This is a genomic window from Pedobacter sp. PLR, assembly GCF_026239675.1.
Classification (GTDB): domain Bacteria; phylum Bacteroidota; class Bacteroidia; order Sphingobacteriales; family Sphingobacteriaceae; genus Pedobacter.
The window spans coordinates 57,672-115,342 of record NZ_JAPIVQ010000006.1 but is presented as its reverse complement, the minus strand read 5'-3'; the positions used below and the strand labels follow the sequence as shown (position 1 = coordinate 115,342).

The 57,671-nt window shown below is 40.4% G+C and carries 56 protein-coding genes (2 of these 56 cut by a window edge); 44 read left to right on the top strand and 12 right to left on the bottom strand.

The features are described 5' to 3' along the window. From OQX61_RS15810 to OQX61_RS15755, 12 genes are all read left to right on the top strand, one after another. Nucleotides 1-404: the final stretch of a RagB/SusD family nutrient uptake outer membrane protein gene (locus tag OQX61_RS15810; protein ID WP_265842762.1), read on the top strand. It extends 1,141 nt beyond the left edge of the window; 404 of the gene's 1,545 nt are visible here — the last part of the coding sequence; its start codon lies off the left edge, out of view; its stop codon occupies nt 402-404. Between the two features lie 129 nt (nt 405-533). Next, nucleotides 534-1,121: a hypothetical protein gene (locus OQX61_RS15805; RefSeq protein WP_265842760.1), complete on the top strand. Its 588-nt coding sequence runs from the start codon at nt 534-536 to the stop codon at nt 1,119-1,121. A gap of 11 nt (nt 1,122-1,132) precedes the next feature. Beyond that, complete coding sequence (locus OQX61_RS15800; protein ID WP_265842758.1) at nt 1,133-2,173, top strand: DUF5007 domain-containing protein; 1,041 nt, start codon at nt 1,133-1,135, stop codon at nt 2,171-2,173. 121 nt (nt 2,174-2,294) lie between these two features. Then, on the top strand, nt 2,295-5,372 hold the full coding sequence (locus OQX61_RS15795; RefSeq protein WP_265842757.1) for a SusC/RagA family TonB-linked outer membrane protein: 3,078 nt from the start codon (nt 2,295-2,297) through the stop codon (nt 5,370-5,372). A gap of 21 nt (nt 5,373-5,393) precedes the next feature. Next, on the top strand, nt 5,394-6,902 hold the full coding sequence (locus OQX61_RS15790; RefSeq protein ID WP_265842756.1) for a RagB/SusD family nutrient uptake outer membrane protein: 1,509 nt from the start codon (nt 5,394-5,396) through the stop codon (nt 6,900-6,902). A 33-nt stretch (nt 6,903-6,935) separates the two neighbouring features. Next, a complete protein-coding gene (locus OQX61_RS15785) occupies nt 6,936-7,724 on the top strand; it encodes a hypothetical protein (protein ID WP_265842754.1) in 789 nt (262 codons plus the stop codon). A 55-nt stretch (nt 7,725-7,779) separates the two neighbouring features. Further along, nucleotides 7,780-9,396 carry a DUF5008 domain-containing protein gene (locus tag OQX61_RS15780; RefSeq protein ID WP_265842753.1) on the top strand — a complete coding sequence of 539 codons (1,617 nt, stop codon included), beginning with the start codon at nt 7,780-7,782 and terminating at the stop codon, nt 9,394-9,396. A gap of 28 nt (nt 9,397-9,424) precedes the next feature. Continuing rightward, nucleotides 9,425-11,158, top strand: coding sequence for a LamG-like jellyroll fold domain-containing protein (locus OQX61_RS15775; RefSeq protein WP_265842752.1), 1,734 nt, complete (start codon nt 9,425-9,427; stop codon nt 11,156-11,158). 7 nt (nt 11,159-11,165) lie between these two features. After that, nucleotides 11,166-13,106, top strand: coding sequence for a M60 family metallopeptidase (locus OQX61_RS15770; RefSeq protein ID WP_265842751.1), 1,941 nt, complete (start codon nt 11,166-11,168; stop codon nt 13,104-13,106). A gap of 23 nt (nt 13,107-13,129) precedes the next feature. Next, entirely contained in the window at nt 13,130-14,893 is a 1,764-nt protein-coding gene (locus OQX61_RS15765) for a LamG-like jellyroll fold domain-containing protein (protein ID WP_265842750.1), read from the top strand. Between the two features lie 37 nt (nt 14,894-14,930). Beyond that, nucleotides 14,931-15,800: a discoidin domain-containing protein gene (locus tag OQX61_RS15760; RefSeq protein ID WP_265842749.1), complete on the top strand. Its 870-nt coding sequence runs from the start codon at nt 14,931-14,933 to the stop codon at nt 15,798-15,800. A gap of 92 nt (nt 15,801-15,892) precedes the next feature. Beyond that, on the top strand, nt 15,893-18,412 hold the full coding sequence (locus OQX61_RS15755; RefSeq protein ID WP_265842748.1) for a beta-N-acetylglucosaminidase domain-containing protein: 2,520 nt from the start codon (nt 15,893-15,895) through the stop codon (nt 18,410-18,412). Nucleotides 18,413-18,594: 182 nt separating this feature from the next. On the opposite strand, the gene OQX61_RS15750 is transcribed toward OQX61_RS15755, so the two are convergent. Then, the gene (locus OQX61_RS15750; protein WP_265842746.1) at nt 18,595-18,942 is read right to left on the bottom strand and encodes a hypothetical protein; all 348 of its coding nucleotides are present in this window, start codon (nt 18,940-18,942) and stop codon (nt 18,595-18,597) included. A gap of 106 nt (nt 18,943-19,048) precedes the next feature. On the opposite strand from OQX61_RS15750, the gene OQX61_RS15745 reads away from it, so the two are divergent. Next, nucleotides 19,049-19,579 carry a biopolymer transporter ExbD gene (locus tag OQX61_RS15745; protein ID WP_265842745.1) on the top strand — a complete coding sequence of 177 codons (531 nt, stop codon included), beginning with the start codon at nt 19,049-19,051 and terminating at the stop codon, nt 19,577-19,579. A 71-nt stretch (nt 19,580-19,650) separates the two neighbouring features. On the opposite strand, the gene metK is transcribed toward OQX61_RS15745, so the two are convergent. Then, nucleotides 19,651-20,901, bottom strand: coding sequence for a methionine adenosyltransferase (gene metK / locus OQX61_RS15740; protein ID WP_265842744.1), 1,251 nt, complete (start codon nt 20,899-20,901; stop codon nt 19,651-19,653). A gap of 232 nt (nt 20,902-21,133) precedes the next feature. Between metK and OQX61_RS15735 the strand changes: the two genes are divergently transcribed. The 30 genes from OQX61_RS15735 to OQX61_RS15590 all read left to right on the top strand — a co-directional run bounded on the left by OQX61_RS15735 (nt 21,134) and on the right by OQX61_RS15590 (nt 47,886). Further along, complete coding sequence (locus tag OQX61_RS15735) at nt 21,134-22,042, top strand: diacylglycerol kinase family protein (protein WP_265842743.1); 909 nt, start codon at nt 21,134-21,136, stop codon at nt 22,040-22,042. A 13-nt stretch (nt 22,043-22,055) separates the two neighbouring features. Then, nucleotides 22,056-22,409, top strand: coding sequence for a translation initiation factor (locus OQX61_RS15730; RefSeq protein WP_265842741.1), 354 nt, complete (start codon nt 22,056-22,058; stop codon nt 22,407-22,409). A 144-nt stretch (nt 22,410-22,553) separates the two neighbouring features. Beyond that, entirely contained in the window at nt 22,554-24,158 is a 1,605-nt protein-coding gene (pckA, locus tag OQX61_RS15725) for a phosphoenolpyruvate carboxykinase (ATP) (RefSeq protein WP_265842739.1), read from the top strand. A gap of 282 nt (nt 24,159-24,440) precedes the next feature. Then, the gene (locus tag OQX61_RS15720; RefSeq protein ID WP_265842738.1) at nt 24,441-25,283 is read left to right on the top strand and encodes a MotA/TolQ/ExbB proton channel family protein; all 843 of its coding nucleotides are present in this window, start codon (nt 24,441-24,443) and stop codon (nt 25,281-25,283) included. An 86-nt stretch (nt 25,284-25,369) separates the two neighbouring features. Continuing rightward, a complete protein-coding gene (locus tag OQX61_RS15715; RefSeq protein ID WP_265842737.1) occupies nt 25,370-25,984 on the top strand; it encodes a biopolymer transporter ExbD in 615 nt (204 codons plus the stop codon). 10 nt (nt 25,985-25,994) lie between these two features. Continuing rightward, a complete protein-coding gene (locus tag OQX61_RS15710) occupies nt 25,995-26,531 on the top strand; it encodes a biopolymer transporter ExbD (protein ID WP_265842736.1) in 537 nt (178 codons plus the stop codon). 32 nt (nt 26,532-26,563) lie between these two features. Then, nucleotides 26,564-27,385, top strand: coding sequence for an energy transducer TonB (locus tag OQX61_RS15705; RefSeq protein WP_265842735.1), 822 nt, complete (start codon nt 26,564-26,566; stop codon nt 27,383-27,385). A gap of 29 nt (nt 27,386-27,414) precedes the next feature. Then, nucleotides 27,415-27,618, top strand: coding sequence for a hypothetical protein (locus OQX61_RS15700; protein ID WP_265842734.1), 204 nt, complete (start codon nt 27,415-27,417; stop codon nt 27,616-27,618). A 75-nt stretch (nt 27,619-27,693) separates the two neighbouring features. Next, nucleotides 27,694-28,605, top strand: a complete 912-nt coding sequence (locus OQX61_RS15695; protein ID WP_265842733.1) for a substrate-binding domain-containing protein — start codon at nt 27,694-27,696, stop codon at nt 28,603-28,605. A gap of 64 nt (nt 28,606-28,669) precedes the next feature. Beyond that, entirely contained in the window at nt 28,670-30,385 is a 1,716-nt protein-coding gene (locus tag OQX61_RS15690) for a tetratricopeptide repeat protein (protein ID WP_265842731.1), read from the top strand. Nucleotides 30,386-30,459: 74 nt separating this feature from the next. Beyond that, complete coding sequence (locus OQX61_RS15685; protein WP_265842729.1) at nt 30,460-30,831, top strand: NADH-quinone oxidoreductase subunit A; 372 nt, start codon at nt 30,460-30,462, stop codon at nt 30,829-30,831. Nucleotides 30,832-30,939: 108 nt separating this feature from the next. Then, nucleotides 30,940-31,482, top strand: a complete 543-nt coding sequence (locus OQX61_RS15680; protein ID WP_265842728.1) for an NADH-quinone oxidoreductase subunit B — start codon at nt 30,940-30,942, stop codon at nt 31,480-31,482. After that, complete coding sequence (locus OQX61_RS15675; RefSeq protein WP_265842727.1) at nt 31,482-31,982, top strand: NADH-quinone oxidoreductase subunit C; 501 nt, start codon at nt 31,482-31,484, stop codon at nt 31,980-31,982. Before OQX61_RS15680 ends, OQX61_RS15675 begins: the two co-directional genes overlap by 1 nt. A 4-nt stretch (nt 31,983-31,986) precedes the next feature. Next, nucleotides 31,987-33,201 (top strand): NADH-quinone oxidoreductase subunit D, encoded by a 1,215-nt coding sequence (locus tag OQX61_RS15670; RefSeq protein ID WP_265842726.1) that lies wholly within the window; start codon nt 31,987-31,989, stop codon nt 33,199-33,201. After that, on the top strand, nt 33,194-33,706 hold the full coding sequence (locus OQX61_RS15665; protein WP_265842724.1) for an NAD(P)H-dependent oxidoreductase subunit E: 513 nt from the start codon (nt 33,194-33,196) through the stop codon (nt 33,704-33,706). Before OQX61_RS15670 ends, OQX61_RS15665 begins: the two co-directional genes overlap by 8 nt. Further along, the gene (gene nuoF, locus OQX61_RS15660; protein ID WP_265842722.1) at nt 33,706-35,070 is read left to right on the top strand and encodes an NADH-quinone oxidoreductase subunit NuoF; all 1,365 of its coding nucleotides are present in this window, start codon (nt 33,706-33,708) and stop codon (nt 35,068-35,070) included. The genes OQX61_RS15665 and nuoF overlap by 1 nt, the downstream gene beginning before the upstream one ends. Before the next feature lie 69 nt (nt 35,071-35,139). Continuing rightward, entirely contained in the window at nt 35,140-36,144 is a 1,005-nt protein-coding gene (locus tag OQX61_RS15655) for a 2Fe-2S iron-sulfur cluster-binding protein (protein ID WP_265842721.1), read from the top strand. Then, a complete protein-coding gene (gene nuoH, locus OQX61_RS15650) occupies nt 36,144-37,181 on the top strand; it encodes an NADH-quinone oxidoreductase subunit NuoH (RefSeq protein ID WP_265842719.1) in 1,038 nt (345 codons plus the stop codon). The genes OQX61_RS15655 and nuoH overlap by 1 nt, the downstream gene beginning before the upstream one ends. 33 nt (nt 37,182-37,214) lie before the next feature. Continuing rightward, nucleotides 37,215-37,715, top strand: a complete 501-nt coding sequence (locus OQX61_RS15645; protein ID WP_265842718.1) for an NADH-quinone oxidoreductase subunit I — start codon at nt 37,215-37,217, stop codon at nt 37,713-37,715. Between the two features lie 53 nt (nt 37,716-37,768). Next, a complete protein-coding gene (locus OQX61_RS15640) occupies nt 37,769-38,266 on the top strand; it encodes an NADH-quinone oxidoreductase subunit J (RefSeq protein ID WP_265842717.1) in 498 nt (165 codons plus the stop codon). A 58-nt stretch (nt 38,267-38,324) separates the two neighbouring features. Further along, nucleotides 38,325-38,654: an NADH-quinone oxidoreductase subunit NuoK gene (nuoK, locus tag OQX61_RS15635; RefSeq protein WP_265842716.1), complete on the top strand. Its 330-nt coding sequence runs from the start codon at nt 38,325-38,327 to the stop codon at nt 38,652-38,654. Between the two features lie 22 nt (nt 38,655-38,676). Next, nucleotides 38,677-40,569, top strand: a complete 1,893-nt coding sequence (gene nuoL, locus OQX61_RS15630; protein WP_265842714.1) for an NADH-quinone oxidoreductase subunit L — start codon at nt 38,677-38,679, stop codon at nt 40,567-40,569. 21 nt (nt 40,570-40,590) lie between these two features. Next, a complete protein-coding gene (locus OQX61_RS15625; protein WP_265842711.1) occupies nt 40,591-42,057 on the top strand; it encodes an NADH-quinone oxidoreductase subunit M in 1,467 nt (488 codons plus the stop codon). A gap of 4 nt (nt 42,058-42,061) precedes the next feature. Then, nucleotides 42,062-43,435, top strand: a complete 1,374-nt coding sequence (locus tag OQX61_RS15620; protein WP_265842709.1) for an NADH-quinone oxidoreductase subunit N — start codon at nt 42,062-42,064, stop codon at nt 43,433-43,435. A 45-nt stretch (nt 43,436-43,480) separates the two neighbouring features. Then, on the top strand, nt 43,481-44,143 hold the full coding sequence (locus tag OQX61_RS15615; protein WP_265842707.1) for a DedA family protein: 663 nt from the start codon (nt 43,481-43,483) through the stop codon (nt 44,141-44,143). A gap of 2 nt (nt 44,144-44,145) precedes the next feature. Beyond that, complete coding sequence (locus OQX61_RS15610) at nt 44,146-44,700, top strand: inorganic diphosphatase (protein ID WP_062546557.1); 555 nt, start codon at nt 44,146-44,148, stop codon at nt 44,698-44,700. Then, the gene (locus OQX61_RS15605; protein WP_265842704.1) at nt 44,700-46,016 is read left to right on the top strand and encodes a hemolysin family protein; all 1,317 of its coding nucleotides are present in this window, start codon (nt 44,700-44,702) and stop codon (nt 46,014-46,016) included. The genes OQX61_RS15610 and OQX61_RS15605 overlap by 1 nt, the downstream gene beginning before the upstream one ends. Nucleotides 46,017-46,028: 12 nt before the next feature. Continuing rightward, nucleotides 46,029-46,733, top strand: coding sequence for a 16S rRNA (uracil(1498)-N(3))-methyltransferase (locus OQX61_RS15600; RefSeq protein WP_265842702.1), 705 nt, complete (start codon nt 46,029-46,031; stop codon nt 46,731-46,733). After that, the gene (locus OQX61_RS15595) at nt 46,730-47,386 is read left to right on the top strand and encodes a DUF4159 domain-containing protein (RefSeq protein WP_265842701.1); all 657 of its coding nucleotides are present in this window, start codon (nt 46,730-46,732) and stop codon (nt 47,384-47,386) included. The genes OQX61_RS15600 and OQX61_RS15595 overlap by 4 nt, the downstream gene beginning before the upstream one ends. Nucleotides 47,387-47,388: 2 nt before the next feature. Then, nucleotides 47,389-47,886, top strand: coding sequence for an acetyl-CoA carboxylase biotin carboxyl carrier protein subunit (locus OQX61_RS15590; RefSeq protein WP_265842700.1), 498 nt, complete (start codon nt 47,389-47,391; stop codon nt 47,884-47,886). A gap of 86 nt (nt 47,887-47,972) precedes the next feature. Here the strand turns inward: OQX61_RS15590 and OQX61_RS15585 are convergent, their stop codons facing one another. Further along, entirely contained in the window at nt 47,973-49,568 is a 1,596-nt protein-coding gene (locus OQX61_RS15585; protein ID WP_265842698.1) for an SUMF1/EgtB/PvdO family nonheme iron enzyme, read from the bottom strand. 386 nt (nt 49,569-49,954) lie between these two features. Between OQX61_RS15585 and ispF the strand changes: the two genes are divergently transcribed. Further along, on the top strand, nt 49,955-50,434 hold the full coding sequence (gene ispF / locus OQX61_RS15580) for a 2-C-methyl-D-erythritol 2,4-cyclodiphosphate synthase (RefSeq protein ID WP_265842697.1): 480 nt from the start codon (nt 49,955-49,957) through the stop codon (nt 50,432-50,434). 88 nt (nt 50,435-50,522) lie between these two features. On the opposite strand, the gene OQX61_RS15575 is transcribed toward ispF, so the two are convergent. The 9 genes from OQX61_RS15575 to OQX61_RS15535 all read right to left on the bottom strand — a co-directional run. After that, the gene (locus tag OQX61_RS15575; RefSeq protein WP_265843072.1) at nt 50,523-51,344 is read right to left on the bottom strand and encodes a pirin family protein; all 822 of its coding nucleotides are present in this window, start codon (nt 51,342-51,344) and stop codon (nt 50,523-50,525) included. A gap of 93 nt (nt 51,345-51,437) precedes the next feature. After that, nucleotides 51,438-51,968 carry a YceI family protein gene (locus tag OQX61_RS15570; RefSeq protein WP_265842696.1) on the bottom strand — a complete coding sequence of 177 codons (531 nt, stop codon included), beginning with the start codon at nt 51,966-51,968 and terminating at the stop codon, nt 51,438-51,440. An 86-nt stretch (nt 51,969-52,054) separates the two neighbouring features. Continuing rightward, nucleotides 52,055-52,642, bottom strand: coding sequence for a Crp/Fnr family transcriptional regulator (locus OQX61_RS15565; RefSeq protein WP_265842695.1), 588 nt, complete (start codon nt 52,640-52,642; stop codon nt 52,055-52,057). A gap of 18 nt (nt 52,643-52,660) precedes the next feature. Next, nucleotides 52,661-52,819, bottom strand: coding sequence for a FeoB-associated Cys-rich membrane protein (locus OQX61_RS24350; RefSeq protein WP_265842694.1), 159 nt, complete (start codon nt 52,817-52,819; stop codon nt 52,661-52,663). Nucleotides 52,820-52,870: 51 nt separating this feature from the next. Beyond that, entirely contained in the window at nt 52,871-54,058 is a 1,188-nt protein-coding gene (locus tag OQX61_RS15555) for a hypothetical protein (protein ID WP_265842693.1), read from the bottom strand. Nucleotides 54,059-54,061: 3 nt separating this feature from the next. Beyond that, nucleotides 54,062-54,895, bottom strand: coding sequence for a GMP synthase (locus OQX61_RS15550; RefSeq protein WP_265842692.1), 834 nt, complete (start codon nt 54,893-54,895; stop codon nt 54,062-54,064). Between the two features lies 1 nt (nt 54,896). Beyond that, complete coding sequence (locus OQX61_RS15545; RefSeq protein ID WP_265842691.1) at nt 54,897-55,997, bottom strand: carboxylate-amine ligase; 1,101 nt, start codon at nt 55,995-55,997, stop codon at nt 54,897-54,899. Between the two features lie 86 nt (nt 55,998-56,083). After that, nucleotides 56,084-57,055 carry a hypothetical protein gene (locus OQX61_RS15540; protein WP_265842690.1) on the bottom strand — a complete coding sequence of 324 codons (972 nt, stop codon included), beginning with the start codon at nt 57,053-57,055 and terminating at the stop codon, nt 56,084-56,086. A gap of 228 nt (nt 57,056-57,283) precedes the next feature. Continuing rightward, a protein-coding gene (locus tag OQX61_RS15535) for an alpha/beta hydrolase-fold protein (protein ID WP_265842689.1) crosses the window boundary here: on the bottom strand, nt 57,284-57,671 show its 3' portion. Its footprint extends 380 nt past the window's final position; the window shows 388 of its 768 coding nt (coding positions 381-768); the start codon falls outside the window, past its right edge — the gene reads right to left on this strand; it ends in the stop codon at nt 57,284-57,286.

Genomic DNA, 57,671 nt, shown 5'->3' with positions numbered 1-57,671 from the left:
AAGTCTTAAGAGGAGGATCCACCAATGGTTCATTTGTGATTTTCAGTTCTGCAATAGCTTTTACGCGTATTGAAGAATTATCCCTGCTTAGGGCAGAAGCACTTACAGTGTTGGGACAACGTCAACCGGCAATCGACCTATTAAATATCGTGAAGAAAAACCGGGGGATTAAGTCCTTTAATGACAACGACGGATTAGGTCTGATAGACGAAATTTTTGCAGAAAGAAGAAGAGAACTCATGGGAGAGGGCTGGAGATGGTATGACCGAATTCGTTTGGCAAAAATTAAAGGTAATGACGCAAAATTCAACAAGCTAATTGCTGAAAAGGGAATTTACTGGCCTATTGCTAAAGATGTACTCAAAGCGAACAGTCAGCTGGTTCAAAATAGTTATTGGAAATAATGAATATCAACCCATTTAATTTATCATTTAAAATATATGCAGATGAGAAATAACAGTAATTTTTTCTTCCCTGTTCTGATGACTGTTGTCCTTGTGTCGTGTTTGTTTGCCTGCAAAAAAAGCGATTCAATGTACTACAATTATGAGAATAAGATTCAACAATTTGATGGCAGTGCATTAGATTATTTAAACTCACAAAAGGGCCTTTATGACTCTTTACTATTGGTGTTGGATCGTTTGCCTGCACTTAAAGATTCTTTAGCCAAAAGACGCTTAACAGTTTTTGCGGTAACGAACAAGAGTTTCGAAATCTCTGTTGGTAATTTAAATGCCATCAGGAAAAGAAACAATAAGGCGCCAATTTATTTGGCCAATATGGACATTGCGCAGCTTGATACCATGACCAGCAGGTACCTGATTCGTGGTAAATATGAAACACAGGATCTGAGCACTTTTGTAGATGGATTGATGGTAAATAGTATTGTTCACAATTACCCGATGCACGTCCTGTACCAAAAGCTGGATGCTTCCGGATTTAAAGAAGGAGGTCCGCAGGTCCTGACTTTCAGCGATACTAAGGAGTCCATTTTTGTGAGGTATTGGCAGCGTACGCCTACCAATGCGGTCAATATAAAAACCAATAATGCCATTGTGAATATCGTTTCCCCAGGTCATGACTTCGGGTTTGGTGATTTCGTAACAAGAATTAATAATTAAGGCTTTAAAATATGAACAATAAATACCCATTAGCGCCCGCCATTTTATTTTTTGGGCTAACCATGTTAATAATTCTGGGTTGTACCAAGAATTTCCCGGATGTCCGGGAAGCTCTTGGGGAAGACTCGCGTTTTACAAATACCCAATATGAACCCATATTGGGGAGAAACTCGCTTTTTACAGACAATTTTTTTGTTGGAAATTCTTCACAACCATTAAATTTTAAAATTATAAACCTGCGCAGAAGAGACGGTTCTGCTGCGCCGGAATTGACAGATCTTGTACCCGTGTCTGTTTGGAAACAACCTTATCTGGGGGATGAAAAGACCCTGGAGGAGATTGAAGCTAAACGCGTGGTTGAAAACCATCCTGTGTTCGAAATACGCGAACATTCAGGCCAGTTTCTGATGTGGGCCAATAGTTCTCCATTGATTAAAACACAACCAGACTCAGGTTATGTCTTTGATGTAGAGTTGTCTAATAAAGGCGGACGCCGTTATTTCCGGGATTTTAAATTGAAACCAATAAAGGCCCGCCCTTATGAGCCTTCAAATCAAGATCCGTTAACCGGGATGGAAACCAGCAGATATGTCGGGGTTAGTGGTATACAGCCTATGTATGGGGAGAAAACAAACACCATCATTTCTCCTAGGGAACTGGAAGTTTACTTCCGTAAGGATACCTTAAAGAGTGGTGAAAAGCTGAAAAATCAATTGACGATTCAAGTCCTGGATTCTCTTTATAACCCCATCAATCCTGATAAGTTCAAACTGACCGATTGGAAGAACTTATTGCATGGATTTAATATGGTTAAAACGGCAGAATCTGTTACCTATGATGTCGCCTATCCAATTCCATTAATTAATTACCAGACTAAGTATACCAATCCTGATGGAACTAAATCAAGATTATATCTATCCTACGATCGCATCGGTTTTGGTGGATTTAGACAAGTTGGTGGCTTTTATCTGGACTTCAGCATTTATGATCCGGGGAAATGGAATATTATCATCCGTTTCAATGGAGAAACACCCAAGTTCAGTAATGATTAATTAATATTTAGTATATCTAATTTATAAAATAGCTCATATGAGGCATCTCTTTATAATATTTTCATTGTTAACGCTGCTTTGCTTTAATACGGAAATATCAGCTCAGCAGAAAAAGGTTCTGATGCAAGGAACGGTGATCGATAAGCAGGATAAAGTTACCATTCCTGGAGTCACGATTATGGCAGGAACGCCATTGGTTCCGGTTGGCATAACCAATGGTAACGGAGAGTTCTCCGTATCAGTAAATGAAGGCAGTACGCTTGTTTTTAAGTACATAGGTTATCTGAATGCTACCCATAAGTTCGATGGGAAATTGAAATTTAACGTGATCATGAGTATGTCTGTCAATTCCTTAAAGGAAACGGTAGTCGTTGGTTATCAGAAAAAAACCAAGGAAGTATCTACCGGGTCAAGTGTGATCATCACGGGTAAGGAAATTCAGGATGTTCCCGTGGGTAACATCATGGAGCTGATTCAGGGAAAGGTCCCGGGTGTCAACATTCAAAATAACAATGGTTCACCAGGTATGCGTGGTTCCATAAATGTCCGTGGTTTATCCAATACAAACGTGACGGGTAGTGGTAGCCAGGCTTTCCTGACGCCTACTTCCCCGTTATTTGTAATTGATGGGGTTCCCGTAGATGATAATTCCGGCTACTCTTATGGTTTTGATCAGGCTGGCCCCGGTATCAGCCCACTTTCGATGATTCCTCAGGAAGATATTGAAAGGATCGAAGTTTTGAAGGATGCACAGGCTACTTCATTATACGGTTCAAGAGGTGCATACGGGGTGTTCTTAATTACCACTAAAAGAGGTAACTCTAAAGTGCCGGTTATCCAGTATACCTCTAATTATTTCGTCAATACGCCTCCACGTTTAAGAGATGTAATTGGTGGAAGAGAAGAACGTATGTCGCGTATTAACCAGATTATGGCCAATGATACCAGTTTTTATCATGGACTGAATCTGGTAAATATTACGCCTTTCTTATCAGATAGTTTGAATGCTTATTACAACAACTCTACAGACTGGCAGTCAAAATTCTACAGACAGACTTTTAATCAGACGCATAATGTGAACATTTCCGGCGGTGATCAGACCTTCAATTACAAAGTGAATACCGGCTATTATGATGAAAAGGGGATTGTAGAAAATACTGGTTTTACCAGGTACTCTATGAATATGAATATGCAGTATGAGCCTTCTAACAAGTTTAAACTCTTTGCTTCAGTAAACAATTCATTGGCTAACAATAGCAAGGGTAGCGGAAGTGGCTTACTACAAAACGGGATCGCGAAAGGGGGAAGTGCTTCGTCCTTATTGCCCGCACCTTCTTTATTTTCGTCTACTAATTCTTTGTTGAGTGCATTAGAAACCAATGACGAGAATAAAACAGTTAGTGTAACGGCGAATGTGGAATTGCAATATGAATTTTTCGAGGGCCTACGTGCCAGTAGTACCTTTAATTATGCTTATGTAACGGGAACAACGGATACCTTTCTTCCTGGCTATCTGAACAATGGCTTTAATGAGGTTACTGCTTATAACGACAGAAAGAATACGGCCTACAACAGAAACCTGCTTTCGTACAACAAGTCTATTAATGAAAAGCACAATTTTAGCGCCTATGTCTTTAATGAGATCAATATGACTGATTTCAGGGCGGATATGATCAAGCAAAAAAGAACACCAAGTGATCAGGTACAGGGACCATTGGGAGCCGACTATTTTAACTCTCTTGGTGGTACTTTGAATAACATCACGGATTTCAGGTCTGTTGCTTTTGCGGGCTCCTTCTCCTATAATTATGACACCAAATATGTATTGGATTTAAGTTACCGGATTGATGGTAGCTCTACTAACGGACCGGATGCCGGATATTCTAAAAATCCTTCCATTGGTTTAAGATGGAATTTCAATAAAGAAGCCTGGTTGGTTAAGAAAGACTGGTTAGAGTATGCTTCTCTTCGTTTAACTGCAGGTAGGAACATTGTGCCCACAGGAACAATCTTCGATGTATATGGACGCTATATTGCGAATGGTTCTTATAATCAGAACCCAACAGTTGGTCTGGATCTGAAATTAGTGCCAAATACGGGATTAACCCCTACAGAAACAACCCAGTATAATGCAGGTTTAGACCTTGGATTTTTAAAGGGGAAAATCGGACTTGTTTTTGACACCTATTATAAGCAGGTTGACAATCAGCTGAGGGAGAAAAATCTTGCTAATCACAATGCCTTTGCAAAGGTGAACACGAATGAGACCAGTCTGGTAAATTACGGTTATGAATTGGCCGTGAATTTTCGCCCCTTATCTGAAAATAGCAAGTTAAGCTGGACAATAGGTATCAATGGTGCAATCAATAAAGATGTATTGACTGCTTTGCCAAATGGGGCAAGGGAATTGGTTGACCCGGGTGGCGATACTGATCAGCAGATCTTTCGTCGTTTGGGAATGAATAGTCTCTCCAACTATTTGTTGAACAATACCGGCGTTTATGCGAATAATTCTAATGTGCCGGTAGATCCACTAACAGGATTGAGATACCGCACAGGTGGTAATGCTGCCGATCAAACTTATTTCCGCGCAGGAGATCCAATATGGACAGATGTGAATGGAGATTATGTATTGGATAATAATGATTACGTAGTGGTAGGAAACGGTCAGCCAAGGATGACTGGTGGTTTCACTTCTTATCTGGCTTACAAAAATTTCTCGCTGAATATGAACTTCTCGTTCACTTTTGACCGTGATATCATGAACAATGCACTGGCCGCTGATTTTCAACGTTATGCCGATCCTGCTTACACTGGTAAAGGAGATTTTAACGGCCTTGTACCTTTAGACCGATATGATGTCTGGACCCAACCGGGTGATATGGCTGTTTATCCATTCCCATTGGATTTTACCAGATATGCAAGATACAGACCCTTTCGTTTTGATCAGACTTTGTTTATGGAAGACGGCTCTTATTTAAAATTCAATAATGCCACTTTCGCTTATAATATCGATCGTAAACTCACAAAAAGATGGGGAATGACTTCAGTAAGGCTATATGTTTCTGCAAATAACATTCACACCTGGAGCAATTATTCCGGTCCGGATCCTGAATTGGTGAGTGCAATGGGTAGAGATAACTCTGGTGGATATCCAAACCGTCGTTCGTATAACTTTGGAATTAACGTTCAGTTTTAATATTAAAGAAGGATGAATCTTATGAAAAAATCTATATATATATTCCTGGTCTTGTTTGCCGGGTCATCAATTCTTTCAGGCTGTAAAAAGTTCCTGAATGTAACCCCGGTGGACAACTTATCGGGTAATAATTACTGGCAGAATAAAAAAGATGTTGAGGCTTTTACCGGAGGAATTTATAGAAAATTCCGCGCAGCGACTACTACCACGGCTTATTTTCCTGGCGTAGGGGATATGCGTTGCAGTCCTATAGTGCAAACTCCCGGAAACGGGCGTAGTTATATTTCTGACCTTGCCGGAAATAATATGCGCGGATTGATGGCAAATGGCTGGTGGTCAGATCAATATTTTCATTTTCAGGATTTCACCAAATGGAATGTCTGGTATGAGATGATCCAGGCTGCTAATATCCTTTTTGTGCAGGTTGATAATATTCCTGACCCTACATTTTCCGCTGCAGACAAGGCGAAATACCGTGCTGAAGCTGTTTTTTTACGTAACCTGGCCTATCTTTTCCTGGTTCGTCAGTTTGGTGATGTTCCTTATTATACGAATGCTTATAATGAGAAACCTCTACCTAGAATGAAAATGGTGGAGGTCTTAAATCTTTGTCTTGAAGACATGGGGAAATACAAAAATGACCTGCCATGGACCTATGACGATCCATCCATTGTGGCAATTCGTGCGATGCGCGGTGGAGCGATCGATTTGATGATGCACCTGCACATGTGGGCAGCAGGTTTTGATCCGGCAAATAAAACGCTGCATTATACGGCCGTAAATGTGTTGGGTGAAGAGCTGATGACTCAAAACAACAACAGTTATCAATTATTGCCTTTAGAGCGTACCAAAGAGATTTTTAAAGGAAGAACAAAAGAAGGTCTTTTTGAAGTGCTGCAAAGCTTAAACTATGGGGAACGTTTCAGTATCACTGCTTCTTTTTCTGATATGGTATTGAGGTACCCTAATAAACAGCCCGCATCGAACATTAAAAGTTATGCCTTTTATAACGCCAAATTCCTGGAAACATTATACCCTATAGGCAAGGCAGATAAAAGAAAGGACTATTGGTTTGATGAGTTTATGTATGCAACGGATGGAAAATTCCAGCTCCTGAAGTTTGTCAATATTTTTGCTGAGGAAGGGGAAGATGTGAATCCTGATGATAACATGATCGTATTCCGTTTGGCCGATGCCATTCTTTTACGTGCTGAGGCGCAGGCAGAGCTAGGGCTCAACGAAGATGCCAGAACTACGGTAAACCTCATCAGAGCCAGAGCAGAAGCAGAACCGATCACGGAAAGTGATGAGGATTTAAAGGATGCTATTTTCTATGAACGCAACAGGGAACTTATGGGCGAAGGACATGCTTATTTTGACCTCGTGCGCACGAGAAGGGTATTAAAAGAAAAGTATTGTTTTCACCCGATTTCGATAGAAGATTTTAACAAAGGGGCCTGGACATGGCCTATTGATAAAAGTGCATTGACCAACAATCCATACATGACTTTAAACGATTTCTGGAGATAATCATTCCATTCACAAACGATAATTCTGAATTTTATGTTGAAACTAATTAAAATAATAGCACCTGTTCTTTTACTTGCCGCCTGCCTCTTCGCAGGCTGTAAGAAGGAGCCATATTTCAAGGATACCGGTATTCATGATGCGAAGTATAACGGAACAGTTCTGCAATACCTGAATGATAAACCTGTTCATTTTGACTCCCTGAGCAGAGTGATCAAAATTGCAGGAATGGAAGAGCTGTTTAGCAAGGAAACGATTACTTTTTTCGCCCCGACAAGTGCCAGTGTTCACCAATCAGTTCATATTTTAAATGAGTATTTGTCTACTTCCGGCAAAGACACGGTTAGCCGTCTGGAACAATTAAAACCTGAATTCTGGCGTAAAATGCTGGCACTTTATGTTTTCAAAGGAAACTCTGGGCTTAAGGATTATCCGCAAATAGATACTGCAGCAATGCAGGCTTACCCGGGCCAGGGTTATAATTCTTTATCGGTAGACAATGAGCAGGGGAGGACGATGAATATAGGGGTTATTTACAATGATGCCGGAGGGGTTAAATATGCAGGTTACAGACAGCTGTTGATTTCTTATATCGCTGATTATTCCAATCCAACCCGGAGTCTGATCCTGAACCGCGTTTCTTCCTCGGATATTGCGCCCTCAAATGGTCGGGTTCATGTCTTGCAGAGTAGCTATCCTGGTTTTTCTTATTTCATAAAAGTTGATGGAACACTTGGTACCAGAGCGGTACAGTTACCTCAGTATTTTGGATTTGATCCTTATAATTTCATTTTTACGGCCTTGTCGATGGGCATTGATCCTTAACCGGTGCCGGACAAGAACGGAAATAATTATATCACTATATTTTATTAAAGAATTTATGATTTCAATCTATATAAAACATGTAAAAATAGCCCGGTTGACGCTGTTGTTGTTGATCATGGCTGCCGTTACTTTTTCTTGTAAGAAAAAAGAAGGTATCGGAGAAGATCCTTATGGTGGAGGAAAATTGCCATTAGGCGTTAGTTTTGCTGACGCGGGAGATATTGCAGGATCTGGTGTTGCAGGAGACCTGGCCACAATTAAAGTAAGAGGGCTCTTGGCTTATCAGGGGAAATTCGAGTTTTTCATCAATGAGGTCAAAACCGAAATTACCGGACTTACAGACAGTACACTGAATGTTGTGGTTCCAGAGAATGCCAGTAGTGGTGGTACAACCATCGTTTTAGACGGACAAACTTTTTTTGGACCTAAATTCACCATTGAAGGAAAGGTGTCTTTGGATGCCACATTCAAAGCAAACAATGGGTCAAACGGTACGATTGCTGATATTGTAAGCCTGCAAGATGGGAACTACCTCCTGGTAGGATACTTTACCAATTATCAGGGAAAAGCGGCTTCAGCCCCTATTAATGGAATCGTAAAAATAACGAAAGACGGAGAGTTTACTACCGGTCTTATGGCAGGTAAAGGCACCGATGGAGGGATCAGCTCAGTTCTGCCATTACAAAGTGGTAAAATTATGATCGGAGGGACGCTTTCTACTTATAACAGGAGATTAGGAATAGCCGGAGTCACACGCCTGAATGGAGATGGTTCTCTTGACTCTACCATCGTTAACCTGATGAATTTAACACCTTTAGTGCCAAAGAATGGATTAGATACCGTGCCTACCTTTAATGGTGGATTATTTGGTTCGGTAAAAAGGGTATTCGCCACAGAAAACAGGATTATCGCGGCAGGTCAGTTGATAGGCTATAAAAGTACTTATTATGAACGCTCTACCAGACTAAATAAGATCCTGGATTTCACGAGCATGAATACGTTCGTCAGAATGAAGCTTAACGGCACATTAGACTCTGCTTATAACTTTGATAAAGCCAATAAAAAGGGGTATCCGGGCGTAAATGGTCTACTTAACGATGCGTATATGCAGGGAGATGGTAAAATTATAGGCATTGGATTATTTACCAATTATAATGGAAGTCCGGCGAAGAACATTGTTCGTGTAGATACACTGGGTGCTTTCGATCCTACTTTTAAATCAGGTTCTGGCGCAGATGGGGAGATTGTTTCTTTGGTGGTTAATAAAGCTACCGGAAGTATCATGATTTCGGGTCTGTTTAAAAATTATAATGGCGTACCGGTAAATGGTGTGGCCATGTTAAAACCTGACGGGAGTATAGATCCTGCTTTCAAAATGGGAACATTAACAGGAGGTTTTGCCACCTATGCCATTCAATTGAATAGTGGTAAAATACTGGTTGCAGGAGGTTTCAAACAGTACAATGGTATTGTAAGACAAGGATTCATGGTCTTGAACGGCGATGGAAGTCTTGCTGCGAATTATAACAATACCGGAGTTTTTGAAGGAAGTATTTATAAAGTGATAGAAACGACTTCCGCACTGGGAAATCCTGCAGTGATTATGGTCGGTAATATTTACAAGTTCGATAACCAAAGTGTTGGAAATATCGTTCGTATCGAGCTGAAGTAGTAATTTTTTCATGATTAAGAGCAATAAGATGAACAAAATAAAAACATATACGCATAAAGGAATCTTAACCGGGATGCTGAGTTCGGCAGCCATGATTCTGCTATTGATGATGGGTTCCTGCAATAAAGATTTTCCGAATAAATTAAAGGAGAATCTGAAGAATGATACACTAGGTGTAAATTCTAAAACACGTAAGGTATTGTATATTATCGTTGATGGGTTAAGAGGGCGCGCATTGAAAGAAATTAATGCGCCTAATATCTCAGAGATTATCAAAAAATCAATTTATGCTTATGATGGTCTATCAGATATTGACGGTACTGGCGTAACCAACGCCGGTGCCTGGACCAATATGTTAACGGGTGTAAAGCGTGGCCAGCATGGGGTGGTATCAGATGATTTCGCAGGGAATAAATTGAATCAATACCCAACGGTCATTACCAGACTTAAACAGCAGCTACCAGAGCTTAGGACTGCGTCATTTAGTGCATCTGGCGCATTTGGGGCCAACCTTGCCACAGCTGCTACTGAAAATAAGAGTTTTGAAGGTGATGATGTAGCTGTGAAAACTGCGGCAAAAGCAGAGCTGGAAAGAATAGATGCAGGCTTTGTACTGGCACAATTTCATGGCGTTGAAACCACAGGAAAAACATCAGGTTATGAATCGACTACTCCTGATTATATCAATGCGGTGCTGAAAATGGATGTTTATATCGGTGAGCTGATGAATGCATTGGCAAAAAGAAAATCTTTCGCTACTGAAAACTGGTTGGTCGTGATTGCCTCTAATAAGGGTGGTGCGATCGCAGCAGATCCTAATAGTACGGATGTTACCCCTTATGCAGATGGGTTAAGAAATAACTTTGTGATTTTTTATAACCCAAGGTTTAATAGCCAGTTCGTACCTAAACCTGATTCCGAAAAGATTCCTTATTCTGGTTCAAGTATCCGTTTTGATTATACCTCCAGTACCAGAACAGTCGCTTCTATACCAAATTCGACGAGCTATAATTTCGGAATTTTTGGAAATTATACCGTTGAAATTTTATTAAAGAGCAATACCAGCAGTGAGATCTATCCGACCTTCCTTTCTAAAAGAACAATCGGATTTAGTGGTGAAGGCTGGAATATGTTCTTAGAAGGTGGGGCATGGACGCTGAATACGAATGTGTCTGGTCAGATGAAAGGTAGAGCAATTAATGACGGAAAATGGCATAAACTGACCATTGTATTTGATGGTACAAATAAAAAAGTGAGAGGATATACAGATGGCAAGCTCGACAATGAGTTGGTTATGAACGGAAATACGCTGGACAATACTGCGCCATTAAGACTAGGTTATATCGGTAATGATGGAAATCAGAATGCATCCGTGTTAATGAATGAGTTAAAAATCTTCCATGTGGCTTTAACAGCAGCAGAGATTTCTGCTTATAGCTGTAAAACAGACATTAAAGCAGATCACCCGCAATACAATAACCTGATCGGTTACTGGCCATTGCAGGACGGTTTTGGAAACGTACTGAAAGAAGCAACTGGAAAAGGAGTAGATTTCAGGTTAGGTGGTACCGTGCCATGGGAAACTTTTAGTGTGGTTAGTCCGGCTTTATGCCCGGATATTAATGCTTCATTTTTTACAATGGTACCCAACAATATAGATATTCCTATAGAGATCTATCATTGGATGGGCGTCTCTGTACCTTCATCATGGGGTCTTGGAGGAAAATCCTGGGATCCAACCTATTCAGACATTAAATCTTAATTGTGATATGAAAAACGCTAATTTTTTAAGCAAACTGCTTATGCTTCTTGTCTTGATGGGTTTCATCTCCTGCAAGGAATATGGTTATAAATTTGAAGATGGCTATAATAAGCCGGGAGAGGTGGTTGCCGGAGGATTGCCACTGGATACGATGATGCTGCAGATTGATCGCAGTATGTACTCCAGAGCAAGGATTTTTCCGGGAATGGTAGAGCCTTCAGAACCACGTGTAAAGAATGCGAAAGTGATACTGGATCTGAATTTCTCGTCATCCAACTCCAGGCTTTTAAGAATCAATGTGGCACCAGAGCCGCAATTTAGTATCGGTTATTATGCGCCGGCAGGGGAATTGATCAAGATCATTGTACCCGCCGGGATTAATGGACTGAGTGCTCAGATCGGTGGTCATACTGATGACCTTACTGGTAAGGAGCCTCTGCAAAGAGACGCAAGAATCACCAATGCCAAACAACTGTTCCCTGGTGTGAACTACATTCGTAACTTATATGGTGGAACGGTTTATATCCGTGCCGATATTGCAATTGAACAACCGGTAGAATTGCTCATTACAGGCGCAGTTGTTGCTCCGGATTTTATTTTAGGTAAAACAAATGATGCGGAATGGATCGCTCAGGTAAAAGCTTCTACCGTTCCATGGCTGGAATTGAGGTCTTCCAGGGTTATATTTCTGATTCCCAGAGATTTCTTAATTAAGAATTTTAATTCTTCCAAACCTTTGGTAAACCCTACCGCATTGATGAAAGAATGGAATGCGAAATTTGAGTTGGATTTCAATGGATGGATGGGCCTATCAGATAACAGTACTGATATCAGAGACCGAAGCCCACAGTCTGCCTGGCGTGAGGTATTGGACATTCAACCTTCGGTTGGTTATGGACACAATGGCTTCCCTGTAGTCGCAACGATGGACAGTGAATGGTTCAATAGTGTGGTTAGCCTGGAACAATTGCAAAATGGCGCAAACTGGGGTACTTATCATGAGTTTGGTCATAACTGTCAGATGCCTTCTATATGGAGCTGGGAAGTTTTAGGTGAAACGACAAACAACCTTTTCAACTATAAGGTGGCCAAAAGAAATGGGGCTAATTTCTCAATTCAACATGGTGACGACTGGGTTGCACCAGGACTTGCTTATGCGGCAGGACCTACCGGGTCAAAGAATTTTGATGGCGATGCAGCAATCAATGACCCGTTTAAAAGAATGATTCCTTTTTTACAGATTTTTGAAAAATATGGCTATGATGCCATGACCTATTTATATACCGAAGCAAGACATACTTCCAGATTTGCGACGACGACTCAGGATAAAAAGGATTTTGTTTATGAACGTTTTTCTGAATATGCAAAGGTAGATTTACTTCCATTTTTTGAGGCCTGGGGAATTCAGGTAAGTACTGTTTCTACCTCAAAGATTTCCAGTAAATATCCTTTATTGACTAAAAAAATATGGACTTATAATCCAATGACTAAAGCAGGAGGAGATGAAGCCTATGTGCCGTTGAAAATCACAGCGAGTTCTGAAGAGCTGAGTGGAGAAGGAGCGGTGAATGGAAGAGCAAACGCAATGATTGATGGTAATAATGCAACTTTCTGGCACTCACAGTGGGCGGGAACTCCACTAGGTAAAATGCCTTATACGCTGGTATTGGATCTGGGCTCAGCAACACCTATAAAAGGACTTTACTTTGTGACCAGGAATAGTGCAAATCAGATTCCTAAAGATGTGGAAGTTTATTCCAGCAATACTAAAACAGATGCCTCATGGGTTAAGGTAGGTACAAAACAGTTCCAAAAACTGGCAGCTACAAAAATTGACTATATTTTCCCTGCGGTCACCACAGCCAGGTATTACAAGATTGTCATTTTAAATAACCATAGTAACACTGCGGACGCTGCACTTGCGGAGTTAAATATAATTAAGCCATAAAGACTCTTAAATCATTGAAAATCATGATGAATTATAAAAATAAAAGTTCAATGCTGATGATGGGTACAGCATTAGCACTATTTGCCACCCTGTTTAACGCCTGTAAAAAGTATGACAATCCCCCTCCCGTATTCGAAGAATATGGGGGGGCGACTGAAAGTTTTGGGGTAAGAAAGGTATTGATCATTACCATAGACGGTGCCGTGGGTGAGGACGTTAAAAAGGTGAACCCTGTGAATATTGCGGCCATGCTGAAAAACAGTAAGTACAGTTTTGATGCGGTAAGTGATTTGCGAACCAATAATGGTTCAAGCTGGGCCAGTTTAATGACTGGTGTTGTTTCCTCGAAACACAGGGTAAATGATGATGGGTTTAATTTACTAAGCAGCGGCGCTGATGACCATAGTCAGATTATTAATTATCCAACAGCGCTTGCCCGGATGCTGGATGTAAGACCAGAGTTTAAAACACTGACAGCTACCTCCAATCAGGCCTTAAATAATTACTTAATTCATGCGGAACACCGTATTTTAACCAGTAATGACCAGCAGGTTAAGGATTCTGTAGTGAAGGCTTTACAAACAGAAGACTCAAGAGTGGTGATTGCAGATTTCAGGGATGTGGTTACTGCCGGGACTACTTTTGGTTTCTCAGCGGACATTCCGGAATATAAGAATGCGATTGTAAAGGTAGATGGCTATATCGGTGAAATCCTTGAGGCTTTAAAGAAACGCAAGGACTATAGCAAAGAAGACTGGTTGGTAATGGTATCCTCCAATCATGGTGGGCAAGGTAAATCTTACGGCGGTTCTTCGCTAAAAGAAAGGAACATTTTTAGTGTTTTTTATAATCCAAACTTTAAGCCTGTAGAGATGAAGGTGAATCCTTATTACTCAGTAAGGTATTGGGGTAAGGGAGATAATGCTGTTGAAGTTGCCGCTGGCAGGGTGGTTAGGGCTACTGCAGCTGATCCTACGGGCTTGTACAATCCTGGTAATGGTTCTATAACCATTCAGGCGAAAGTTTTATTTAATCTGAATCCCCTTACAGGAAACTACAATTACATATTTCCTCCTTTCTTAAGTAAAACCGACAACCGGACTGGTAGTACTCCGGGCTGGTCGTTCTTTAGAAATGGAAATGGCGTTACTTTTTATGTAGCAAATGGCGTTACCGGTGTTCAACCGTTAGCAGGGGGCGTTGGAAATGATGGCAAATGGCATACGATTACAGGTACGATTGCTAAGGATGGTGCAGTGTATAAAGTTAATATGTTTGTTGATGGCTTCAAAGCAACGACTGAAATGACACTTCCTTCAACTTCCATGGTTACTTCTCCCTCTCCATTGGTGATGGGCTATCAGCCATCAGTGTTTAGCGCAGATGGGCATATTAATATGTATATGTCGGATGTGAAGATCTGGAATAAGGTGTTGTCTGATGATGCTATTAAAGCAGGTGTCATACAAACGGATGTTCCTGCTACGGATGCTAATTATGCCAGCTTAATTAGTCATTGGCCAGGAAATGACGGGTCTACAAATATCATTAAGAACAAAGTGGCTAACCGTCCTAACTTCACAATTACAGGGAACTATACCTGGGACCTTTTAGCAAGTAATCCTGCAACAGGGTACGGTCCTGAAGACCCGAATATGGTATTGCTTCAGAATGTCGATATCACCTCACAAATGTTTTATTGGTTAAGAGTGCCAACTAAAACATCCTGGAATCTTGATGGTACGGTATGGTTAAATAAATATGAAATTGAATTCATCAAACAATAATTTTTTAGGCAGTAGATATTAAAAAAAACAGAAAACAATGAAAAGAAAATGTCTGTACCTATTTATGGTTTTTGCTGTTGCGGCAATCTCTTGTAAGAAAAGTTCGGTAGCTCCTGTAGTGGAAGTGATTCCGCCTACGGTAGAGCTTTCGGAAGATCCCAATTATATTAAAGTAGCCAATACCTTAACAGTTTCTCCGGTAATGGATGGCGCAAAATTTGACTGGAGTAATGAATCAAAGAAAGCGGTAGATATTCTGATAAAGTACAGTCAGGAAGGAAAGAGAATGGAGCATTCCGTTAAAAATAGCCAGGAAGCAACGGGGACATTTATACTCCCTATTTCTGGACAGACTAGTTTCACCATCACGGTTACCAATACAAATGGAACGTTGTTGGAAACCAGGTTAATTGGGATAATGCCTGTTTTAAAACCGGAGGTAAAACTAACGAAGACTGGTTGGACAGCTACGGCATCCAGTGAAATCAATGATAAAGATAATGAGTTTAATGGTGCGGAAAACATTGTGGATGAGGTAACCAGAATAAGCCTTACTTCTCCAGGTAAGCCTTCATTTTGGCAGTCAGATTATAACGCCGAACCAATGTACGTTTACCCGCACTGGTTAATTGTAGACATGAAAACAGCTGCAAAAATCACTAAAGTTGGATTGAATGCCCATACGGATGCAAGTCAGGGATTCACGAATTTCATTCTGGAAGGGAGTGAAGATGGTGTGAAATTTAATGAAATTGGTGATGGCTCATTAGCTTTTAATTCAGCACTAAAGACGGAACAGATTTTTCCGGTAGTTACTCCGGTAGCAATTCGTTATGTAAAGATCACGCTAAGAGTAGGGTCACCATACCCTTGTCTGGGGAATTTTGAAGCCTACTCGAGGAAATAGTTTTATTAATCCTATTATTGTGGGGCTCTGGATCTGTCCAGGGCCCCATTTTTATAATAGATACCCTTTAGTTAAGAAAGAAACAATAGAATATGATGCTAAACTTTAAAAGACGACTGATCCCCCTTGTTTTATGTGTACTCACGAATGTGGCTATGGCCCAGGAAATGCCGGTAACGGTTTATCCTAAACCTCATCAATTGCTGATGGAGCAAGGATCGATCCCGCTGGAACAGGCTTTTTATGTGAAGCCAGGGTCGGTAAATCCGGAATTACAAAGCCTTTTAGCTACGGTGCTGAAGCTGGATGGAACCAAAAAGGCATTGCCTTTAAGGGTAATAAAAAGCAAATCAGCGGATCAGCGCTCCGGGGCTTATCAACTATTCATCAATAAAGAAGGTATTAAGATTATCGCTGCGGACGACAGGGCTGCTTTTTATGCCGCACAGACTTTAATTCAATTGGTAAAGGGGAAACAGACGATTCCTTTTGTAAAGGTGAGCGATTATCCGGATGTTCCTTTCCGTGGTACGGTAGAGGGGTTTTATGGAGAACCATGGACACAAGAGGACCGTATAGAACAATTGCGTTTTTATGGAAAGCTGAAATTGAATACTTATATCTATGGTCCTAAAGATGATCCTTACCATTCTTCCCCTAACTGGAGGTTACATTATCCGGAAAAGGAGGAGGCGCAAATAAAATTGCTGGTAAAGGAAGCTAAAAAGAATTATGTGGACTTTGTCTGGGCCATCCACCCTGGAAAAGATATTAAATGGAACCTGGAAGACAGTACTGCCGTGCTTAAAAAGTTCGAGATGATGTATGGTCTTGGGGTCCGCTCTTTTGCGGTTTTCTTTGATGATATCTCCGGTGTAGGTACCGATGCCGTCAAACAAGCCGGTTTATTGAATTACATTCAGTACCAGTTTGTGAATAAGAAAAAAGATGTGACGCCCTTGATCATGTGTCCTACGGAATATAATAAAGGCTGGTCTGATCCAAAACCAGGTACTTATCTGGATATTCTGGGCGAGAAGTTAGATCCGGCGGTTCACATCATGTGGACCGGAAATACGGTGGTTGCCGACATTACGAAGGAAGGTTTGGAATGGGTTAATAAACGCATCCGTCGTCCGGCTTTTGTCTGGTGGAACTTTCCGGTAAGTGATTATGTCCGCGACCATTTATTAATGGGTCCTTCTTATGGAATTGACATCGATGCGCAAAATGACATGTCGGGTTTTGTATCTAATCCGATGGATAAAGCCGAGCCTTCTAAAACGGCTATATTTGGGGTGTCCTTGTATTCCTGGAATATGAAGAGTTATCAGCCGGAAGAAGCATGGGTGGCTTCTCACCGTTATATTATGCCGGAAGCTGCGGAAGCTTTTCAGCTGTTCAACTCGCATAACAGTGATCCGGGACCAAATGGCCACCGTTACAGAAGAACGGAATCTGTGGAAATGCAACCTTATACGGTAGCTTTCCTAAAATCATTAAAGGCTGGTGGTTATTCGGTTAAGGATGCGCAACGCCTTAAAACAGAATTTGAAGGAATGATTGCTGCGGCGAAAGAAATTCCAATAAAAAGTCAGAACAAAAGGCTTTTGGAGCAGATTGCACCATGGTTGGCACAGTTCGACTTACTTGGGAAAGCTGGTGTTGCGGCAATGGGATTAGCAGAAGCATGGAACAATAAATCATATGCTGCGGCATGGGCTCAGTATCTGGCAACGGAGCAGTTCCTGGAGCAAATGGACGACCTGGATAAAAGAATGAATCTGAACCCATATCAGCCAGGGGTTAAAACCGGATCTTTAGTAATGGTCCCTTTTGTAAAGGAGGTTTTATTTACTATCGGACAGCAAATGACATCGGGAATTGGATCTGGCGGTTCGGGGCTGGCCATGAATGCTCAGGATCAAACGGTACTTTATACCAATAATGCGAAGCTGAAATCTCAGCCATTGCAGATTGGCAACCAGTCTGTGGCAATTACACCGGCATTGGAGACTGTTCCGCTGAAGACCGGTGATTATTTTGGCCTGCGCCTGCATCCTAACTTAATGCCTGTTGCTTTACAGTTTAATCTGGAATCTGCTACGCTTGCCAGCTGGGGTGTTTTTGAAAGTTCTGTTGATGCTATAAACTGGATTACTCTGCCTGTGGAAGAGAAAAAGGGGAAAGGTATGGCGACTAATTTCAATGCCGGCACAGGTCAATACATCCGTTTTATAAACAAGTCTGAAAAAGCACAGCATCTATACCTTAAATTGTTTAAATTGGAAGTGAAAACCAAAAATGAAGCAGACAACGGGGTTTATGTATTGGATGGTAATCTGGCAACATATAGCACTTTTTCTAAAAATGAACCGAGGCTGGTACATCTGCCAAAAGCGATTCAGCAAGCTGATTTAAAGCTGTTGTTAAGACTTAAGGGACAATCTGCCACCTTATTTTCTAAGGATAAGCAGGGTAAGGAAGTAATTTTGTACCAGGGGAACGCTGATTATATCAAAATCGAAAAGTCTGCGTTGAAGAAGGTGGAAACCTTGTATTTTAAAACTGATGCCGTAGAACCGCTGCGCATTTATGAAATAGCTAAATAGCGAAGGGTTATTTTTTATTACTTATTAAAACGTTAAATATATGCAACTATATGAATGGGCAATATTGGTTTTAGCGATTATCGATGGGTTAATCGTACTGTGGATAAGTGTAATGGATAAAAAAGTATAAATAAACAAGACCTGGTGATTAAACCGGGTCTTGTTGCTATAAAAGATCTTTTCTAGGTGAAAAGTTCCTGAAGATCCCTGTCTGCAGTAGGTATCTTCTTTAAAAAGTCATCAAATCCAGCGCCTTCCTGGGAGCTGTACATACCATAAGCATCTAATATATATCCAATCTGACCGTCTTTATCTTCCAGGATATAAAGCACTGAGTTATCCGCGGGATCAGAATCACCTTCAAAGCGATAGGTTTTTATGATGGTTAAATCTTCCGGGTTATATATTTTATTTAGGCCTACACCTTGCATTTTACCATGGTCTGTCATCTTTACTTCATTGTCCAGTCCTTTTAATCTTAATTTCTCCAGGATCTGGCTAAGGGTATTCATTTCTGCGGGCTGTTCCATAATGATTGTTGGTTGTTTGTAGTAATTAACATTTTTTTGCCAAAATGGTTTTCTCTTTATGCAATCGGGGAGGCTTTGTCATCCTTAATAAAAAAAACTATTCCATATGGCAACCTTAAACCTCTCCCAAAATGGCCGGCCCGGAAACGCCAGGAGCCGCAAAGCTGTTCCCGCTGTAGATCTGACTGCAATGGTTGATCTGGCCTTTCTGTTGATTACCTTTTTTATGCTGACTACCTCTTTGTCCAGACCCCTGGCAATGGATCTGGCGAAGCCGGTTATTGACATTCCTGATCAGCCGTATCCGGCTTCAAGAACGGTTACATTAATCCTTGGAAAGGAAAATCAGGTGGTTTGGTACCGCGGAGAGCCGGGGAAATCAACCGCAGTGCAAAGCAATTTTGAAGGGATAAATCAGGTGTTGGCGGAGAATAAGAAGGCCATCGCGGAAATCCATAGCAATGATCCGGCTAAGTTTATGGTGGTCATCATCAAGCCAACAGCCGCATCCAGCTATAAGAATTTTGTGGATGCTCTGGATGAGATGAATATTGCCGCAGTAAAATCTTTTTTGGTGGATGATGATTCTTTGCTGGAACCAGAACTGGCCTCCCTGAAAAGTCTGGGCTTGTTGTAAGATAGGCTGATCGAAAAAAAAGGCACTATCCGGATGGGATAGCGCCTTTTTTTATGCTGATTTTTATCGTTCTACAAAGAGAAAGCAGCTTTCACCTGATCTACGAAATCTAGTTTCTCCCAGGTAAACAATTCAACAGTTACTGTTTTTTCTTCTCCATAAGGAGTTTTGAAAGTTTTAGTAACGGTTTCATTTTTACGACCCATGTGGCCGTAAGCAGCAGTTTCGCTATAAATAGGGTTTCTTAATTTCAGGCGTTGCTCAATAAAGTAAGGGCGCATGTCGAATAAGCCTTCTACAATTGAAGCAATCTCACCGTCAGTTTTAGTTACTTTACTTGTACCGTAAGTGTTGATGTAAATTCCCATCGGCTTTGCTACACCAATGGCATAACTTACCTGAACAAGGATTTCTTCTGCAACACCGGCAGCTACCAGGTTTTTAGCAATATGACGTGTCGCATAAGCTGCACTTCTATCTACTTTACTTGGGTCTTTTCCAGAGAAAGCACCACCACCGTGAGCACCTTTACCACCGTAAGTATCTACAATGATTTTACGGCCTGTTAAGCCAGTATCACCATGTGGACCACCAATTACGAATTTACCGGTTGGGTTGATATGGTATTCAATAGCGTCATTAAATAAATGTGCGTATTGAGGGTATTTAGCAATAATTCTTGGAATTAAGATCGAAACCAGGTCAGATTTGATTTTAGCCAGCATGGTTGCTTCTTCGTCGAAATCGTCATGTTGAGTTGAAATTACGATGGCATCAATACGAACTGGTTTGTTATTGTCATTATATTCAAGGGTTACCTGAGATTTTGCATCAGGGCGTAAATAAGTGATTTCATTATTTTCGCGTCTTAGCTCAGCAAGTTCCTGTAATAGTTTATGAGAAAGGTCCAGCGCTAAAGGCATGTAATCTTCAGTTTCGTTGGTTGCATAACCGAACATCATACCCTGATCACCTGCACCTTGTTCTTCTTTGCTGCTTCTATCTACACCTTGGTTGATGTCTTGTGATTGTTCATGAATTGCAGAAAGAATTCCACATGAGTTGGCCTCAAACATGTACTCACTTTTAGTATAACCAATTTTCTTGATGACATCACGGGCAATCTGCTGAACGTCAAGATAAGTCTTAGACTTAACCTCACCAGCAAGAATTACCTGACCGGTGGTAACAAGCGTTTCACATGCAACCTTTGAATCTGCGTCAAAAGCCAGGAAATTATCAATTAGTGCGTCGGAGATTTGATCTGCGATTTTATCAGGATGACCTTCGGAAACAGATTCTGATGTAAATAAATATGACATCTTAAATAATTAATTTTGTAATAAACAATTATGTAAAATGGCCTCTGATCCTGCAATACAGGCAGTAAATTCAAGTGTATGATAAGGTTAGCACTTTTTTTTACGTGGTTGCAATCCCGCTATTTTTGATGATAGCATCGCAAATCAGTCCACTTTAATGTTGCAAAATTACTATATATATTCAAATAGTCAAAAAATATCAATTATTTTGTACCGTATTTAAACCACTGTTTTGTCAAAATCGAATATTTTATTTATTATCAACCCGATTTCGGGAGGAAAGGACAAGCTGAAAATTCCAGCGTTGATCGATGCGCATTTGGACCGTTCCAGGTTTAACGCGAATTACAGTTTTACGGAATATGTTGGCCATGCCTCAGAAATTGCTGAAGAAGCGGCCAGTAAGAATTTCGATGTGATTGTAGCCGTGGGTGGGGATGGAACAATCAATGAGATCGGAACGAAGGTGATGCAGCAAAATAAGATCCTGGGGATTCTTCCCTTTGGATCTGGAAACGGCTTGTCGAGGTTTTTGAAAATCCCGATGAATACGGTTCAGGCCATTAAGGTGATCAATGATTTCAAGGTAAGGGTAATTGATACAGGCAGGTTTAACGACAAGTGTTTTTTTAACATGGCCGGTATGGGTTTTGATGCGCATATCAGTTCAGTGTTTGCCGGAAATAAGTCGAGGGGACTGTCCGGGTACCTGAAACTTGGTCTGAAGGAAATGCTGAATTATAAACCTCAGACCTACCATATTTATATAGATGGTAAAGAATATGTGCGTACGGCCTTTGTGGTTAGTGTGGCAAATTCCTCTCAATACGGTAACAATGCACATATTTCTCCTAAGGCTTCCATCACGGATGGCTTACTGGATGTGTGTATCATCAAGAAGTTTCCACTTTTCAAGATTCCGGTATTGGCTTACCACATGTTGAGTGGTACAGCAGATCACACAACAATGGTGGAAATCATTCAGGGAAAGGATATCCGGATTGTCAGAGCTGCAAATGATGCCATTCACATTGACGGTGAACCTTATTTTATGGGGAAAGAGCTGAACATTTCTATGGCGCCCTTATCTTTAAATATCATTACACCGGATTATGAAGCAGCAAAGCTTCCCAATTCATAAATTAAACAGCGCGATGAAAGAGAAAAAGAAAATATTGAATGACTTTGGGGGGATAATGTTTTCTACAGATCCTTCTTTTGTATATGAGCAGGACAATGTAGCCGAAGAGGCGCCAATTGCGGCAAATCAGCAGGACCTTAGGGTAACGTTGGACCGGAAAAACCGTGGTGGTAAGGGCGTAACTTTAGTCACCGGTTTTAGAGGAAGCACAGATGCGCTGGAGACTCTGGCCAAAATGCTGAAGTCTAAATGTGGAGTTGGTGGTGCAGCAAAAGATGGTGAGATCCTGATTCAGGGTGATTTCAGGGATAAGGTCTTGTTACTCTTGCAGAAAGAAGGTTATAAAGTTAAAAAATCCGGAGGCTAACAAAAGCCCTTCATAATTTGTAATGGACTGATATTTAGTGGTTTTATTGTTAGTGTATCTACGACAATAAGTAAATTTTTTCCTGGAAAAGCACTGGTAATACCTTTTTATCTGTATAACTTTGTCTCACTAACTTATTTATTTATGAGCAGAGCATTTACGCTTAAGCCGGATTTAGGGTATTTGAATTTAAATTCAGATCATGCCCTCTATCAGCTTAATGTATCACAATTGGTTGAAGAGGCCTTAAAAAATGGAGAAGGAACACTTGCCGATACGGGAGCATTGGCAATCGATACAGGTAAATTTACCGGTCGTTCTCCAAAAGACAGATTTATTGTTTGCGATGAGGTGACAGAAGACACGGTGTGGTGGGGTGATATCAACATTAAATTTAGCCCTGAACACTTTGATTCGCTTCTTAAAAAGGTTACTGATCACCTGAATCAGCAAAAATTCTATGTAAGGGATGCTTATGCCTGCGCTGATGAGAGTTATAAAACGACGATCAGGGTGGTGACAGAAAGTGCCTATCAGAACTTGTTTGCCCATAACATGTTCTTAAGATTTGGCGAGGAAGGATTGCCTGATAGTCCGGAATGGACGATTATTGCAGCACCAACCTTTTTAGCAGATCCGGCAGTAGATGGTACCCGTCAGGGAAACTTCTCGCTGTTGAACTTTACTAAAAAGATGATTCTTATTGGTGGTTCCGGTTATACGGGTGAAATCAAGAAAGGCATTTTCTCTGTTTTAAACTTCATTTTACCACAACAAAGAAATACGCTTTCTATGCACTGTTCCGCCAATGTAGGTAAGGATGGCGATACGGCTATTTTCTTCGGTTTATCAGGTACGGGCAAAACTACGCTCTCTGCAGATCCGGAAAGAGGTTTAATCGGGGATGATGAGCATGGCTGGGGTAAAGAGACGATCTTCAATTTTGAAGGTGGCTGTTACGCGAAATGTGTAGACCTGACGGAAGAAAAGGAGCCTCAGATTTTTAAAGCGATCAAATATGGTTCTCTTTTGGAGAATATCAATTATTTCCCCGGTAGCCGTGAGGTGGATTACAGCAATGTGGAGAAGACCGAGAATACGAGGGTTGCTTATCCTATTCATTATATTGACAATGCAATCCTGCCTTCTATTGCAGGTGTACCTAAAAACATATTTTTCCTGACCGCTGATGCTTTCGGAGTATTGCCTCCGATTTCTAAGTTGACACCAGGCCAGGCGATGTTCCATTTTATCTCTGGATATACCGCAAAGGTTGCGGGAACAGAAGCCGGGGTGACAGAACCTCAGGTTACTTTCTCGGCTTGTTTTGGAAAGGCTTTTCTGCCTTTGCATCCTACCAAATATGCGGAGCTGCTGGGCACTAAAATGCGCGAGCACAATGTGAATGTCTGGTTGGTGAATACCGGATGGAGTGGGGGAGCTTATGGTGTCGGTAAACGAATGAAATTATCGTATACCAGAGCTATGATTACTGCTGCTTTGAAAGGTGAACTGGAAAAAGAGCACTTTAAAGCAGACCCGGTTTTTGGTTTGGCGATTCCTGAGGCTTGTCCCGGGGTTCCATCAGAAATATTACAACCGAAAAATACCTGGGAAGACCAGAAGAAATATGACCAAAAAGCGAATGAGCTTTCACAGGAGTTTATTACCAACTTTAAGCAATTTGAAGCTTTTGCGAGCGCTGAAATCCTCGCATCCTTCCCTAAAGTTGTGGAAAACGCCTCATAAAGCTTTTTTTTTGCTCAAAAATTTGCATATCAATTTTATTTTAGTTTAAATTGTGAAAGATTGTCTCCGAAAGGGGGCAATCTTTTTTTAATATACGCCGATGCGGACAGGGGGGAAACTTAGTTCAAGGGAAGAAACTAACGATTATTTAATTTGGAATTAAAATCAAAGTTATAAATTTGTTCTTGCAACAATTGTTTGTAATGATCGTTGTGTGTATTACAGAATAATAATCTAAATTTAAAAAAACACGAGTACTAAAAACTAAAAAACTAAAAAACAATGGCAAACGCACCAAAACCAACAACAGTTCAAAAAGAAAGCTCTTCATCTGCTTCAAATTTATTTGCAACATTAGTAATTCCTATCTGTATCATTATCGGTATTTGTCTTTTCAAGTTTGTCTTGGGTAGTAGAGATAACTTTATTGACGGTGCTGATCCGGATTTGCATGAGACTATGCCAAAAGTGGGTAACTACGCAGGTATGGCATACAAAGGTGGTGTTATCGTACCAATCTTAATGGGTATGTTCTTAATGGTTATCGTTTTCTCTATTGAGCGTATGATCGTAATTGGTAAAGCAACTGGTAAAGGTAGCTTAGACGCTTTCGTTAAAAAAGTACAATCACTTTTAAACTCAAATAACATCGAAGGTGCTATGGCTGAGTGTGACAGACAACAAGGTTCTGTGGCGAACGTAATTAAATCTGGTTTGAAAAAATACAGAGAGATGGAAGTTGAGCCAAACATGGATACAGATCAAAAATGTTTAGCTATCCAAAAAGATATCGAAGAAGCAACTACATTAGAGATGCCAATGTTAGAGCAAAATTTAACTGTAATTGCAACATTAGTATCAGTAGGTACATTAACAGGTCTATTAGGAACAGTAACAGGTATGATCAAGGCCTTCGGTGGTTTAGCTAACTCTGGTGCTCCGGATCAGGCTGCATTAGCAACTGGTATTTCTGAGGCTTTGATTAACACAGCTACAGGTATTGGTACTTCTACTTTCGCGATTATCATGTACAACATCTTAACTTCGAAAATCGATAAATTGACTTACGCTATTGATGAAGCAGGTTTCAGCATCATCCAAACTTACGCTTCTACGCATAAATAAAAAATAATGTATTTTTTTTACCGGCTTTTATGGAAAACCGGAAGAATTAACATCATTAGTTAAATACATAAGTAATTTTTAAAATTATGCCAAGAGCAAAGGTTCAAAGAAAGAGTACTTCGATAGATATGACCGCCATGTGCGACGTATCTTTCCTATTGCTTACTTTCTTTATTTTAACAGCAACAGCACGTCAACCTGATCCTTTGGATGTTACTATCCCTTCATCGACATTTAAACTTAAGGTTCCGGATTTGGACATGGGTATTTTGTCGATTGGAAAAGGCAAAGTGTTTTATGAAATCGTAGGGAAAGACATTAAAATGGCTACCCTTGATAAAATGGGCGAGAAGTACGGCATTAAATTCACTCCGGAAGAAAGAGAGCGTTTTGGTGTAGTAGGTGCTTTCGGCGTACCGATTCAGAGTTTAAAGCAGTTCATTATGATGAGCGGTGATGAGCGTACTAAGTCTGGTATTGATGCAGGTATCCCAACTGATTCTACAAACAATCAATTAGCGGAATGGGTGATGCAGTCACGTACAGCCGTAGCAGAATTACACAATGCGCCAATGCGTGTCAGTATCAAAGGTGATGCGAAGGAAGAATATCCTGCGGTAAAGAAAGTGGTTGATATTCTGCAGAAGCAAAAAATTAACAAGTTTAGTTTAATCACATCTGCCGAAGGCGATGCTCAATAAATAAAATATTATGGCTGAATTAGATACCTCCGGCGGGGGGAAAAAAGGCAAAAAAGTAAGGAGTAAGAAAGCGAATACCAAAGTCGATTTAACGGCGATGGTAGATTTAGCCTTCTTGCTGATCACCTTCTTTATGTTGACCACTTCCCTGTCGAAACCAATTGCAATGGATATTGCAAAGCCTGATAAAGACGATAATTCACAAGAGAAAAATGAATTACGTGCTTCTGAAACTATGACTGTTTTATTAGGTAAAAACGATAAAGTAGCCTGGTACATGGGAGAAGCTGGTAAATCAAAACCTAATGTCGAAAGTTTTGCAGATATCAGAAAATCAATATTAGATAATAAAAAGAAAGTAGCTGATGCTACTGGTGGCAGACAGATCGTAATGGTGATCAAACCTACCTCAGGAGCTACCTACAAGAACTTCGTTGATATTATGGATGAGTTGGCGATCACTAAGATCAAAACCGCTCCTGCAATCGATGATGAGAACATTACTGATGCTGAAAAAGATTTCATGAAACAGGCTGGAATTTTATAATAAAAGAATTAATAATATTAAAATAGTAAGCTATGTTAGGTTCTAAAATAGATTTATTGAAACGGGAATGGCTTGATGTGGTCTTCGCGGGCAAAAACAAGAACTACGGAGCATATCAGCTTCGCAGTACTAGTGCCTCGAATACAACAAAAGCTTTACTAATTGCCTCCAGTATTTATATCGTGGCGTTTTTAGCCCCGAAACTTATAAATATGATCAAGGGCAGTATTCCTGAAGACGAGATTGTAAAACAGGTAGAGGTAACGGTTCAACCACCGCCACCGGTAAATCCGGATACCCCTCCACCGCCGCCGGTACAACCACCGCCGCCAAAACAGGATCAGATTAAATTCCCTCCTCCGATTGTAAAACCGGATAATGAGGTAATTGATAAGGAGCCTGTTCAGATCGAAGATTTGAAGAAAGCGGATCCGGGTCAGAAAACCATTGAAGGTGATCCTACTGCTGACATTGTAATTGCCGGTCCTGTTGGAGATGGCCCTAAACAAGCAGCTGTAGTTGAAGATACAAAGGTTTATGACTTCGTGAGCATTGAAACACAACCAGGTTTCCCTGGAGGTATGGATAAATTCTACGCTTATTTGAAAAAAGCGGTAAGATATCCTCCAATGGCTCAGGAAAATAACATTCAAGGTAAAGTATTCCTTTCTTTCGTTGTAGAGAAAAACGGAGACTTAACTGACATCAAGGTTGAAAGAAAACTTGGTGGTGGTACTGATGAAGAAGCAATCAGAGTATTGAAAGCTAGTCCACGTTGGACTCCGGGTATCCAGAACGGAAAACCGGTTCGTGTGAAGTTCAATATTCCAATCAGCTTTACCTTATCTCAATAGTATTAAGAATGTTTAATTTGAAAACATTTATGCAGAAATCGCCTCAACAGCGATTTCTGTTCATTTTAGGCCTTGTGATGTTTACGTTTTATTTCGTATTAGGCCTATTATTGATCTTCTGGACTGATATTCCTTTTGAAATCCAAAAAACTTATCGCATCTTATTTGGGGTATTGCTAATCGTTTATGCAGCCATTAGATTTGCCCGGTTAATTAATCCAAAAGACGATTAAATCCGAATTATCCTAAGTTAACTTTTCTGAAATAACTTAGAATAATCGAATTACCTAACAAAAAAATTGATTCAAATGAAGTACTTAAGTCTGATCTTGTTATTGTTCGTGTTTGTAGCCTGTAATCGCAAGCCTAAGACTGAAGTCGATACGGTGGAGCAAAGCCGTACCACAGGTAGTGTGACGATATTGGCTGACGAGTCTTTTGCCAGGGTTCTGACAGATCAGATTGATGTTTTTAAAACAGATTATCCGGCAGCGGAATTTAAAGTGATCGAAGGTAATGAGAATAAAATCCTGCCTACCTTTTTAAACGATAGCATCAGGGTGATGATTTCTTCCAGGATGCTGACTCCGGATGAGGATAAGATGTATAGAAACAGAAGTATTGTTCCTAAGACTTCGAGATTTGCCATAGATGGGATCGCGTTGATTACGAATTTGGGCAGTCCGGACAGTACCATTACGGTGCAGGAGGTGATAGATATTCTTAAGGGAAAATCAACTACAGGTAAAAAACTAGTGTTCGATAATGCTTATTCGAGCACTTTACGTTACTTTAAGGAGCTTGCCGAAATAAAAGAGTTGCCAAAAACCGGAGTTTATACACTACAGAACAATAATGACGTTATTAAGTACGTTGCGGATAATAAGGGTTTTATTGGCGTGGTCGGTGTAAACTGGTTAATCGCTAATCAGAAAGACATGGCGGAGTCAATTGCGAAAGTGAAGATGCTGGGTGTAAAGAATTTAAAAGGGAAAAAAGGGGATGACGCGTATTATATGCCTATCCAACAGAATCTAATTAATGGGATATATCCTTTTTTAAGAAATATCTACATCATTAATGCGGAGGGCCGCGAAGGTTTAGGCACAGGTTTTGCAAACTGGTTAGTAAGCCAGCGTGCACAGCTGATTGTCCTTAAATCCGGGCTTGGTCCACATAAGATGATGCCGAGAGAATTTAATTTAAAGAATACAAACTAAATTTTATATTTGAACTATGAAGCTTATCTAATGGGCTTCATTACAATTAAAACAATAGTGAACCATGAAAATGACAAAGAAAGCAATAACCTTAAGTTTAGGTTTAGTAGTGATGGGTTCTGCCTCTTTTGCTCAAAGCTTAAATGATGCAAAGAAGGCCGTAGATGCCGAACAGTACCAGAAAGCAACAACCATGCTGAAAGCATTGGTAAAATCACAGGCGAATAAAGGAGAGAACTACTTTAATTTGGGTGATCTTTACCTGAGAATGGATTATATCGATTCAGCCAGAGCAACTTTTACTCAGGGTGTAACAGCTGATCCTAAAAATCCTTTAAACTATATTGGTTTAGGTGAAGCAGATTTATTTGCAAAAAATCCTACTTCAGCAAAAACGAATTTTGATAAAGCTGTAGATGTATCTTCTAAAAAAGATTATATCCCTCAGTTATACATCGGTAAGGCTTATATCGCTTCTGATAACAAAGACTTTACTGCTGCATTACCATACCTGCAAAAAGCAGATGAGTTGGATGCAAATGATAAAGACGCAGAAACTTTCTTAGCACTGGGTGATTATTATGCTGCTCAGAAAAAGAACTCTGAAGCTTTGCAAAACTATATGAGAGCGCTGAACATCAATGCGAATCTTTTAAGAGCAACAACTCAGATTGGTAGAATGTACACAGAGTCAAGAGCATTTCCTGAAGCAGAAGAGCAGTTAAAGGCAGCAATTACTGCTGATCCAAACTACGGTCCTGCTTACAGAGAGCTTGCAGAATTATACATGCAATGGGCAAATCAGGTAGCTGCTGAACAAGTGACTAAGTCTGCGATGGCATTAACTAACTATAAAAAATATCTTGACCTGACTGACAACTCATATGATTCTAAATTGCGTTATGCGCAGTTCTTGTTCTATGCGAAAGATTTCCCTGGCTTGGAGCAGGTAACCACTGAATTGGCTACTATGAATCCTAACAACGAGAAAGCACTTGTAGTATCAAGGTTACGTGGTTATTCTGCTTATGAGAATAAAAACTACCCTAAGAGTTTAGAGTACATGAATGATTTCTTTGCAAAAACTAAAGATACTGCACGTATTATTGCTGCCGATTACCTGTACCTGGGTAGAGCGCAAATGCAAGCTGGTAACGATAGTTTGGCTTTAGGCAACATTGTAAAAGCAGTTGAAAAAGATTCTACTAATGTTGAAGCATTAGAAGAAATCGGAAGTTCTCTTTTCAAGGCTAAAAACTATGAAAAAGCAGGAAATGTATTTACGCTGGCGGTTAAAGCGAATCCTAACGGTAAAAACACTTTGCAGAATTACTACTATATCGGTGTAGCTAAGTACGTTGATTATGCACAGAAAAACCAGGCAGGTAAAAATCCTGATAAGAAAATCTTAGCAGATGCGGATTCAGCTTTTGTGAACATCATCAAAGCTAAAAATGATTTCGTTTTAGCTTATGCTTACAGAGCTCGTATTGCTAAATATCAGGATGATTTAAATAACCCTAAATGGTTAGGTGTTCCTTACTATGAGGAATTGATCAAATTGGTAACGGTAACTAAGCCTGAGCTGGCAGCAGCTCAACCAAAAGAATTGGTAGAAGCTTACGTTTATGTAGGTTCTTACTATGCAGCTACTGATAAAGAAAAGGCAAAAGAATACCTGAATAAAGCTTTAGCAATTGATCCACAAAATTCTGGGGCTCAAGAGCGTTTGAAGCAATTAACAGCTCCGGCGGCTAAGACTCCGGTAAAGAAAAAGTAATAATTTCGAATAAAAGAAAAAGGCAGGGTTGTTATCCTGCCTTTTTCTTTTAATTTTGTCCCAAATTTAATGCCATGGAAACCCAAAGTGTACCTGTAGATTTTTTACCTATTGTATTTCAAATTATTGTTGCTCTAGGATTTGTTGTTGTGACTTTGATTGCCACACACTTTTTAGGCCCGAAAAGAAAGACAGCTGATAAACTAGCGACTTTTGAAGCCGGTGTAAAGATTGTGGGTAATGCGCGTCAACCTTTCTCTATTAAGTACTTCTTAGTAGCTATCCTGTTCGTATTGTTCGATGTGGAGGTAATCTTCATGTACCCATGGGCAGTGAACTTCAGGGAGCTTGGAATGGCTGGTATGGTGGAAATGTTCATCTTTATGGGAACCTTATTGCTAGGTTTTATCTACGTTTTGAAAAAGAAAGCTTTAGACTGGAATTAATCTATTTAGATTGTTTCTAAATGATCATGGTTTAGGTCAATTCCTTCCAAAATATTGTAAATTTGTGGTTCATTCTTTGTAGGAATGAACCTTTTTTCGTTTTGTATCATGAGTAACATCAATATAGTAGACGCGCCTCCAGGCATAGAAGGATCTGGTTTTTTTGCCACCTCTTTAGACAAAGTAATTGGTTTGGCACGTTCCCATTCATTATGGCCCCTGCCATTCGCAACTTCTTGTTGTGGCATCGAATTTATGGCTACAATGGGTTCTCATTATGACCTTGGTCGTTTTGGATCTGAACGCTTAAGTTTTTCTCCTCGTCAGGCGGATTTATTAATGGTGATGGGTACCATCGCTAAGAAAATGAGTCCGGTTTTAAAACAAGTATATTTACAGATGGCTGAACCTCGTTGGGTGATTGCTGTAGGTGCCTGTGCTTCCAGTGGTGGTATCTTTGATACGTACTCAGTACTTCAGGGGATCGATGAGATCATTCCTGTTGATGTGTACGTTCCAGGTTGTCCGCCAAGACCAGAAGCGATCTTAGATGGTTTCGGAAAAATTCAGGAGCTGGTTAAAAATGAATCTTTGAGAAGAAGAGATTCAGATCAATACAAAGAAATGTTGGCTTCATACGGAATTTTATAATGGCAGAGGTGACAAATACTGAAATCTTAGCAGCCTTAACTGCAAAGTTTGGCGCTAAAATAACCGATGTAAATGAGCCTTATGGTTTACTTACATTCGAAACCACAAAAGATGTCATCATCGATGTGTTGAGGTTCTTAAAAGAGAGCGATACTAACTTTAACTTCCTGACTGATATTACAGCAGTTCATTACCCGGAGAAAAAACATGGGATTGCAGTGGTTTACCACTTGCACAGTATGGTGAAAAAAGTAAGGGTAAGAGTAAAGGTGTTTATCGATGAACATCATCCAACAATTCCTACAGCTACCGTTCTCTGGAATGCAGCGAACTGGATGGAAAGAGAAACTTATGACTTTTTCGGAGTAAAATTTGAAGGTCACCCGGATTTAAGAAGAATATTGAATATGGACGAACTAGGTGTTCATCCGATGTTGAAACAATATCCTTTAGAAGATCCAAACAGAGTAGATAAAAAAGACGAATACTTTGGTAGATAAGAATATGAATCACAATCAACCGGTATATACAGATAATGATCCTCAGAATGAGTTGGTAACCCTGAATTTGGGACCTACTCACCCGGCAACACATGGTGTTTTTCAGAATGTAATTCAATTAGACGGAGAGATTATTGTTAGTGGTGTTTCTACCATTGGCTATATTCACCGCGCTTTTGAAAAAATCGCTGAACACCGACCATTCTATCAGATCACACCGCTGACAGATAGATTGAACTACTGCTCATCGCCAATCAATAACATGGGATGGCACATGACCGTAGAGAAGTTGCTGAACATCCAGATGCCTAAAAGGGTAGATTACCTTAGGGTGATCGTGATGGAGCTATCAAGGATCGCCGATCACATCATTTGTAACACCATTATTGCTCAGGATACTGGTGCAACCACTACTTTCCTTTACCTGTTCCAGTTCAGAGAGCATATCTATGAAATCTTCGAGGAGATTTGTGGTGCGCGTCTGACGACTAACATTGGTAGAATTGGTGGTTTTGAAAGAGATTTCAATGAGATCGCCTTTGCGAAAATCAATAAATTTTTAAAAACATTCCCGGTAGCATTAAAAGAATTCGAAAGTTTGCTTGACCGCAACAGGATCTTTATTGACCGTACTTCAGGTGTAGCTGCAGTTACTGCAGAAACTGCTTTGGATTATGGTTGGACTGGCCCGTTATTGCGTTCAACAGGTGTAGATTATGATGTTCGTGTGAGCGAGCCTTATTGTTCTTATGAAGATTTCGATTTTGAGATTCCTGTAGGTACCAGTGGTGATATTTATGACCGTTACCTGGTGCGTAATGCAGAAATGTGGGAAAGTCTTAAAATCATTGAGCAAGGTATGGAGAAATTGAAGCACGAACCTGCAGGGATTTTCCATGCGGATGTTCCTGAATTTTATTTACCGGCTAAAGAAGAAGTTTACAACAATATGGAGGCTTTAATCTATCACTTCAAAATTGTGATGGGAGAGATTGATGCACCAAAAGCAGAAGTTTACCATGCAGTAGAAGGTGGTAACGGAGAATTGGGTTTCTATCTGATCAACGATGGTGGTAGAACACCTTACCGTTTGCACTTTAGAAGACCAAGCTTTATAAATTATCAAATGTTTGCGCCCATGAGTGTTGGTATGATGTTATCAGATGCCATCATTAACATGAGTAGTATGAATATTATTGCAGGAGAATTAGATGCTTAAAGTAGAAGAACAACAACCTGTAGAGTTCTCCTCAGCTTTAATTGAAAAGTTTGAAGAGATCGTTAAAAGGTATCCGGAAGGAAAGCAAAAATCCGCTTTATTGCCAGTTTTGCATGAAGTACAAGCAGTGCTGGGCTGGTTAAGTCCTGCGGCTATGGATAAAATTGCGGAATATCTGAGCATATCGCCAATTGAAGTATATGAAGTAGCCTCGTTCTACAGTATGTATTTCTTAAAGCCACAAGGTAAATACGTGCTGGAAGTTTGCAGAACGGGACCTTGCTGTTTAGTTGGTGCGGAGAAACTGATGGGCCATATTGAAAAAAGCCTTGGCGTTAAAGAAAATGAGGTAACTCCTGACGGCTTATTCAGTTGGAGAGGCGTAGAGTGTTTAGCTGCCTGCGGCTATGGTCCGGTTTTACAAATTGGCCCTGAATACACTTTCTATGAGAACCTTGACGAAAAAAAGGTAGACGATTTGATACAAGACTTACGCAAGAAATAATGAGTCGTAAACTATTATTAGAACATATAAACGTACCGGGCATTCATACATTGGATGTTTATCGCCAGAAAGGCGGGTACCGTGCTGTGGAAAAGGCGCTGAAAACTCTGACTCCTGATGAAGTTGTGGAAGAGGTAAAGAAGTCCGGATTACGCGGTCGCGGGGGTGCAGGATTTCCTACGGGAATGAAATGGAGCTTTTTAGCTAAACCTGAGGGGGTAGCACGTTACCTGGTTTGTAATGCCGATGAATCGGAGCCGGGAACGTTCAAAGACCGTTATCTGATGACTCACATTCCTCATGCACTGATTGAAGGTATGATTGTATCCAGCTTTGCTTTGGGTGCAAAAACCTCTTTTATCTATGTACGTGGTGAAATGATGCCTCAAATTCGTATTCTGGAAAAAGCGATTGCTGAAGCTAAGAATGCAGGGTTTTTAGGTAAAAATATTTTAGGTACAGGTTACGACCTGGAATTATACGTTCAGCCGGGTGGTGGTGCTTATATCTGCGGAGAAGAAACTGCATTATTGGAATCATTGGAAGGAAAGCGTGGTAATCCAAGAATCAAACCTCCATTCCCTGCAATTGCAGGATTGTACGGCTGCCCAACAGTAGTAAACAATGTGGAATCTATTGCTGCTGTAGTGCCAATCATCAATGATGGTGGCGACGAGTATGCAAAGGTGGGTATTGGTCGTAGTACAGGTACAAAACTAATCTCGGCCTCAGGAAATCTGGTAAGACCAGGTGTTTATGAGATTGAGTTGGGCTTACCTGTAGAAGAATTTATCTATTCTGATGAATGGTGTGGTGGTATCGCCAATGGCAAGAGACTAAAGGCAACTGTTGCCGGTGGGTCTTCTGTTCCGGTACTTCCTGCTAATCTTTCTATAAAACTTGCTAACGGGGAGCCTCGTTTAATGAGTTATGAATCTTTATCTGAAGGTGGCTTTGCGACTGGTACGATGATGGGTTCCGGTGGTTTCATCGCTTTTGATGAAGACCAGTGTATGGTTAGAAACACCTGGAATTTCTCCCGTTTTTATCATCATGAGAGTTGCGGACAGTGTTCGCCATGTCGTGAGGGTACCGGATGGATGGAAAAAGTTCTTCACCGCATTGAATATGGCCATGGTAAAATGAGCGATATTGATCTGTTGGTGGATGTTGCGAAGAAAATCGAAGGTAATACCATTTGTCCTTTAGGTGATGCAGCAGCATGGCCGGTAGCAAGTGCCATCAGACATTTCAGAGATGAATTTGAATGGCATGTGAATAACCCACAGCTATCCCTGGATACAAATTATGGATTGGCAAATTATGCTGAGCCAATAGCTAAAGCAGTTAGTACAGAAAATTAACGATCAAACCGATGTTTGGAGCGTTTAAAAGCGGGAAAAGCAAAGCGATGATAAAGAATATCTTTAACAATGAGTGATAAAGTTAAGGTAACCATAGACGGAATAACCGTAGAAGTAGCACCAGGGACGACCATCCTTAATGCTGCGCGCCAAATCGGTGGGGATATTGTTCCTCCGGCGATGTGTTATTATTCCAAATTAGAAGGTAGCGGTGGTAAATGTAGAACCTGCATCGTAAAGGTGAGTAAGGGTTCTGAAAAAGATCCGCGCCCAATGCCGAAATTAGTAGCTTCATGCCGTACCACTGTAATGGATGGGATGGAAGTGATGAATATTACTTCTCCGGAAGTGATCGAAGCAAGAAGTGGTGTAGTGGAAATGTTGTTGATCAACCACCCATTAGATTGCCCGGTGTGTGATCAGGCTGGTGAATGTGACCTTCAGAACTTAGGTTATGAGCACGGTTTGCAGAAAACACGATATGAGTTCGAAAGAAGAACTTTTGAACGCATTGATATCGGGGATAAAATCCAGTTACACATGAACAGGTGTATCTTGTGTTACCGATGTGTATTTACGGCGGATCAGATTACCAATAAGCGTGTTCACGGTATCTTAAACCGTGGAGATCATTCAGAAATCTCTACTTATATACAAACGGCTGTCGACAATGATTTCTCCGGAAACGTGATCGATGTTTGCCCGGTTGGTGCATTAACCGACAAAACTTTCCGATTCAAAAACAGGGTTTGGTTTACTAAACCGATTGATGCACATAGAGATTGCCCTACTTGTAGCGGTAAAGTAACGCTATGGTATAAAGGAGCAGATGTTTTGCGCGTTACGGCACGTAAAGATGTGTATGGTGAAGTGGAAGAGTTTATCTGTAATACTTGTCGTTTTGATAAGAAAAAGACTGCAGACTGGACAATTGAACATCCTACACACATTCCGGATACCTCGGTAATTGCCTCTAATCACTATGAGACTTTAATACCTTTACCGGTAATTCAGGAAGATGAGCGTTTGAAGGAAGCAAATAGGGTTGAACTAGAAAAAACCACTAAATTCTAATGGATATATCTTTTGTAATAGAAAAATTTGTACTGGTAGCGATTATTTTCGGTATAAGTTTATTGATAGCCATGTATTCCACTTATGCAGAAAGGAAAGTGGCTGCATTTCTACAGGATAGGTTAGGACCAGACAGAGCAGGTCCATTTGGAATTCTTCAGCCTTTAGCTGATGGGGTGAAAATGTTCATGAAAGAGGAGATCATTCCTACAAACGCCAGTAAATGGTTGTTTATGGTGGGTCCTGGTTTATCCATGTTAACAGCTTGTATTGGTACAGCAGTTATTCCATGGGGAAGTGATATGACCATTGGTGATCGCGTGATTCCTTTGCAGGTAACTGACATCAACGTAGGTATTCTTTATATTTTCGGAGTAGTTTCTCTGGGTGTATATGGGGTAATGATCGGTGGTTGGGCATCTAACAACAAGTACTCTTTATTAAGTGCAATTCGTGCAGCATCACAAAATATCAGTTATGAGATTGCAATGGGTCTTTCGATCATTGCTTTATTGCTGGTAACCAACTCGATGAGTTTGGGTGAAATTGTTGCCAATCAGCACGGATGGCGTTGGAATGTATTGTATCAGCCCCTGGGCTTCTTATTGTTCATGATCTGCTCTTTTGCAGAGACGAACAGAGCTCCTTTCGATTTACCGGAATGTGAGACAGAGCTGATCGGTGGTTACCACACAGAATATTCATCTATGAAACTAGGTTTCTACCTGTTCGCAGAATACATCAATATGTTTGTTTCTGCAGCGGTAATGGCTAGTTTATACTTTGGTGGTTATAACTACCCGGGGATGGATTGGGTACTGGCACAAACAGGAACAGTGATTGCTCCTTTAATCGGAACAGCAGTTTTCTTCCTTAAAATCTTTGCTTTCATCTTCTTCTTCATGTGGGTACGCTGGACTATTCCTCGTTTCCGTTATGATCAGTTGATGCACTTAGGTTGGAAGGTGTTAATTCCTTTGGCCATTGCGAATATCATTATCACAAGTATTGTGATTGCTATAATTGAAAAGTTTTAACTGTCCGCTTTTAGCGGTATAATAGGAGGTTTAATGGAACCATTAACCAGTAAAAAGAAAGTATTAGAGAAAAAGCCCCTCACGTTTGCAGAACGCATGTATTTGCCTGCAATCACTAAAGGCTTAGCTATTACCATCAGCCACTTCTTTAAGAAAGAAGCGACCATCAGATACCCGGAACAACAAAGAGAGTTTTCTACGAACTTCAGGGGTATGCACTCTTTGAAAAGAGACGAAGAAGGTAAAGAGCGTTGCACGGCCTGTGGTCTTTGCGCGTTATCTTGTCCGGCTGAAGCGATCACCATGATTGCATCAGAGCGTAAACCGGAAGAGAAAGACCTTTACCGTGAGGAGAAATATGCCTCAGTATATGAGATCAACATGTTACGTTGTATCTTCTGCGGACTGTGCGAAGAAGCCTGCCCAAAAGAAGCCATCTACTTAGACGGTCCGATTGTCCCTTCAGATTACCTGCGTAAAGATTTTATCTACGGCAAGGATAAACTGGTAGAGGCACCATTAGAGAAGAAATAATTAGCATACGTAGCCTTCGGGTTATTAATATAAACAGTTTAAACATATAATAAATGGGTACATCGGTATTCTATTTTGTAGCAGCATTAAGCGTCATCTTTTCACTGATGGTCATCTTTACCAAGAACCCGGTGCACAGCGTGCTTTACTTAATCGTTACTTTCTTTACATTAACGGTTCATTACATTCTATTGAATGCACAGTTTCTGGCAGTCGTGAATTTTATCGTTTACATGGGGGCCATCATGGTTCTATTCCTATTTGTGCTGATGTTGCTCAACCTCAACAAGGAAAATGAGCCGCTAAAATCTAACCTGGTTAAGGTGGTCGGCGTAATTGCAGGATGTTGCTTAATCGTAACTATCATCGGTTCTTTAAAAGCAACAGCGATTTCTGATCCGGTATTACTGAAAAATCCTAACCTTGGATTGGTGAAGAATTTAGGTAAGGAGTTATTTGGTCCTTACATGTTGCCTTTTGAGCTGTCCTCTATTCTATTGCTGACGGCAATGGTGGGTGCAGTATTGTTAACTAAAAAAGAAAAAGCATAGGATTTGGGTTTGCATCAGCTGATGCAAAGCTCATGGCCATAAAATAAGTATAAACTGAATGGAAAACATAACTCAGGGATTGCAGGGAGTACCACTTAACCACTACATCTGGCTAAGTGCGATTATTTTCACCATTGGTGTAGTTGGGGTATTGACCCGTAGAAACGCCATCGTCATCTTTATGTCGGTAGAATTGATGCTGAATGCAGTAAATTTACTGTTAACCGCATTTTCGGTACATAACAATGATCCGTCAGGACAAGTATTCGTATTTTTCATTATGGCACTTGCCGCTGCTGAAGTTGCAGTTGGACTAAGTATTATTGTAATGGTGTACAGAAATACACAATCTATAGATATAAATGTGTTGAATCGCCTTAAGTGGTAATTAATAAGAATAAAGTAATAACATGATAAATTTAGTTTGGCTGGTTCCCTTAATTCCTCTTTTAGGCTTTGTTATCAATGGCCTGGGAAGAAATACGCTTTCTAAAAACCTGATCGGTTTCATCGGAAGCAGCGTGATATTCATTTCATTTGCCATCAGTGTAGGTATCTTCTTCGAATTGGGGGCAGATGCAAATAAGTCGCACGAGATTTTCTTGTTCGACTGGATCAGCGCTGGTAAGCTGAACATTCCACTTTCCTTCCTTGTAGATCCGTTAAGCTCAATTATGCTGCTGATCATCACCGGGGTAGGTTTCTTAATCCATATTTACTCCATTGGCTACATGCACGCTGATGAGGCGTTCGGTAAGTTTTTTAGCTACCTGAATCTCTTTATCTTCTTCATGTTGCTATTGGTATTAGGTTCTAACTACATCGTGATGTTTATCGGATGGGAAGGGGTAGGACTTTGTTCGTACCTGCTGATCGGATTCTGGTACACGAATAGTAGCTATGCTTCTGCTGCTAAGAAAGCTTTTATCATGAACCGTATCGGTGACCTTGGTTTCCTGTTGGGTGTGTTCTTTATCTTTACCACTTTCGGTACAGTTGAGTTCTCTAAAATCTTTCCTCAGGCCGCAAACATGCTTCCTGGAAATGGCAGCATTGCATTAATCGCTTTACTGTTGTTTATCGGTGCTTGTGGTAAATCGGCTCAGTTGCCTTTGTTTACCTGGTTACCGGATGCGATGGCTGGTCCAACGCCGGTTTCTGCATTGATTCACGCGGCTACCATGGTAACTGCGGGTGTATATATGATCGCCAGATCAAACGTGCTCTTCGACCTGGCTCCAATGATTCAGCACATCATTGCTATCGTTGGTTTAGCTACTGCTGTACTGGGTGCAATTATCGCCTTAACACAAACGGATATTAAAAAGGTACTGGCTTATTCTACGGTATCTCAATTGGGATATATGTTCCTTGGTTTAGGAGTTGGCGCTTACAACGGTGCTTTCTTCCACGTAATTACACATGCTTTCTTTAAAGCATTATTGTTCTTATGTGCAGGTTCTGTGATCCATGCTTTGCACCATGAACAAGACATGAGACATATGGGTGGCTTACGTAAGAAATTACCGGTTACTTTTATGACGATGTTGATCGGTACCATTGCAATTGCTGGTTTACCTCCGTTCTCAGGTTTCTTCTCTAAGGATGAGATTCTGGCGCATGTTTATGTACATGATAAAACCATGTGGGCGATCGGTGTATTTACCGCCTTCCTTACTGCTTTCTATATGTTCAGAATGTTGTTCCTTACTTTCTCAGGAAAGTATCGCGGAACGCACCATGCTGAAGAGAAAATTCATGAATCTCCGAAATCTATGACTATTCCTTTAATCGTATTGGCAGTTTTATCTGCGATCGGTGGAATGATCGGTGTACCGGAAGCATTGGGTGGAAATCATTGGTTATCTCATTGGCTGGCTCCGGTGATTAAACACACTGCTGAAGCGCCTGACCATGCAACTGAGTATATGTTAATGGCGGTTTCTGTAATTGGCGTGTTGGTTGCGATCGGCTTTGCCTACGTGAAGTATGTTAAACAAAACCATATCCCACTTCCTGATGAAGGAAAAAGGACTGCTTTGGCTAACTTGTCTTACCAGAAATTCTATATCGATGAGATTTATGATTTGATCATCAGAAGACCTTTGGATGCATTTTCAACTTTCTTCTATAAAATTATTGACAATAAAATTGTTGATGGTATAGTGAACGGTTTAGGTTGGGGCACTTCGGAAGCCAGTAAAGGTTTACGTTTGGTTCAATCCGGAAACGTTGGATTCTATCTGTTAATGATGGTGGTAGGAATCATCTCATTGTTATTGTATACTTATTTATCTCTGTAAAAGATCGTTCAAGAAAACATAATGGAACAACTTTTAATACTTCTTATCTTTCTACCATTGGTTGGCGCCGTGGTTACTGCATTCACAGGTAATGCAGCAAAACATGTGGCTCTGGGGTCGGCAATCCTTTCGTTAGGCCTGACTCTAATCATGGTATGTAACTTTACACCAGATGCCAGTACGCAATTTGCGGTAAACTATCCCTGGATTCAGGATTTAGGGATCAATTTCCACGCGGGAATTGATGGTATCAGCATGATCACCGTTTTATTAACCAATGTATTGGTTCCGGTTATTATTCTATCGGCTTATCAGCATGATTATAAAAAGGCCAATGCCTTCTTTGCATTGATCTTGTTTATGCAGTTTGGTTTATTATTGGTGTTTACTGCTTTAGACGCCTTCTTATTCTATATCGGATGGGAAGCAGCTTTAATTCCTATCTACTTTATCTGCGCCATCTGGGGTGGTAAAGATAGGATTAGCGTAAACATGAAGTTTTTCGTGTATACCATTGCCGGATCTCTGTTCATGCTAATGGGTATCATTTACCTATACTTACAAAATCCTGCTCACAACTTCGAAATTCAGGCTTTCTATAACTTAAATCTTGATGCTGCACAGCAAGGATGGATTTTCTGGGCTTTCTTTATTGCATTTGCGATTAAGATGCCAATCTTCCCATTCCATACCTGGCAACCAGATACGTATGTGGAAGCTCCAACTCCGGGTACGATGTTATTGTCCGGGATTATGTTGAAAATGGGTATTTACGGTCTGATCAGATGGTTATTGCCAATTGCACCGGAAGGTGTTCAACAATGGGGTAATTTAGCCATGATCCTTTCGATTATCGGTGTGGTTTACGCTTCCCTGATTGCTTTTACACAGAAGGATGCTAAAAGACTGGTTGCTTACTCTTCTATTGCTCACGTAGGATTAATTGCCGCAGGTATCTTCGCGTTAAACACACAAGGTATGCAGGGTGCTATGGTACAGATGTTAAGTCACGGTATCAACGTTGTCGGTTTATTCTTTGTGCTTGACATTATCGCAAGTCGCATGAAAACTAATAAAATTGCAGAGTTAGGTGGGATTGCTAAGAAAGCACCTCAGCTGGCCATTGCTTTTCTAATCATTGTATTGGGAACGGTAGCCTTACCAGGAACAAATGGCTTCATCGGAGAATTCTTATTGCTGATCGGTATCTATCAGTACCAGGTTTGGGCAGGCGTTTTCGCTGGATTGTCTATCATCTTCGGTGCGGTATATATGTTCAGAATGTATCAGAACATTATGCTTGGAAAAACCAATGACTTAACCATCGGCTTCACAGATATTAAAGGATCTGAAAAAGTAGTATTGTATGTCATTTGTGCCATGATCATTGCTTTAGGTGTATATCCTAAGCCAATTCTTCACCTATCTGAAGCCTCGGTACAACAATTAATAGAACAGGTAACACAAAAATTAACATCGGTAAACTAAGCAAATGAATATCATCATAACAATTATTGTTACAGCTTTAGTGGTGCTTTATGCAGGTTTGTTTAAAGCTAAAAAAGCGTTATTACCCCTTACCTTAATTGGGTTGCTTACCTCGCTGGCTTTTGTAGTTACTTCCTGGAGCACAAACCAGACTTATTACGGAATGATGCAAATGGATAACTTTGCATTAGCTTTCGCAGGACTAGCTATTTTAGGAACTATTTTTATATTCCTGTTGACGCAGAACTATTTTGCGGCCAATAGTGAAAATATAGCAGAATACTTTACCCTGATGCTTTTTGCCCTGACGGGGATTATCATCATGGTTTCTTACAAAAACATGTCGATGTTATTTATCGGGGTGGAAATTATGTCTGTTGCCTTATATATTCTTGCAGGGATCAGAAAAAATAACTTCGCTTCCAATGAGGCTTCTTTAAAGTACTTCCTGATGGGGGCTTTCTCTACAGGCTTCCTGTTGTTTGGTATTACCCTGATCTACGGTGCTACGGCTTCTTTTGACCTTGATACGATCAACAAATATCTGGTAGAAAACCCACAGTCGATTTCTCCTTTGTTTTACCCCGGGGTGATCTTGTTAATGATCGGTCTGTGCTTTAAAATCGGTGCTGCTCCTTTCCATTTCTGGACTCCGGATGTGTACGAAGGTTCACCAACATTGATTACGACTTTCATGTCTACAGTAGTTAAAACTGCTGGTTTCGCAGCGATTCTACGTTTATTCGCAGATACTTTTGCTCCGCTACATGATTTCTGGTTACCTCCTTTGATGGTGATTGTTTGTCTGACTTTATTCATCGGTAACGTAACTGCTTTATTTCAAAAGAACTTCAAAAGAATGCTGGCTTACTCCAGTATCTCTCATGCAGGTTACTTATTATTCTCTTTAGTATCTCTTACTGCCAGTTCTATGAACAATGTATTGGTGTACGCTGCTGCCTATACTTTTGCAAGTATTTCGGCTTTTGCGGTACTAATCCTGGTGAAACAGAAAACGGGTAATGATAATTTTGAAAGCTTCAATGGTTTAGGAAAACGCAATCCATTTGCGGCATTCGCCCTAACGGTAGCGATGTTGTCCTTAGCGGGTATTCCGTTAACGGCTGGTTTCATCGGTAAATACCTGATGTTCCTGAATGTGATGCACGATTATCATTTTTATTTAGTTGCTTTCGCAATTCTGAATGCTTTAGTAGGATTTTACTATTATTTCAAAGTAATTGTAGCGATGTATTTCAAAGAGGGTACGGAGATCACACTGGAAACGCCTGTACAGTATAAGGTTGTACTGGCATTATCGCTGATCATCACCGTTTTCCTTGGGATTTATCCAGCTATAATTTTAAATCTGATATAGTCATATCTGTAGATAATTATATGTAGTTTTACGAATAATTGAACTATGCAAGATTTCTGGAACTCATTACAGCAATTTATTGATCCTGAAAAACTACTTAAAGAAGGTGGTTTTTATGTTGTAATGTTTGTGATCTTCGCCGAGACAGGTTTGTTTTTTGGTTTCTTTTTACCAGGGGACTACCTGTTGTTTCTTGCCGGCATGTTCGTCGCTACAGGCAAATTAGACGTCAACCTTTATGTGTTGATTCTTGGACTAATTGTTGCCGCCGTATCAGGTAATTTTACAGGCTATTGGTTTGGTCGAAAGACGGGCCCCGTCCTGTATGATAGAAAGGACTCCTTCTTCTTTAAAAAACGTTATTTAAAGGCTGCCGAAGATTATTATAATAAACAGGGGGCCTTTGCACTTATAATGGGGCGGTTTGTTCCGATTGTAAGAACTTTTGCACCGATTTTTGCTGGTGTAGTAAAACTGGACTTTAAAAGATTTGCATTATATAACTTTGCGGGTGCAATTATTTGGATTGCTTCCTTAACTTTGCTGGGTTATTTCCTTGGCAAAAGATTTGAAAAAGAAATTAACGATTATTTATTATACATTATTATAGGTTTTATTGTCATCACCACTATTCCACTGATTTACACGTTCGTAAAGAAGAAAGTAGTGAAAGAAGACAATGACGATATATCAAACACTGAACATTAAAAATGATTAAAGACGAGCGTCATCCGTGGCATTTTGTTTCTCCAGGTGAAAACTTACCTGAAACAGTAAATGCAATTATTGAAATTCCTAAAGGATCTAAAGCAAAATACGAAATCGATAAAGATTCCCACCTGATTAAATTAGACAGGGTACTCTTCTCTTCTGTAATGTATCCGGCTAACTATGGTTTTATCCCACAAACTTATTGTGATGATAATGACCCTCTGGATATCCTTGTACTTTGTTCTGTTGACGTTTACCCAATGTCAATCGTAGAAGCAAAAGTTATCGGTGTTATGCACATGGTGGATAATGGTGAACAAGACGATAAAATTATTGCAGTAGCAAAAAATGATATGTCTGTGAACTACATCAATGATTTAGCAGAATTGCCTCCTCATACGATGAAGGAAATTGTGAAATTCTTCCAGGACTATAAAGCCTTAGAAGAAAAACAGGTTACTATTGAGCACCTTTTGGGCGTTCGATATGCGCATAAAGTGATACAGGAAAGTATCCTCCTTTATGACCAGAAGTTTAGAAATCAAACATCTTAATGGAAGGATTCAAGATATTTTTAACATTCTTCTTAGTAGCACTGAACGGGTTTTTCGTTGCAGCAGAGTTTGCAATTGTAAAAGTCCGGGCATCACAAATTGAAATTAAAGCAAAATCAGGTAGCAGGGTAGCCAATATTGCAAAATATATTACCCAGCATCTGGACGGATACCTGGCTGCCACGCAGCTAGGTATTACTTTAGCTTCTCTGGGCTTAGGTTGGGTAGGTGAATCTGTAATGCACAGCCTCATCCACGACATGTTAGCCGGCTTTAATTTTTCTGAAGTATACATCACTTCAATCTCTACCGCAATCGCCTTCTTATTTATTACCGTAATGCACATTGTATTTGGTGAATTGGCGCCTAAATCGATAGCGATACAACGCCCTGTAGCAACAACACTGTTTATTGCAGTGCCATTACAGGCATTTTACCTGATCTTCAGACCCTTCATCTGGGTGCTGAACGGATTTGCAAATATGATCCTTAAAGTCTTCGGAATCTCAACTGTAGGGGGCCATGAGTCCGTCCACAGTACTGAAGAACTTCATTATTTGTTAGATCAGGGTAAAGAGAGTGGTGCTTTAGATACCAATGAGCATGAATTGATTAAAAATGTCTTTGACTTCAACGAAAGAGTTGTAAAAAATATTATGGTTCCCCGAACCAAAATATCAGGAATTGAATTGTCTACTCCTCCGGCCGCTGTGATTGATAAAATCATCGGCGACGGATATTCCAGACTACCGGTATATGATGGCATTATCGATAAAATCATTGGTATTATACATGCCAAGGATATTTTACCCTTGCTGGCCTCCAAAAAAGACTGGGTTTTACAAGACATCATCAGAAAACCTTATTTCGTTCCTGAAACAAAGAAAATTAATGACCTGTTGAGCGAACTTCAACAGAAACGCATTCAGATCGCAATCGTAATCGATGAGTTTGGTGGTACCGCAGGTATGGTAACACTTGAAGATATCGTAGAAGAGATTGTTGGAGAAATCCAGGATGAGTATGATGAAGAGAAGCCAACTGTAGAGAAAATCTCTGAAACTGAATTCATCATTAATGCCTATGCCACTGTTTATGATGTGAATGAGCATTTACCGCACGACCTTCCTGAAGATGAAGATTTTGATACTGTAGGCGGATTGGTATCCCATGCTTTTGGTAAAATACCAGAAGTAGGTGATAGCGAGGAATGCTATGGTTATTTATTCACCATCTTAAAGAAAACTGAGCAAAATATTGAAACCATAAAGCTTGAACTGGTGATTGATAAAAGCGATATGGTGGACAACCACTAAACCTTTTAAGCAATGCACGTTTTTTATACCCCTGATATTGATGCCACCGAGTATTCTTTAAATGAAGAAGAAAGTAAACATTGTCTCAAGGTCCTGCGATTAGGACTTGGCGATGTGGTGAATCTGATTGACGGAAAAGGAGGCTTTTATGAAGCAGAAATCACCGGAGAAGGAAAGAAAAATGTCCAGCTCCATGTGACCAAAGCAATTCAGGAGTATCAAAAACGAAACCACCACTTGCACATTGTGGTGGCACCTACCAAAAATATCGATCGTCTGGAATGGTTTCTTGAAAAAGCAACCGAGATAGGGATCGATGAAATTACCCCGATCATCTGCGAGCGTTCTGAAAGGAAAATCATCAAGGAAGATCGGCTTAATAAAGTGATCACCTCCGCAGTTAAGCAATCTTTACAAGCTTACCATCCGGTATTAAATCCGCAGATCTCTTTTGCTGATTTTTTGAAAATTGAAAATAACTCCATAAAAATGATTGCGCATTGCATCGATGGAGAACCCCGCCTGTACATTAGTCAGGTGGCCGAACCCCACCAAAACTACACTGTTTTGATTGGTCCGGAAGGCGACTTTAGTCCGAAAGAAATCGAACTCGCTTTGCAAAACGGCTTTAAACCCTTAACTTTAGGTAATACACGTCTGAGAACAGAAACTGCTGCATTGGCAGCCTGCTTTGAGGTGAATTATTTAAACAGATGAAATTAAAAACAGGCCTGGTTGTCGGATTAATATTTTTGTTGTGTGGCTTTAAGCCGCCAACTTATAAGATGGCTAAGTTGAAATATAATGGGGGAGGCGATTGGTATGCCAACAGAACCGCGCTTCCGAATCTCATAGACTTCTGCAATAAAAACCTGAATACAAATTTCGCTCCTCAGGATGCCACCGTCGAAGTGGGTAGCGCAGAACTATTCAATTATCCTTTTGTATACCTGACAGGGCATGGAAATGTAGTGTTCAGCGATGCTGAGGCCGAAAATTTACGAAAATACCTTAGCGGTGGAGGTTTCCTTCACATCGATGATAACTACGGACTGGATAAGTTTATCCGCAAGGAAATGAAAAAGGTTTTTCCTGAGCTTTCTTTTGTGGAATTACCAGCCAATCATCCACTCTATCAGCAAAAATTTAAATTCCCGAATGGTTTACCGAAAATCCACGAACATGATGGGAAGTCGCCTCAGGGGCTGGCTTTAATCAGGGAGGGTAGGGTACTCTGCTATTACACATTTGAATGCGATCTGGGGAATGGTTGGGAGGATTTCGGTACTTATCCGGAGGATACACAAGATAAACGCCTGAACGCGCTAAAAATGGGCGCAAATTTGGTTCAGTATGCACTAACACAATAACTATGAAGGTAAAAGTAAATGAGCAATACAATTTCAACGTAGTCGTTTCAGAGAAAACAATCACGGTGGACGGACAAGCACTTGATATTGATGCCAAAGAATTATCGGCTAACACCCAACATATCATTTATGAGCATAAATCCTATACTGTAGAAGTCCTGGAGCGGGAAGAAGGAGGAAAGCAGGCGACGATTAGGGTAAACGGTAATCTGTATCAGGTAGACATGGAAGATCAATATGATGAATTGTTGAAACAGTTAGGAATGGATAGTGCTGCTGCGCATAAAGTGCAGGAAATTAAAGCACCGATGCCTGGTTTAGTACTCCAACTCATGGTTACCGAAGGCCAGGAAGTAACTAAGGGCGACAGCTTACTGGTTCTGGAAGCGATGAAGATGGAAAATATCATTAAATCGCCTGCAGCAGGTATGGTAAAGCGAATCTTAGTGCAAAAAGGAGATAAAGTAGAGAAGAACGGTATCCTGATCCAATTTGCCTAAACTAAATTAGTGGATTCAAGGCTATTCAAAAATTCTGTATATAAAAAAAGGGAGCGGTTATCTGCTCCCTTTTTTATAGTCTGGTTTTAATTTCTGGCCTTGAATGCCCTTGCAGCTTTCGGCTTAAATTGTGGTTTTCCAGTAGATCTGATCTCTGAAGCACCTAACATAGTCATGGCGCAACGGAAGCCGATATCGGCCGTAGATTCATCCTGTTGTAGGAATCGTCTGGTTGCAGGATTTAACCATAAAGCCTGATCATCCCATGAACCACCTTTAAAAACTCTTGATTTATCCGTTACCAGGGTGATTTCGCCATATAACTCATTCGCCTGATCACGGAAACCTCTTTGATCCGCATAAGTATTTGCAGTCGCTGTTGCGGGCGCTGCTGCCTGTTTCTCTGCCCAGGTTTGTTTCTTATAGGCCTTAGCATCGGTTAAAACCGGTCTGTTATACTTATCTATCTCTATTTTGCCACTGATTGGATCAGCTACTTTTTTGTCTTTATAATAGTTACCTCTATATGGATTGAAAGCATCAGCAGCTTCGAATGTTTTGGCACGATAAACGTCAGCAACCCATTCATTTACGTTTCCAGCCATGTTGTACAAGCCAAAATCATTCGGCATATAAGACCTTACTGCAACGGTTAAACCACCTTTATCATTCAGGGAACCACCAACACCCATGTAATCTCCTTTAGTTCTTTTAAAGTTGGCTAAAATCAATCCTCTGGTGTTTCTTTTGGCAGAACTTAAGCCCAGACCATTCCATGGATAAATCTTGTTGGCATTGATGTTTTCATATTGAGTATTGCCAATCAATCCAAGTGCTGCATATTCCCATTCTGCCTCTGTTGGCAAACGGTAAGGTTGTTTGATGATGCCATCTTCCAGTCTTACGTTTCTGGTGGCGCCACTTCTGCCACCTGTATTGGCTGCTCCGGCAGCATTACCGGCATTTGATGGATTAAGATCTTTCATGGCTCTTTTTCCCTTATCATCGTACTGACCGTTCAGGTAAACATCCGTATTGAAAGCTCCTTTTGAGTTATTGGTTGTCGCAGCAGCAGCTGAATTGGAGTTTCCACCATTCATATCTTTGAAACTGGTCATATAACCCTTTTCACGGAGTAAAAGCTCATTCACGCGATCTGTTCTCCAGGCACAATATCTTTCTGCCTGTTCCCAGGTTACACCCACCACCGGATAATCCTGGTAAGCGGGATGTCTTAAATAATTATCTACGTATGGTTCATTGTAGGATAGCGGTCTGCGCCACACTAAAGTATCAGGAAGTTCGTTATAGTAATATTCGTGATCTGTAGGATAGGTGGTGCGAATCCAGCTCAGATATTCCAGCCAGTTGGTATTTGAAACTTCGGTTTCATCCATGTAAAAGGAAGAAACGGTGGTTTCTCTTTTGTGGTTGTAATTGCTAAGTTCTTCACCAGCAACATTGATTGCACTTCCGCTCATCACGAAAACACCGCCTTCAATTTCTACTAATCCAGGACCGGGGCCACGTTTAAATTTTTTATTTACTTCAAAGCCACCAAACTCGCGCTTGTTATACGCCATTCCTGTCTTCTCTGAAGTTCCTGATTTTGACTTACAGGAAGAGAAAGAACCTACTACTGCAATAGCTGCAATCGAATAATATAAGTATGATTTTTTCATATTGAGGGATCTCATAGTGCTTTAACTGTTAAAATTACATAAAAAAAGAGTTACTGAGCAAGAAAAAACACGACTTAGATAAAAAATAATCTTTTGTAAAATATGTTTGCGCATATCTGAGGCAGGTTTTGTAATAGTATGCTGGAATTAGTACAGATTTTTTGTCTGATATTACACAACAGAAGATATGCCTGGAATTTAACAGGTTTGACCTGGTCTTTGCATATTTACCGGCGACCGCCCAAAAATTCCACTGGAAACACGTTAAGGTTAGCTTTATTGCTTAATTTCGGGGAGGTCGGATCAGCCTTGCTGATGATCAAATGACAAGACCGGAAAAGATCGAGACAGTAAAAGAGAATACGTATAAACTAATAGATATAGAAATGAAGATTAAGGTAGGATTTGGCTTTGATGTACACCAGCTAAAGGATGGACATCCTTTCATCGTGGGAGGAGTAAATTTGGAACACCATAAAGGCGCTTTTGGTCATTCAGATGCGGATGTGTTGCTTCATGCGATTTGCGATGCATTACTTGGTGCCGCAAATCTCCGGGATATTGGTTACCATTTTAAGAATACTGATCCCCGTTGGAAAGGAATTAGCAGCCTGATCCTATTGCAAGAAAGTGTGAAACTGGTTAAAGAAAAAGGATTTGAAATTGGAAATATTGATGCAATGCTTTGTTTAGAAGCGCCAAAAATCAATCCGCATATTCCGGCAATGCAAGAGCATATTGCAACCGCCACGGGAATGGATATCGAAGACATTTCCATCAAGGCAACAACCAACGAACAAATGGGATTTATTGGGAGAGAAGAAGGTGTGGTTGCTTATGCGGTCTGCCTGATTCAAAAAGGATAAAATAGAAAAAGTCTGTAATTGAAGTGCCCCCAATAAGTGTCTAACTTTTTGGGCGCACTTCAATTACAGGCTTCTTAAAAAGCTAAAATTATTCTTCTAAATAACCGAATTTCCCCTGGTTATAATCTGCAATAGCCTGTTGAATTTCTTCGGGTTTGTTCATTAAAAACGGCCCGTAATGTGTGACAGGCTCATTTATAGGTGCCCCGCTTAAAACAAGCACTACACTATCCTGAAAACCTTCGACAAAAATTTGTTCCCCTTCATTTTTGAAATGAACCATTTGATCTGCTTTTGCGATTTCTCCGTTATTCACTTTAATCTCCCCTTCAATAACCACAAAAGCGGTATTGAAATCAGCGGGGAAGCTGAAAGTTGCCTTTCCGCCTTTATTCAGGCGTAAATTATAGGCATGAATTGGTGTAAAAGTATTTGCAGATCCTTTTGTACCCCGATATTCTCCGGCAATTACCTCTACCAGACCTGCGTCATCTGGCAATTGATGTTTAGCAATTTCCGCATGACTAATCGCCTGATATTTCGGCTTACTCATTTTATCTTTCGCAGGTAAATTGACCCAAAGTTGCACCATTTGGAAGGTGCCGCCCTGTTTACTGAAGACCTCTTCATGATATTCTTTGTGTAAAATGCCACTTGCGGCAGTCATCCATTGCACATCTCCGGGATAAATTACACCACTATTTCCAGCACTATCATGATGCGCAACCGCTCCATGATAAGCGATAGTTACCGTTTCAAATCCACGATGTGGATGTACGGCTACGCCTCTAGGCTCGGTGCGTGCTGAAAACTGGATTTTGGAATTATAATCCAACAGGAAAAAGGGACTCATTTTGAGCTTATACCCATTAGGAAAAAAATTATGGACCCTAAATCCGTCTCCAACCATATGAGGTGCCGGCGGGTTTAAAACCGCCGATACCTGTTTTATATTTTCATTCATTACGTCTCTCCATTCTAAATTTAGATGGACGTGTTGTTTTTAAGCTTGTTTTACAAATTGTAATTCGCCTAATATTCTTACGTCCTCGCTCACCATCACTCCACCAGTTTCCAATGCTGCATTCCAGGTTAAACCAAAGTCAGTTCTGTTGATTTTACCACTAACGGTAAATCCTGCTTTAGTATTTCCCCATGGATCTGTAGCGATACCACCAAATTCTACATTTAATTTGATCGGTTTAGTTGTTCCTTTAAGGGTTAAATCACCTTTTAAAACATAATCACCGCCATCTTTTTCAAAAGAACTAGAAGTAAAGGTCATTTTTGGGAATTGTTCTCCGTCAAAGAAATCACCGCTTTTCAAATGATTATCTCTGTCTGTATTTCCAGTGTCAATGGAGTTGATATCTGCTTCAAAAGTAACTTTAGCATTTTCAAAATCTTCAGTTTCAGCAATTAAAGATCCTGTTAATGTGTTCATACTACCAGTTACTGTAGTGATCATTAAGTGTTTTACTTTAAACTGTAGTTCACTGTGAGTTGGGTCTAATGACCATTGAGTAGTTGCCATAATATTGTTGTTTTTAGATGTTCTTATTTACAACACAAAATTACGGCCACAAAGCTTATCATACATTGATGTATGATAAGAAAACGCTAGACTTTAAAATGCTTGTGGGCGAGGTCTTTACGGACCCTGCTGAGCGACTCTGGAGTGATGCCCAAATAGGATGCAATCATCCATTGCGGGACCCTTAGGGTAAGGTTTGGGTAAAGTTGAATAAAGTTCAAATATCTTTCTTCGGCGGTAGCACTAAGCAACATATTGATCCTTTTATGCATGAAACGAATCGAATTGTTCAGCATAGTGTTATTCAGATCGTACATACAGGGGACATGTTTTGCCGCCTCATCAATAAAACCTTTGGGCATTAAAACTGCCTGAGTAGGCTCAATAGCATCAATGAAAAATTCAGAAGCTTCATTAAACATCCCATTCCGGTCAGAAAGCCACCATTGTTCCGGCGCAAACTGGATGATATGGGTTTTACCTTTGGCATCTATAGAATAGCTGCGCAGTAATCCGCTAAGCACAAAATAACCGTGTGGAGATACTTCCCCCTTCATCAGGATCATTTCATTTTTATCAAAGCTCTTTACTTTAAGCCGACCGGAGATTAAGTCGAATTGCTCATCTGTAATGGCGACTTTCTTCTGTAAATAGAGTTTGAACTGCTCAAGCATATTTGATATAGATAAAACCTATTTTTTAACAGGTTCGATATTGGAAAAATCTACACCGCATTTGCAGTTAGATGCACAGCCTCCTTTTTTAGGAGATACTGATCTGAAGATCATGCGGCCTATATAAAATATAGCAGCGATGAAAAGAATGACAACTAATATGGTTTGAATATCCATAGGTGCAAAACTAGGTAAAGCCTGCCTCAGGCAGGTCTGTTAAATGTAAATTTACTTTTCTATCAGGCCAACGGTTCCGCCAACCCAATCAAAATCTTTATTATATCGGACACCGATCATTTTCCCGCGACTTAAGCGCGCAAGGCTGATACAAAGCGTCGGTTCTTTTCCTTCCGGCCATAAGTACATCAACCTGATCTCTACTTTGATGCCCCCATCTGGTGCCTGAACAACCGGTTCATAGCTTACCTTCCTTTGCAGTATCCAATTCTCCGGATCAGCAATATTTTCAATGTCTTTCTTTTCGACATCAATAATCACGCCCATGCCTGCAAAAGAAAACAAAGGTTTCAATACATAGTTTTCTAAATCTTCAGGAATCTCCTCCAGATCTTTCAGGAAATGAGTAGGGGGAACAAAATCGCTCTTTAAAAAAGGCATGGTATATTTACTGATCCGATAAAACCAGTTTGGGTGAGTCACCCATTCTATATCCAGTGCTTCACGGGGGTCAAAACTGTTTTTGAAAATATCCGTATTGTCACCAATCTCATCAAAAATCAATCGGTTATAAATCCTTTTAAGGATGACTTTTTGGCCGTCTTGCTGGTAATAAAGATGATTATCTTCCTTTCTCAGGTCGGAAAGACTCAGTATTTTTATCCCGAGATATTTTTCCGTGATCAAAAAATCAATTGCTGTTTTCTGATGAGGGGCATCAAGATCCATCAGGGCAACTTCGTGAGGTTGGTGCTTGCCAATGATCACTTCTTTTAGTAATTCCAGATAGCTTTCTTCATTAAGCCCATTGAAATATGGAGTCAGTTCCGGTGATAAGTCAAATGATTGCTGAAAGATCTTTGCTAAATGTGATTGAAAACCATAAAGTGAAGGAAAACCCTGTAATTCAATTAATTTTGGAATCAGATTTCCCTCCTGATCCTTACAGATTCCAAAGTCGAACGTAAGGAAGTGGGGATGTCCATTTTCATCAGGAACCTTCCAGTCCGCTGGAATCGACTTTTCGGTGAGCCTTTTAAAGTTTTCATTTTTAATCAACGTTATAATCTCTGCCCCGGCAGCTATCAACTGATCTTTTAAGGATGCCGGAAGAAATACAGGGGTTTCTGCTACCCTAAACGGAATTTCAACAAAGCCTTTTTCCAGCTCTTTCAAAAACAAATCGTACTGTTCTTTTGAAAATTGTGCGTTGAAAGAAGCCCGGTAGCTATTGATCATATGTTATGCTTCTTGTAATGCGTTTAGCGCCTCATTTAAAAAGTTCGGTAAAATCAGGCTTTGGGTCAGGGTAATTCTATCCGGATCGTCTACACTATTCAACATATCAAGGTATTTTTCCTCTCCATGATTTTCTATAATTGCTTTTTTCTTGTCTTCCTGGAGTAGATATAACTTCATGCCTACAGGGTCTGCTTCCGGATGAAACTGTGTGCCCACAATTTCCGGGGTAAAGCGAATGGCCATCACACAGCGTTCCAGATCTATATGCGGGCGTTCTTTTTCTATGGCCAAAACTTCGGCCTCATGATTAGAAAAGAAGATATCTTCCGGATTGATCACTTGCCAGTCTCTGCTGTCCACGGTATAAAAAGGATTTGGTAATCCATGAAATATCGGATCATTTTCGCCTTCCTCGGTTAGGAAAATAGGGAAAATACCGAAAGCTGTAGAGCGTCTTTTGATCACTTTTCCTACCCCAAATCTACGGCAAGCCATTTGAAAAGAGTGACAAATCAAGAAAACGTGTTTCTTTTGATGTTCATGTTGCAGATTGAAGTCCTCCAATTCGTCCATCAGTGCAAAGAAATCACTTTCCCATTGCTGGCCAATACCATCAAAAGGACTCCCCGGACCACCGCTGGAAATATAGATGTCGTACGTAGAATCAGGAATTTCTCCTTTTAACCTCAAATCAAATAGATCAAAAGATAAGTTAATTGCTGTTTCTTTCTGATAACGGTGTAAAACCTCTTGTATCCCGCGCATCCCTTGATTCGCAGCTCCATTATTCATGTCAATTACAGCAACTCTGATGTTGTTTTTATCCCTGTTCATTTTATCTGGCACCTATTAATGTTTGCGTAGTAATGTAATCTACCACTGACTCAAAGTTACCATTTTGTTCGTAAACAGCCAATTGCCTGTCAGCACCTGTGCCATTGGCCAGAATTGTATGGACATATTTCAGGTCTTCCCTGCAACCCAGATCATCTACCACATCATCTACAAAATCGAGCAACTCTAATACCAGATTCCGACAATTCACCTCCATTTCTTTTCCAAAATCGATTAGATTCCCATCAATACCGTATCTGGCTGCTCTCCATTTATTCTCATTAATCAAAGCTCTGGAATAGCTGATGAATTTCATGTTTTGCAAGCGGAGCTTATATAATTTGGCGCATAAGGCCTGAAATAGCGCCACAAATGCCATGGTTTCATCTATTAACATCGGGCAATCGCAAATTCTGAACTCTATAGTTTCAAAAAAGGGATGCACCCGAATATCCCACCATATCTTTTTAGCATTATCGATGCTATTGGTTTTGATCAATAACTTCACATAGTTATCATAATCTTCAATGCTATTGAAAATGTCTGGAATTCCTGTTCTTGGAAACTTATCAAATATCTTCGTCCGGAAAGATTTATAACCGGTATTCCTACTTTCCCAGAAAGGAGAGTTTGTAGATAACGCAAACACATGCGGTAAAAAATAACGCACCTGATTAGCAATATGAATTGCCAGCTCTCTGGATTGGAAGCCTACATGTACATGTAAACCAAAGATTAAATTAGATCTGGCGGCCTCCTGAAGCTCATTTACAATCTCGCTATACCTTGGGTGCTCCGTTATCAATTGTTTTTCCCAATGTGAAAAAGGGTGTGTGCCGGCAGCGCCGATCCGTAAACCTTGTTCTCCTGCCAATTGCGAGACCGTATACCGCAATTGCGATATTTCTGCACGGGCCTCTTCTGTGTTTTTACAGATACCAGTGCCGACCTCCACTACCGCCTGGTGCATCTCTGCCTTGACCTGGTCTTTGTGTATTTTTTGTGCCGCCTCTACAATCTTTTGATCATGAGAGGTCAATTCGCGGGTTACAGGATCGATTACCATGTACTCTTCCTCTACACCAAGTGTAAAAATATTCATCTTTTGATTTTTAGCTTGTGATACCTGGTTACTAATGGCTAAATATTGTGGAGGCTGGCATTTAGCGTTTTCTATGGATACTAATTTTATACTTTCATTTTTTCTGCTAATGGGATTCCGCTGGCTGAAGTTCTGATATATTCGCCCCAGGTTAGGTTGTCCTGGCCTTCTACATGGGCTTTTGCACGTTCTATGGCATACCTTGCAGAAGTTTCAACTGCCCATTCAAAGTTTTCCAAACCTACGCTGGATACATCTGCATCCGGTGCGGGATTACAAAAATCAATGGCATAAGGAATACCGTCTCTAACGGCAAATTCAACGGTATTGAAGTCGTAGCCCAAATATTGATTCAGTAAGATCACATAGTCATGAATGGTTTTTAAGAGTTTTTCACTGGATGGCGGAGTATCCACCACATATCTTAAATGAGCGGGGTTTCGCGGCTCATACTGCATGATTTTTACATATTTCCCGCCGATACAATAACACCTGAAGTACTCATTGAAAATGATTTCTTCCTGAAGCATCATGACCGTTTGTTTGGTTTGACTGTGCTTATCAAAGAAATCTTCCTTGTCTGTTAATTTGTAAACTTCCTTCCAGCCGCCGCCATCAAAGGGCTTCATATAAGCGGGGAAGCCTGTATATTCAAAAATCCCTTCCCAATCCATGGGGAAAGCGAGGTTGCTGAAAGACGCGTCAGAGGTATCTTCCGGTTGATCGTAAGATGGGATTAAGGCTGTTTTCGGAACCGGAATCCCCAGTTTCACCGCCAATGCATTATTGAAAAACTTCTCATCCGCACTCCACCAAAATGGATTATTAATAACGGCTGTTCCGGTAATTGCTGCATTTTTCATGGCTGCGCGATAAAAAGGAACATCCTGAGAAATGCGGTCAATAATAACCGCATAATCCAAAGGATTGGCTTGAAAAATTTTATCAATGCTAACAGATTCTGCGATGATATCCTTTCCTTCGATTTCATTTACACGTTTTATAAAGGCCGCTGGAAAGGATCTTTCCTGCCCGAATAAGATTCCGATTTTTTTCATTCGTTGTCGATTTATAGGTTCTGTTTTGCTTTTGTTGGTGGATTCCTATGCGTTATTGCTCCTTAATTATCTTTTTCTATTCTTTTTAATATTGAAATGTCGTTAAAACTTTATGTTGAATCCCTTGCTTTTTAAACAAAATAACAAGGTTAATGTTCTGTCAGCTATTTGGTTATACTCCTTTGGAGCTCTGGTTTTTAATTACTGAGTAGCCTTTGATACTGTTGATTACAATTGTGAAATGTATTCCGGAAACATTTCACGCCATATGGGCCAGTCATGATCTGCATTTTCCCGGACATCCAGCCAATGGTCAATTCCTTTCTCTGTTAGGATTTTCGAGAGCCGCTCATTGTCTGTTTTGCAAGGGTCCCTGTCGCTTGTTCCAAGCGCAATTTTCATGTTCCATAATTCACGGTTTTGATCATGAGGCAGGAAATCTACCGGATTATTGAAATAAACATCATCATTATAGAAGTCGTTCAGGTGGCCACGAATGTCAAATATGCCACTCATACTAAACACATGACTCACCAGCCATGGATGTCGGAAGGCGAAGTTTGCTGCATGGTAACCGCCAAAACTACATCCGGCAGTGATGATTTTCTCTACGCCT

Bases quoted from the DNA above. Each gene is read 5' to 3' on its own strand.
- OQX61_RS15705 (WP_265842735.1), top strand. From the start codon at position 26,564: ATGTTAGGTTCTAAAATAGATTTATTGAAACGGGAATGGCTTGATGTG.
- OQX61_RS15745 (WP_265842745.1), top strand. From the start codon at position 19,049: ATGGCAACCTTAAACCTCTCCCAAAATGGCCGGCCCGGAAACGCCAGG.
- pckA (WP_265842739.1), top strand. From the start codon at position 22,554: ATGAGCAGAGCATTTACGCTTAAGCCGGATTTAGGGTATTTGAATTTA.
- OQX61_RS15605 (WP_265842704.1), top strand. From the start codon at position 44,700: ATGGAAGGATTCAAGATATTTTTAACATTCTTCTTAGTAGCACTGAAC.
- OQX61_RS15625 (WP_265842711.1), top strand. From the start codon at position 40,591: ATGGAACAACTTTTAATACTTCTTATCTTTCTACCATTGGTTGGCGCC.
- OQX61_RS15765 (WP_265842750.1), top strand. From the start codon at position 13,130: ATGATGAATTATAAAAATAAAAGTTCAATGCTGATGATGGGTACAGCA.
- OQX61_RS15565 (WP_265842695.1), bottom strand. From the start codon at position 52,642: ATGCTTGAGCAGTTCAAACTCTATTTACAGAAGAAAGTCGCCATTACA.
- OQX61_RS15645 (WP_265842718.1), top strand. From the start codon at position 37,215: ATGGAACCATTAACCAGTAAAAAGAAAGTATTAGAGAAAAAGCCCCTC.
- OQX61_RS15780 (WP_265842753.1), top strand. From the start codon at position 7,780: ATGATTTCAATCTATATAAAACATGTAAAAATAGCCCGGTTGACGCTG.
- OQX61_RS15665 (WP_265842724.1), top strand. From the start codon at position 33,194: ATGCTTAAAGTAGAAGAACAACAACCTGTAGAGTTCTCCTCAGCTTTA.
- OQX61_RS15700 (WP_265842734.1), top strand. From the start codon at position 27,415: ATGCAGAAATCGCCTCAACAGCGATTTCTGTTCATTTTAGGCCTTGTG.
- OQX61_RS15600 (WP_265842702.1), top strand. From the start codon at position 46,029: ATGCACGTTTTTTATACCCCTGATATTGATGCCACCGAGTATTCTTTA.
- OQX61_RS15775 (WP_265842752.1), top strand. From the start codon at position 9,425: ATGAACAAAATAAAAACATATACGCATAAAGGAATCTTAACCGGGATG.
- OQX61_RS15690 (WP_265842731.1), top strand. From the start codon at position 28,670: ATGAAAATGACAAAGAAAGCAATAACCTTAAGTTTAGGTTTAGTAGTG.
- OQX61_RS15760 (WP_265842749.1), top strand. From the start codon at position 14,931: ATGAAAAGAAAATGTCTGTACCTATTTATGGTTTTTGCTGTTGCGGCA.
- OQX61_RS15670 (WP_265842726.1), top strand. From the start codon at position 31,987: ATGAATCACAATCAACCGGTATATACAGATAATGATCCTCAGAATGAG.
- metK (WP_265842744.1), bottom strand. From the start codon at position 20,901: ATGTCATATTTATTTACATCAGAATCTGTTTCCGAAGGTCATCCTGAT.
- OQX61_RS15575 (WP_265843072.1), bottom strand. From the start codon at position 51,344: ATGGTTGGAGACGGATTTAGGGTCCATAATTTTTTTCCTAATGGGTAT.
- OQX61_RS15755 (WP_265842748.1), top strand. From the start codon at position 15,893: ATGATGCTAAACTTTAAAAGACGACTGATCCCCCTTGTTTTATGTGTA.
- OQX61_RS24350 (WP_265842694.1), bottom strand. From the start codon at position 52,819: ATGGATATTCAAACCATATTAGTTGTCATTCTTTTCATCGCTGCTATA.
- OQX61_RS15620 (WP_265842709.1), top strand. From the start codon at position 42,062: ATGAATATCATCATAACAATTATTGTTACAGCTTTAGTGGTGCTTTAT.
- nuoL (WP_265842714.1), top strand. From the start codon at position 38,677: ATGATAAATTTAGTTTGGCTGGTTCCCTTAATTCCTCTTTTAGGCTTT.
- OQX61_RS15585 (WP_265842698.1), bottom strand. From the start codon at position 49,568: ATGAAAAAATCATACTTATATTATTCGATTGCAGCTATTGCAGTAGTA.
- OQX61_RS15680 (WP_265842728.1), top strand. From the start codon at position 30,940: ATGAGTAACATCAATATAGTAGACGCGCCTCCAGGCATAGAAGGATCT.
- OQX61_RS15590 (WP_265842700.1), top strand. From the start codon at position 47,389: ATGAAGGTAAAAGTAAATGAGCAATACAATTTCAACGTAGTCGTTTCA.
- OQX61_RS15555 (WP_265842693.1), bottom strand. From the start codon at position 54,058: ATGATCAATAGCTACCGGGCTTCTTTCAACGCACAATTTTCAAAAGAA.
- OQX61_RS15545 (WP_265842691.1), bottom strand. From the start codon at position 55,997: ATGAATATTTTTACACTTGGTGTAGAGGAAGAGTACATGGTAATCGAT.
- OQX61_RS15640 (WP_265842717.1), top strand. From the start codon at position 37,769: ATGGGTACATCGGTATTCTATTTTGTAGCAGCATTAAGCGTCATCTTT.
- OQX61_RS15730 (WP_265842741.1), top strand. From the start codon at position 22,056: ATGAAAGAGAAAAAGAAAATATTGAATGACTTTGGGGGGATAATGTTT.
- OQX61_RS15720 (WP_265842738.1), top strand. From the start codon at position 24,441: ATGGCAAACGCACCAAAACCAACAACAGTTCAAAAAGAAAGCTCTTCA.
- OQX61_RS15655 (WP_265842721.1), top strand. From the start codon at position 35,140: ATGAGTGATAAAGTTAAGGTAACCATAGACGGAATAACCGTAGAAGTA.
- ispF (WP_265842697.1), top strand. From the start codon at position 49,955: ATGAAGATTAAGGTAGGATTTGGCTTTGATGTACACCAGCTAAAGGAT.
- OQX61_RS15615 (WP_265842707.1), top strand. From the start codon at position 43,481: ATGCAAGATTTCTGGAACTCATTACAGCAATTTATTGATCCTGAAAAA.
- OQX61_RS15715 (WP_265842737.1), top strand. From the start codon at position 25,370: ATGCCAAGAGCAAAGGTTCAAAGAAAGAGTACTTCGATAGATATGACC.
- nuoF (WP_265842722.1), top strand. From the start codon at position 33,706: ATGAGTCGTAAACTATTATTAGAACATATAAACGTACCGGGCATTCAT.
- OQX61_RS15675 (WP_265842727.1), top strand. From the start codon at position 31,482: ATGGCAGAGGTGACAAATACTGAAATCTTAGCAGCCTTAACTGCAAAG.
- OQX61_RS15550 (WP_265842692.1), bottom strand. From the start codon at position 54,895: ATGAACAGGGATAAAAACAACATCAGAGTTGCTGTAATTGACATGAAT.
- OQX61_RS15800 (WP_265842758.1), top strand. From the start codon at position 1,133: ATGAACAATAAATACCCATTAGCGCCCGCCATTTTATTTTTTGGGCTA.
- nuoK (WP_265842716.1), top strand. From the start codon at position 38,325: ATGGAAAACATAACTCAGGGATTGCAGGGAGTACCACTTAACCACTAC.
- OQX61_RS15770 (WP_265842751.1), top strand. From the start codon at position 11,166: ATGAAAAACGCTAATTTTTTAAGCAAACTGCTTATGCTTCTTGTCTTG.
- OQX61_RS15610 (WP_062546557.1), top strand. From the start codon at position 44,146: ATGATTAAAGACGAGCGTCATCCGTGGCATTTTGTTTCTCCAGGTGAA.
- OQX61_RS15805 (WP_265842760.1), top strand. From the start codon at position 534: ATGTACTACAATTATGAGAATAAGATTCAACAATTTGATGGCAGTGCA.
- OQX61_RS15795 (WP_265842757.1), top strand. From the start codon at position 2,295: ATGCAAGGAACGGTGATCGATAAGCAGGATAAAGTTACCATTCCTGGA.
- OQX61_RS15595 (WP_265842701.1), top strand. From the start codon at position 46,730: ATGAAATTAAAAACAGGCCTGGTTGTCGGATTAATATTTTTGTTGTGT.
- OQX61_RS15785 (WP_265842754.1), top strand. From the start codon at position 6,936: ATGTTGAAACTAATTAAAATAATAGCACCTGTTCTTTTACTTGCCGCC.
- OQX61_RS15695 (WP_265842733.1), top strand. From the start codon at position 27,694: ATGAAGTACTTAAGTCTGATCTTGTTATTGTTCGTGTTTGTAGCCTGT.
- OQX61_RS15790 (WP_265842756.1), top strand. From the start codon at position 5,394: ATGAAAAAATCTATATATATATTCCTGGTCTTGTTTGCCGGGTCATCA.
- OQX61_RS15710 (WP_265842736.1), top strand. From the start codon at position 25,995: ATGGCTGAATTAGATACCTCCGGCGGGGGGAAAAAAGGCAAAAAAGTA.
- OQX61_RS15685 (WP_265842729.1), top strand. From the start codon at position 30,460: ATGGAAACCCAAAGTGTACCTGTAGATTTTTTACCTATTGTATTTCAA.
- OQX61_RS15570 (WP_265842696.1), bottom strand. From the start codon at position 51,968: ATGGCAACTACTCAATGGTCATTAGACCCAACTCACAGTGAACTACAG.
- OQX61_RS15540 (WP_265842690.1), bottom strand. From the start codon at position 57,055: ATGAAAAAAATCGGAATCTTATTCGGGCAGGAAAGATCCTTTCCAGCG.
- OQX61_RS15750 (WP_265842746.1), bottom strand. From the start codon at position 18,942: ATGGAACAGCCCGCAGAAATGAATACCCTTAGCCAGATCCTGGAGAAA.
- nuoH (WP_265842719.1), top strand. From the start codon at position 36,144: ATGGATATATCTTTTGTAATAGAAAAATTTGTACTGGTAGCGATTATT.